Origin of the sequence: Bacillus sp. FDAARGOS_527 (assembly GCF_003812125.1) — a bacterium.
Classification (GTDB): domain Bacteria; phylum Bacillota; class Bacilli; order Bacillales; family Bacillaceae_G; genus Bacillus_A; species Bacillus_A paranthracis.
In genome coordinates, this window is record NZ_CP033795.1 from 2981034 (window position 1) to 3038704 (window position 57671).

Sequence of the window (57671 nt, forward strand, 5' to 3'; positions counted from 1 at the left end):
ATGGACATTAGGCGCTTTAGAAATTTCCTTTGCAACCGCTACGTAATCCTCAGCTTGTGAACCTGCAACGTTTGCAATGATTGGAAGATCAAATTGTTCTAACCATGGTAATTCAGAATTCATTACTTTTTCTAATCCTGGGTTTTGAAGTCCGATTGCATTTAACATGCCGCCCGGTGTTTCAGCAACACGAGGCGTAGGATTTCCATAGCGTGGTTGTTCTGTCGTCGCTTTAATCATGATTGATCCTAGTACACTTAAATCGTAAAACTGTGCATATTCACGACCAAACCCAAAGCATCCAGATGCTGGTATAATTGGATTTTTTAATGATAATCCCGGTAATTCAACTTGCAATCTGTTCATAGTACAACCTCCCCGATTGGAAATACTGGTCCGTCGCTACACACCTTCTTGTAAGAATGTCCACTTGGATCTTCTTGTAAGTGGCATACACATGCGAAACAAGCTCCAATACCACAGCCCATACGTTCTTCTAATGAAATATAGGCTTTTTTCTCTTTGTAACGTCCTTCTAATGCACGAAGCATCGCTAACGGACCACACGAATAAAGAATATCAAAGTCAATTCCGTAATGATCAATTACATCTGTGACAAATCCTTTTGTACCGTGTGTACCGTCTACTGTCGCAACGTACGTATCACCAAGTTCTGCAAATTTTTCTTCATAGAAAACAACATCTTTCGTTTGAAAACCTAAGATGTGAATTACGCGTACACCTTTTGCAACGAGGCGCTGTGATAATTCATAAAGTGGTGGTACACCAATTCCCCCGCCTACTAGTAATGCTGTTTGACCAGCTTCTGCTTCTTCTACAGGAAAACCGTGTCCTAACGGTCCTAGTACGTCTACCATTTCACCTTGTTTTCTAGTTGCTAATGTTTTTGTCCCTTGTCCTTCTGCACGATATAGCATTGTAAATTCGTTCTTCTCTTGATCTACATTACAAATACTAATCGGGCGGCGCAGAAGGGGCGCAATGCCCTCTGCCACCTTAATGTGTACAAACTGCCCTGGTTCGTTCATTTGCTGTACTAAAGTTCCTTGAAGCACTAATTCGTAAATGTTTTTTGCGATTTCTTTTTGATTAACGACGATCATATTTTGCTTTTGCATCATGCATGTACCACCTCGTGACGCTTTGTTTGCGTAATTTCTTTCATTGAATGAGCTGAGAATGTCATAGATTCTAATACTCGTAAGATTGCTCTCGTTGTATCAAGTGATGTTAAGCAAGCCACACCATTTTCTACTGATTCACGGCGAATGCGGAAACCATCACGCGCTGGTTGTTTGCCTTTTGTTAATGTATTGATTACAAACTGTGCTTTTCCTTGACGGATAATATCAAGTAAGTTGTATTCTTCAGAATCAATTTTATTAACAACTTGCACTGGAATGTTTTGCTCTGCTAACGATTGTGCTGTTCCAGCTGTTGCTAATAAGTTATAGCCGATTTCGTGGAAACGTTTTGCAATTTCCATTGCTTCTTCTTTATCTTTATCCGCTACAGTAATGATTACTGATCCGTGCGTTGGGATGTTAATTCCTGAAGCAACTAACCCTTTGTATAATGCTTTTTCAAGCGTTAAATCTTTACCCATTACTTCCCCTGTTGATTTCATTTCAGGTCCTAATGTTGTATCAACTGAGCGTAGTTTCGCGAATGAGAATACCGGAGCTTTTACATATACTTCTTTCTCTTCTGGGTGATAACCCGTTCCGTATCCTTGCTCTACTAGGTTTTGCCCTAAAATAACTTTCGTTGCAACGTTTGCCATTGGTACACCTGTAATTTTACTTAAGAATGGTACTGTACGGCTCGCACGTGGATTTACTTCAATTACGTACACTTGATCTTTGAATACTACAAACTGGATATTTAGTAATCCAACAATGTTTAATCCTTTTCCAAGTGCAATAGTATGTTCAATGATTTGTTCTTTTAATTTTTCAGATAAGCTTTGTGGCGGATATACTCCAATTGAGTCACCAGAGTGAACTCCAGCGCGTTCAATATGTTCCATAATACCTGGAATGAATACATTCTCACCGTCTGAAATTGCATCTACTTCAATTTCTTTACCGACCATGTAACGGTCGATTAATACTGGGTGATCTGCGTGAACTTTAACTGCATTTTTCATGTAGTGCAGTAGTTCTTCTTGACGATATACGATTTCCATCGCACGTCCACCTAGTACGTAAGATGGTCTTACTAATACTGGGTAACCAATTTCTTCTGCGATTGCTACCGCTTGTTCTACAGTCGTTGCTGTTTTACCAACTGGTTGTGGGATACCAAGTTTTGTTAAAGCAGCTTCGAATTTATCACGATCTTCTGCACGGTCTAAGTCTTCAAGTGATGTTCCTAAAATCTTCACACCATGTTCTTCTAATTTTGCCGCTAAGTTAATTGCCGTTTGTCCACCGAACTGAACGATAACACCTTCTGGTTTTTCTAAATCGATGATGTGCATTACATCTTCAATCGTTAATGGTTCAAAGTATAATTTGTCAGAAATACTGAAGTCTGTTGAAACAGTTTCTGGGTTATTGTTAATAATAATTGCTTCATATCCAGCTTCTTTAATTGCCCATACTGAGTGAACTGTTGCATAGTCAAACTCAACACCTTGACCAATGCGGATTGGACCAGATCCTAGAACTACTACACTCTTACGATCTGTTACAATTGATTCGTTCTCATCAGCGTATGTGCTGTAGTAATACGGTGTTGCAGATTCAAACTCTGCCGCACAAGTATCTACCATTTTGAATACTGGCGTCATATTATTTTCTTTACGCATATCGTAAATTTCGCGCTCCGTTTTGTTCCAAGCTGCTGCGATGTAGTGATCGCTGAAGCCCATTTCTTTTGCAGTTTGTAGTACTTCCATATTTCCTACATTCGCTTTTACTTCGCGTTCCATATTTACGATGTTTTCAACTTTTTGTAAGAAGAAGAAGTCCATTTCACACCATTCGTTAATCTCTTCTTTCGTTACACCTTGACGAATTGCTTCTGCTACGATAAACAGTCGCTCATCATCTGCTTTAATAATGCGTTTTTTCATTGTTTCTTTATCAAGTTCTTTTAAGTGGTCTAATTCTAAGTGATAAATGCCAAGCTCTAAAGAACGAACCGCTTTTAATAATGATTCTTCTAAGTTACGTCCGATTGACATAACCTCACCAGTTGCTTTCATTTGCGTTCCAAGTGTTCTGTTCGCTGATTCAAACTTATCAAATGGCCAGCGTGGAATTTTTGAAACAACATAGTCTAATGCTGGCTCGAAGCAAGCGTAAGTTTTTTGTGTTACTGGGTTTACGATTTCATCTAATGTTAAGCCGACTGCAATTTTCGCTGCTAATTTCGCAATTGGATATCCAGTTGCTTTAGATGCCAATGCAGATGAACGACTTACACGTGGGTTTACTTCGATTACATAGTATTGGAAGCTATATGGATCTAGTGCAAGCTGAACGTTACATCCACCTTCAATTCCTAGTGCACGAATAATTCGTAATGAAGTATTACGTAACATTTGGTATTCACGGTCGCTTAGCGTTTGGCTCGGTGCTACAACGATAGAATCACCTGTATGAACACCAACTGGATCGATGTTTTCCATGTTACATACTACAATCGCGTTATCATTTGAATCACGCATTACTTCATATTCAATTTCTTTACAACCAGCAATACTTTTCTCTAATAAACATTGTGTTACTGGGCTATGTTTTAAACCACTTGTTACGATTTCAATTAACTCTTCTTCGTTATGGCAAATTCCGCCGCCCGTTCCGCCTAATGTGAATGCTGGACGAACGATTACTGGATAACCAATTTCGTTTACAAAGCCATATGCTTCATCAAGGTTATGAATAATTTCACTTGGTGGTGTTGGTTCATTTAAATCTTGCATTAATGTACGGAATAAATCACGATCTTCCGCTTGCTCGATTGCTGATAATTTTGTTCCTAAAATTTCAACTCCGCATTCTTCAAGTACGCCTGATTTTGCAAGTTCAACAGCCATGTTTAAACCTGTTTGACCGCCTAATGTTGGTAAGATTGCATCTGGACGTTCTTTACGAATGATTCGGCTTACGAATTCTAATGTTAAAGGCTCAATGTATACTTTATCTGCTGTTGCAGTATCTGTCATAATTGTCGCTGGGTTAGAGTTAACAAGGATTACTTTGTAACCTTCCTCTTTAAGAGATTGACAAGCTTGTGTTCCAGAGTAGTCAAACTCCGCTGCTTGCCCAATTACAATTGGTCCTGATCCGATTACTAAAATTGTGTTAATGTCTAGGCGTTTTGGCATAACTCTTCCCCTTCTTTCTTGAAGTTTTCAATCATTGTTAAGAAATCTTCGAATAAATCATTTGCATCTTCTGGTCCTGCTGAAGCTTCTGGATGGTATTGAACTGTAAATGCTGGGAACTTCTTATGACGAAGACCTTCTACTGTTCCATCATTTAAAGCAACATGTGTAATTTCAAGTTCTGTATTTTCAACTGATTCTTCTTCTACTGCGTAACCATGGTTTTGAGATGTAATTGCTACTTTTCCAGTTGCAAGATTTTTTACTGGATGGTTTAAACCACGGTGACCGAATTTTAACTTACTTGTATTCGCACCAGACGCTAAAGCGAATAGTTGGTGTCCTAGGCAAATTCCGAATAAAGGAACTTTACCGATAATGTCTTTTAACATTTCGATTGCTTCTGGTACATCTTTTGGATCCCCAGGTCCGTTACTTAACATAATTCCATCTGGGCTAAGGCGTAAAATTTCTTCAGCTGTCGTGTTGTAAGGAACTACAATTACATCACAATCACGTTTATTTAATTCTCTTAAAATACCATGTTTCATGCCGAAGTCTACTAATACAACACGATGTCCGCGGCCTGGGCTTGGGTATGGATCTTTCGTTGATACTCGTTTTACATGGTCTGTAAATACTGTCGCTTTTAATTGGCTTACGATGTATTCTACATCTGCATCCATGTTACAAAGGCGTCCGCGTAATGTACCGTATTGACGAATTTTTCTCGTTAATTTTCTCGTATCAATTCCTGCTAATCCTGGAATGTTTCTTTCTTTTAAGTAGTCATTTAACGAAATTTCATTACGGAAGTTTGATGGGTGATCACAAATTTCGTTTACGATTAAACCATTTACAGATGGGTGAATCGATTCAAAATCGTCACGGTTGATGCCGTAGTTTCCGATTAATGGGTACGTGAATGTTACAATTTGACCGCAATATGATGGATCAGATAATGTTTCTTGATATCCAGTCATTCCTGTTGTAAATACAACCTCACCTGACTTTTCGATTTCTCCTCCGAAACCTGTTCCAATTAATACTGTTCCATCTTCTAAGATAAGTTGTCTTTTCATACTAATGCACTCTCCTTTTGCCATGCGATCTTACCACCAACGATTGTCATTACCGGCCATCCTTGGCATTTCCAACCTGCGAATGGTGTGTTTTTTCCTTTTGATAAGAATGTTGTTGGATCAATCTCTTCTTCTTGTTCTAAATCAATGATTGTAATATCAGCTGTTCTACCTTCTTTCAGGCGACCTGCTTCTAAGCCGAATGTATCAGCTGGCTTTTCTGTTAAGAATTGAATTAACTGTTCTAGTGTAATAATTCCTTTTTTCACAAGGTTTGTGTATAGAAGTGGGAATGCTGTTTCAAAACCAGTAATTCCGAACGGTGCTCTTTCAATTCCTTGCGCTTTCTCTTCCGCTGTATGCGGTGCATGATCAGTTGCAATCATATCGATTGTTCCATCTAATAAACCTTCAATTAATGCTGCATGATCTTCTTTTCCACGAAGCGGTGGGTTCATTTTAAAGTTAGGATCAGCTGATGGGATATCATCTTCACATAACACTAAGTGATGGGGTGTTACTTCTGCTGTTACTTTAATTCCAGCGCGTTTCGCATCACGTATTACACGTACAGATCCTTTCGTACTTACATGACATACGTGATAGTGACAATCTGCCGCTTCAGCAAGCAGTATATCCCTTGCAATATGTACAGATTCACATACTGATGGGATACCGTTTAATCCGTGTTTCTCAGAAAACTTCCCTTCATGTACACAACCTTTATTAATAAGAGTATTCTCTTCACAGTGCGCAACTACTGCCATATTTAATTTCGCTGCACGTTTCATAGCAGCTAACATCATGCTAGCATCTTGTACACCTACACCGTCATCAGTGAAAGCAAATGCTCCAAGTTCTTTTAACGTTTCGAAATCTGTCATTTCAGAACCCGCTTGACGTACTGTAATTGCTCCATATGGTAGTACGTTAACATGCGCTTTTTCTTTAATACGATTTTGTAAGTCTTCCATATGTTCTCTGCAATCTGGTACTGGGCGTGTATTTGGCATTGCGCAAATTGTTGTGAATCCACCTTTTGCCGCTGCTAGCGTACCTGTTTCAATTGTTTCTTTATGTTCACCACCTGGTTCACGAAGGTGTACGTGTACATCTACTAATCCAGGTGCGATTAACTTTCCGTTCACATCGATTACTTCAGCATTATCTGCCGTAATATTTTCTGCTACCTTAGCGATTTTACCGTCTTGTACGAGAAGATCCGTTGCTACGATTTTTCCTTCTTCATTCATATAACGACCATCTTTAAACAAATAATTCATGTTTCATTCCTCCTAATACATTTGGTAAGGCGCGTTTTAGTACAGCCATTCTTACGTAAACTCCATTTTCCATTTGTTTAAATATGCGTGAACGCTCACACTCAACAAGTTCACTTGCAATTTCAACATCTCGGTTTACAGGAGCTGGATGCATAATAATGCTTCCTTCTTTCATACGCTTTTCTCTTTCCACTGTTAATCCGTGTTTCTCATGATACTCTTTCATAATGTCTGTTTCATAATGATCATGACGCTCATGTTGTACACGAAGTAACATCATTACATCCACTTCCGGAACAAGTTCATCTAATGGTTTGTATGTTCCAAATGTGTTGTCTTCATCTTTCCACTCTTCTGGACTTGCAAAGTAAATTGTTGCACCTAGCTTCGTTAATGCTTCTGCATTAGAACGTGCTACTCGGCTATGACGAACATCTCCTACTATTGCAATCTTCAAACCTTCAAATCTTCCAAACTCTTGTTTAATTGTAAGAAGGTCGAGTAGGCACTGCGTTGGGTGGTTTCCACATCCATCTCCAGCGTTTAAGATCGGGATATTTACCTGATCTTTTAGTTCATCGAAGTAGCGATCTTGCTCATGGCGGATGACCACTGCTTTTGTTCCGATTGATTCTAGTGTTCTTATCGTATCGTATAAAGTTTCTCCTTTTTGTACGCTAGATGCATCAGCTGAAAAGTTTAAAACATCAAGTCCTAATCTCTTCTCAGCAACTTCAAAGCTAAATCTTGTTCTCGTACTATTCTCAAAGAACAAGTTCGCAACAAAAGTTTGCTCTGTCGTTTTGCTCTCTTTCCCATTCGCAAAATCTTCTGCGTCTTTTAGGATTTCTGAAATTTCTACTTCCGATAATTCACTCATCGTTAACAAATGGCTCATCGTCATCCCTCATCTTTCTGATTTTTATGTTACCACTTTTGTATTTTTATAACAACCTTTGCATAAAAATACCCTAGTCATGTGAGACTAGGGTGCAAGAAAGAAGCCACCCTTTCCGGTCTCACAGGACTGAATTAAAAGGTTATTATTATGAAGCAATCTGCTTAGATTGTTTTATTTGTTTCGTTTCTGGTAGTAGTAGATTTAACAGTACACCTACAATTGCTGCTAGTGCCATTCCTTCTACTTGGAATGATTCTCCTACGTGAAGTACCGCTCCACCAATACCGATTACTAGTATTACTGATGCAATCATTAAGTTTCGTTTGTCACTTAAATCTGTTTTATCGTCTACCATCATGCGTAATCCGCTTGATGCGATTACACCGAATAGTAAGATTGATACACCACCCATAACTGGTGTTGGGATCGAATGAATCAGTGCAGAAATCTTACCGATAAATCCGAACATGATTGCGAATACCGCTGAACCGATGAATAAGTATACACTGTACGCTCTTGTAATTGCTAGCACGCCGATGTTTTCACCATACGTTGTATTCGGTGGTCCACCGATTAGCGATGCGATTAATGTGGCTACTCCATCACCGAAGATTGAACGGTGTAAACCTGGTTTTTTAATTAAATCTCTTTTAATAACATTTCCTAATACAATTTGATGTCCGATATGTTCTGAAATTGTTACTAGTGCAACTGGTACCATCAAGAGTACAATCTTCCATGAAAACTCTGGTGTGTATGTTACAAATGGTACCGTGAAATCTGGTACAACAAACCATTTTGCCTCAGCTACCGGCTTTAAGTCTACTAACCCTTGGAAGTAAGCGAAAATATATCCGCCGATAATGCCAAGTAACACTGGTATGATACTGAAAAATCCTCTTCCGAATATTGAGCATATGATTGTAATTGCTAATGTTACTAATGCTACTGAAAAGTGTGTAAAGCTATATTTGCCATCCGCACCATTCATCGCCATGTTAACTGCTGTATGTGCTAAAGCTAGCCCGATTACCATTACTACTGGACCAACTACGATTGGTGGTAGTAATTTCATAATCCACTCTGATCCTGATTTCTTAATTCCGAGTGAGATTAAGATGTATACAAGTCCTGCTAGCAAACCACCAAGCATTGCTGCTCCAGGTCCCCCTGCCGTTTTCGCTGTTATAATCGGTGCGATAAAGGCGAATGATGATCCAAGATAGGCAGGTACTTGACCTTTCGTTATAAGAAGAAACGCTAACGTTCCTAATCCACTTGATATTAATGCTACTGACGGATTCAATCCTGTTAAAAACGGAACAAGCACTGTTGATCCAAACATCGCGAACAAATGTTGTATACTTAAAAATAACCATTTTCCCGGTTTCGGTACTTCATTAACGTCTAACACTGGCTTTTGTTCCATTGTTACATCCTCCTTCAGTTTAAATCTTTGCAATAAAAAAACTCTTTGTGCCTGTGCACAAAGAGTCCTACACTTTCGTATGCCAAATTTGACATATGAAAGCCAAGACCCTTTGGCAGCCTCACAGGACTACATTTAAAAGGGCTTTACTTATCGTATATGCTTACTCGATCTTGTTGATCTGTCTCTTGCAAATCAACTTCGATACGCTCTTCACTTGATGTTGGAATATTCTTTCCTACATAATCAGCGCGAATTGGTAGTTCACGATGACCTCTATCAACAAGAACCGCTAGTTGGATTTGTGATGGTCTACCTAAATCCATAAGAGCATCCATTGCTGCTCGAACAGTTCTGCCTGTATATAATACATCATCCACAAGGATAACTTTTTTCTTCGTAATATCTACAGGGATATCAGAACCTTTTACAAGTGGTTCTTTATTTTTCGATTGTAGTGTTAAATCATCTCGATATAACGTAATGTCTAACTCTCCAACTTCCATTTCTTTTCCTTCAATTTGACCAATTCGTTCTGCCAAACGTTGTGCAATAAAAATTCCACGAGTTTTAATTCCGACAAGAACACAATTATCGACACCTTTATTTCGTTCCACGATTTCATGACTAATTCGTGTTAAAGCGCGGCGAATCATTTGGTCATCTAAAACGACAGCTTTCTCTTGCATGCTCTACACCTCCAAGCTTTTTTCTTGCGTGAGAGTAATGGTATAAAAAAAGTCCTCTCAGCGTGTGCGAGAGGACTTTTGAAAAAGGGTACAGCATACCCTATGTATTTCAAACCGTTACCTTCTCAACCTCACGGGGCTGTGTTAAAGGATCATTATTTAACTGTTGTCAGTATCTCAGTTTTCTTATGATTTGTCAATACTATTTTCGTAAAATATTTAATGCATCTTCAAACACTTCTGGAATCGGTGCCTCAAACTGAATATATTCACCAGTACGAGGATGGTCAAATCCTAAAATACCTGCGTGAAGTGCTTGTCCATTCATGTCTAATGTTTTCTTTGGTCCATACTTTGGATCTCCTGCAAGTGGATAGCCAATATATTTCATATGAACACGAATTTGGTGTGTACGCCCTGTTTCTAAGCGACATTCTACAAGTGTGAAATCTTTGAATCGCTCTAACACTTGGAAATGCGTAACAGCATGCTTACCATTTTCATCAACCGTCATACTTTGACGCTCTTTCTTATCACGAGCAATCGGAGCATCAATCGTTCCTTTATCATGCGGAATAACACCGTGTACAATCGCTTTGTAACGTCTCGTTACTGTTTTTGCTACAAGTTGATTTACAAGTGATTCGTGTGCCATATCATTTTTAGCAACCATTAATAAGCCTGATGTATCTTTATCAATACGATGCACGATACCTGGGCGCATTACACCGTTAATGCCCGATAAGTCTGTACAATGGTGCATAAGACCGTTCACAAGTGTACCACTTGTATGACCTGGTGCTGGATGCACAACCATACCACGCGGCTTATTAACAACAAGTACATCTGCATCTTCATAATAAATTTCTAAATTCATATCTTCTGGCTGAATATCTAACTCTTCTGGCTCAGGAATCGTCACTGTAATTTCATCATTTTCTCTAACTTTATAATTCCCTTTTACAGCTTTTCCATTAACTGTAACAACGTTATCTTTAATCCATTGTTGTACTTGTGTACGTGACCATTCATTATTTATTCCTGCAACGAATTTATCAATTCGCTCATTTTTTTGTTCTTCTGCAACTGTTACTTGTACTACTTCACTCATTCAATTACTCCTTCGTTTTCTTGCCTTCTAATAATGTTTGAATAATAATTAATACAACACCAATACATAATGCTGAATCAGCGATATTGAATACTGGATAGTTGTACGAGAAAATATACACGTGAATGAAATCCACTACTTCTTGTCTAAATACACGATCAATAAAATTACCAATTGCTCCGCCTAAAATTAGACCTAATGAAATTCCTAGAAGCTTGTCTGTTTTTGCATATTTTTTCATATAAAATACGATAAATGCTACAAAAACGACTGTAATAATGTAGAAAAACCACATTTTATTTTCTAAAATGCCCCAAGCAGCTCCTCTATTTCGATGTGATGTTATGTATAATACATTATCGATAATCGGAATACTCGTACCCAATTCCATGTTCTTTACAATTAGCCATTTCGATATTTGATCGATGGCAATGACGAATAACGCTATTACATAATATATCATTTTCATTTCCCCCACAAAGACAGTGTACCTCAAAATTTTAGCATAGCTGCAACCTTTTCACAATGAACCTTTATAGAAGAATAAAATAAATTAAAAAAAGGTAATATAATATCGTTGTGCACATTCATACATTTACTTTTTCATAGAAAAATTCATGAATGGTACGTGCAGTCGGCATCGTTTTCATTTGTTTTACCGACATTACTCTCCCTGTGTCTTCACAAATACCATACATATCTATTTCCATTTTAAATAATGCACGTTCTACATCTTTTAAATCCTCTTTTATATCATGTAATAAAAGTTTTTTCTTTATCTCTTCCTTAATTTCATACCCAAGCTCTTCGCTAAACTCTGTATTATATTTGTACATAACCTCTTTAGCTAGCCTCTCTTGTAACTCTTTTCGCATCAATTGCAATTCTTCTTTGATTTCCATATACATTTCATTCACGTGTACATTCCTCCCAGTTGCAATGTACGATTAGTGTGTCCGAAATTTATATGCTTACCTCTCACACATTTTTCCTTCATAGGAAAGAGAGTGAAAGTTATTTCAATATACTGTTAACCAAAAAAATGACTGCACTTTACGTGCAGTCACCCCTTATTATTTTACATAATTTTCTTTAACAACCGTTGCACAACGCTCACATAATGTTTCATGTTCAGCATCTTTACCAATTGTTTCTGAAACTACCCAACAACGTTCACATGTTTCACCAGTTGCTTGAACAACAACAACCGCTGTATGTTCATACTTCGGTGCATCTGCTGGCGCTTCTTCCATCATGCCACCAAGTTTGTACTCAGAAACGATGAATAATTGCTTTAAGTCTTCGTTAATAGACTCTAACATAGCTTTCATTTCTGCAGTTGGATATAGCGTAATGCTTGCATTTAATGACTTACCGATTACCTTTTCATTACGAGCTACTTCTAACGCTTTTAATACGTCATCACGCAATGTCATAAATGCATCCCATTTTGTTTTTAATGCTTCTGCACCATCTAATTGTACAGCTTCTGGCATATCAGTTAATTGTACACTTTCTTCTGTTACACCTGGAATGTATGGCCATACTTCATCAGCTGTATGCGGTAAGATTGGTGTTACAAGTTTCGTCAATGCAACAAGAACATCATATAATACAGTTTGAATTGCACGACGATCTTCATGGTTCGCACCTTCAATGTATAAAATGTCTTTTGCAAAGTCTAAGTAGAATGAACTTAAATCAATTGTACAGAAGTTATGAATTGCATGATATACAGCAGCGAAGTCGTATGTCTCATATGCTTCTTTTACTTTTGTAATTAAGTCATTTAATTTCACTAACATGTAACGATCTACTTCACGAAGTTCAGCTACAGCTACTGTATTTTCACTTGGCTTAAAGTCGTCTAAGTTTCCTAATAAGAAACGGAATGTGTTACGGATTTTACGATACACTTCTGCTACTTGTTTTAAAATATCATCCGAAATACGTACGTCAGATTGATAGTCAACAGAAGATACCCATAAGCGTAAAATATCTCCGCCTAATTGATCCATAATTTTCTTCGGTACGACGATGTTTCCAATCGACTTACTCATTTTACGGCCTTCACCATCTAATACGAAACCATGGCTTAGTACGCCTTTATATGGCGCCTTACCTGTTACAGCAACTGCTGTCGATAATGAAGAGTTAAACCAACCACGATATTGGTCAGATCCTTCTAAATATAAATCAGCTGGACGTTGTAAGTCATCGCGCTCTTCTAATACCGCTTGGTGAGAAGAACCTGAGTCGAACCATACATCCATAATGTCTGTTTCTTTACGGAATTCACCATTTGGGCTACCTGAATGTGTAAATCCTTCTGGTAATAGATCTTTCGCTTCACGCTCAAACCATACGTTAGAACCGTGTTCACGGAATAAATCTGCTACGTGGTTAATTGTTTCATCCGTAATAATTGGATCACCATTCTCAGCATAGAATACTGGAATTGGCACACCCCATGCACGCTGACGAGAAATACACCAGTCACCACGGTCACGAACCATGTTATGAAGACGAGTTTCGCCCCATGCTGGTACCCATTTTGTTTCCGCAACAGCTTCTAATAACTCTTTACGGAATGCTTCAATAGATGCAAACCACTGTGCTGTCGCACGGAAAATAATAGGTTTTTTCGTTCTCCAATCATGTGGATATGAATGCGTGATGAATGTTAGTTTCAGTAACGCGCCTACTTCTTCTAATTTTTCTGTAATTGGCTTGTTAGCTTTATCATAGAATAAGCCTTCAAATCCAGGTGCTTCCTCTGTTAATACACCTTTATCATCAACTGGGCAAAGTACTTCTAAGCCATACTTTTTACCAACAATAAAGTCATCTTCCCCGTGTCCTGGTGCTGTATGAACACAACCTGTACCTGCATCTGTTGTTACGTGATCTCCTAGCATAACTAATGAATCACGATCGTAGAATGGATGCTTTGCAACTGTATACTCAAGCTCGCTACCTTTTACTGTTTTCACAACTTCAGCGTTTTCCCACTCTAACGTTTTTGCAACTGTCTCAAATAGTTCAGAAGCAATAATATATTTTTCACCATTTACTTTTACAATAGCGTATTCAAGTTCTGGGTGAACAGAAATACCTAAGTTTGCAGGCAACGTCCAAGGCGTTGTTGTCCAGATAATGTATTTCTCATCACCTTCTAATACGTTCTTTCCATCTTTTACAGGAAATGCTACGTAAATAGATGCAGATTTTTTATCTTGGTATTCAATTTCAGCTTCTGCTAAAGCTGATTCACTCGTTGGTGACCAATAAACTGGTTTTTGTCCTTTATAGATATAACCTTTTTTCGCCATATCACCAAACACTTTAATTTGTTGTGCTTCATATGCTGGCTCTAAAGTAATGTATGGGTTATCCCAATCAGCACGTACACCTAAACGCTTAAATTGCTCACGCTGACGTTCTACTTGTTCATATGCATACTCTGCACATAACTTACGGAACTCAGCAACTGTCATTTCTTTACGCTTCACACCTTTATTTGTTAAAGCTTGTTCAATTGGTAAACCGTGTGTATCCCAACCTGGGACATATGGTGCACAGAAACCAGTCATTGATTTATAACGAACGATAAAGTCTTTTAATACTTTATTTAATGCATGTCCCATATGAATGTCACCATTCGCATATGGAGGTCCATCATGCAGTACAAATAAAGGACGACCTTTCGTATGTTCTTGTACCTTTTCATAAATATTCATTTCCGCCCACTTTTCTTGCATTGCAGGCTCACGTTTTGGTAAATTCCCACGCATCGGGAACTCTGTTTTTGGCATTAGTAATGTATTTTTGTACTCCATGCTCAATTCCTCCTTACATGTATAAAAGAAAGACCTAAAAAACGGAATAAAAAAGAGACTTTCTCATCCCAAAAAGGGACGAGAAAGTCTCCCGCGGTACCACCCTAGTAGATTCTATACGTATGTATACAATCCTCTTTATATTCTTAACGCGAATATACGCCTACGCTTACTCTATTTGTTCAGCGCGGAACTCCAGGGTGATATTCCCATTATCTCCTTATCCTGAGCTTACACCATCCTCAGTTCGCTATATAAGGTATGAAAAAGGTACTTATCCCTATCTTCGTTTTTCTTAATAAATATGTTGTTTAAAATTATATGTAATAATGCGAAAAACGTCAAGCTTACACTGTTTCTTCTTTTTTCAACAGCTCGTCTACTTCGTCTTCTAACTCAATTAGTTTATCCCAATCATCGTTGTTTAACATTTCAAGCTGTGTTTCTAATAACATACGGAAACGAGTGCGGAATACTTTCGCTTGTTTCTTTAGCTCTTCAATATCAAAAGCAACTTTTCTTGATTTTACTAAAGCTTCGTTAATAATACGGTCTGCATTCTTTTCAGCTTCACGTACAATTAATTTTGCCTCTTTTTGCGCATTACGTTTTACTTCTTCCGCTGCTTCTTGTGCAACAACGATAGATTTGTTTAACGTATCTTCAATATTAGAGAAATGATCTAACTTCCCTTCTAATTGCGCAACTTGTTCTTCTAAAGCTTTTTTTTCACGAATGACTAATTCATAATCTTTGATAATTTGATCAAGAAACTCATTTACTTGATCCTCATCATAGCCACGGAATCCGCGACCAAATTCTTTGTTATGAATATCTAATGGTGTTAACGGCACAACGCCACCTCCAAGTAGTTATCTAAATTTCCTCTTTCAATTATATCTTTTCTTCGACAAAATAGGAGGATTTCCTTCTAAAAAACCAATCATTTTAGTATACCATACAAAATTCTCCATTTGTCGCGCTTTGTTCTACCTTCTACAGAAAACAATTTACTGCGTCCATATCCTCTCACTGAAAAAACATCTCCTGGATAACATTCATAAGAGGTTTGCTCCACTGTTTTCCAATTCACTTTTACTAAACCATTTTTTATGAAAGGTTGTACTTTTTGCCTAGATATATGTAACATTTCAGCTAACATAACATCTAAACGAAGTGAAGAAACCGTTCCGGATTTCTCCCCCCACGTTTCTTGTATCTGTAGAATTTTTTCCCCTTGCACTGGTGATAAGGAGACTTTCACTTTTCCTATAGATTGTAAGTTCATCTCAATATAAGATACAACTTCTTTCGCGACTACAATTTGGGCACGATCTTCTTGAAGCAAAATATCACCACATTTTTCTCTCGTTAAACCGAGAGACATAAATGTACCTAATATTTGCCTATGCTCTAGCGTATAAAACTTGGAAGGATAGTCAATTTCCAATACTTCTACTTGAAATTCCTCTTCATTTATTACTAGATAGTCCGGATAAATGAGTGCTCTTTTGCGCTCTGCTTGAGACGTTGCACCATCAAATTGTACAGCAACATCTCCTTGTCCTATTACCATCGTGACAATTTGTTGTTGTCTTGGATCAAGAAAGTCTGTTAACTTCACTTGATGGTACTCTGCTGCTCGCTTCCACTCTAACACTTTATCCACAAAGACCACTTCATCAGGTCTAAAATGCTCGTAGATGCTCATGTATTTAACCTCTTACTATAAGAAATAGCCGAATAAAGTTACTAAACCACTTGTAGCAAGTCTCAACGCAAAAATCGCAACAAGTGGTGAGATGTCAATCATACCAAGCGGCGGAATAAATCTGCGAAATGGTTCTAAATACGGTTCACAAATACGGGCAAGAAAATCTCCGAAAGTTGATTCCTTTGCACCTGGGAACCATGATAGGAGAATGTAAATAATAAGTGCCCACGAGTAAATCTCGATAGCAGTAACTAAAAGCCTTAAAACTGTTTCCATGGCGTATTACCACCTCTTTATATTTGTGTCTTCTTCTTCACCGAATAACTCTGAAATTGCACCAACTATATCTACATTTTCAGGCGTACACATAAATGTTTTCGGTCCTATTTTTTGAATGTCCCCGCCTATAGCGTATACAGTACCACTTAAAAAGTCAACGATACGTACAGCTTGATCCGTAGACATTCGTTGTAAATTAATTACAACAGCTCGTCTACCTTTTAAATGGTCCGCAATTCCTTGCGCTTCCGAATATGTGCGTGGTTCTAATAAAACAACTTTTGAGGATTGCTTCGCTGTTTCAATGCTCACAACATTTTGTTTCGTTTGCGCTTTTGGAAACGTAACATCTTGTTGTTCTGGCGGATCTTGCTGCTTCTTCATGTCCGTTTGCTCCTTTTCATAACTATATTGAGCTGCTTCTTTTTCTTCAGGTGTATCAAAAAAGAAGTATTTTACTTTTGACCAACTCATAATAAGATTCTCCTTCCTTTTACGCTTTTCCTACTAAAATCGTCCCCAAACGAATATATGTAGCACCTTCTTCAATTGCAATGGTGTAATCATTAGACATTCCCATTGATAATTCTTTACATGGCGCATGTAATAATTCTAACTCCTGCACCTCTGTTTGTAGCATACGTAATGTCTTAAAACAGCGTCTGATTTCTTCCTCTTCTTCTGTAAACGGAGCCATTGTCATTAGTCCAACCACTTCAATCTTATCCAATTCTTGCAAACTTTGAATAAAAGAAACGGTTTCTTCTATTGCCAATCCTTGCTTTGATTCTTCAGATGATGTTTTCACTTGAATAAAACATTTCACTTTCTTATCCGCACGTTTTTGAATTTCTTTTGCAAGTGAAAGACGATCTAACGAATGTAAATAATCGATTTCATTAATGATTTCTTTTACTTTTCTCGTTTGTAATGATCCAATAAAATGCCAATTCACTTTTGAACCGAAATGTTCATACTTCTGTAAGAAACCTTCATTTCTATTTTCACCTAAATCGATAATTCCTGCTTCAATTACTTCGTTTGTTTTTTCAATTCCTACCGTTTTTGTAACTGCAACGAGTTTAATATCTTGCAAAGAACGTCCCGCTCGCGCGCAAGATTGTTTAATTGCTTCGTTTACAGTTGTTAAATTTGTTTGTACTGTCACTTGCTTTCATCCTCCTTAAAACCTATGAAACTCAACATTCTCCCTGTCTTACCTTGATCACGACGATGAGAGAAAAACAGTTGCTCTTCACAGCTTGTACAAAGAGATGACATTACAATATTCTCTTCTTTTATGCCTGCTTGTACACATAATATACGATTAATTTCTTTTAAATTAATTGCGTACTGCCCGTCAGAAACTTTTTTATAAGGAACAGAACCGTTTACTACTTGCTCTGCTGCTGTTAACACTCGATCATCAACAATGTAACAACAAGATCCAATTGCTGGTCCAATCGCAACATGAATTTCATCACTCGAAATCCCTTCTGCATTCCATTTTTGAATCATTTCTTTTGCAATCTCTTTTACAGTCCCTTTCCATCCAGCATGCGCAAGTCCTATCATACCATGTGATGGTGCATAAAAATAGAGTGGAACACAATCCGCATAACAAGATGTTAAAAGAACATCATTATTAGTCGTATAAATGCCATCTGTTTTTGAAATGCCGTCTTCATATGAATAAACGCCACTTCCTTTTTCCTGTTGTCCTACTTTTTCAACATGATGATCATGAACTTGTTCAGAGCAAATCCAGTTTTCTAATGGTTTTTGTAACTTATTTGCTAAAATGCGTCTATTTTCATGAACGTTCTCGGCAATATCATTCACATGTAATCCTAAATTCATTGCATGAAAGGAGCCCGTACTTACCCCACCATCTTTTGTCGTAAATCCAGCAGTAATGTTTCCAAGTTCTTTCCACGCTTCTAAATACAGTATACCGTCCACATATTTAAATGGTTCTCTCATAACAGCGGCTCCTTTTAATTAAAATAACATAAAAAAGCATGGTACTTCCTGTCTATTTTACCATACTTTTATTTTTTCATAATCCTAACAGAAAAAAAAGAGGAATTTGTAATATTCTTTATGAAATTGTCGGTGTTTGTATTGATTCTGTTACAGAATTAACAGGATTTACTCTAACAAGTATGACATCTTCCCCAATTTTCACAATTTCTTTCCAAGGAATTACAATTTCTACGTCTTTCCCAAAAACCCCAAATATACGTGCCTGTTTAGAAATAATAATAGAATCGATCTTCCCTGTGTTCATATCAATTTCAATATCACCAATATTCCCCAGTCTTTTTCCGTCTGAAACATTTATTATATCTTTCATCTGCAATTCCGAAATTTGTATCACTTTCATCCTCTCCCTTATATATGACGAATCGAAAAAACATTGTTTCACAAATGAACAGGAAGCACCCTCTTACCAACCTCATATTATTTTCATTATATGAACACAACTATCCTACTATGAGCGCAAACAAACTATATGACATATAAAAAGGTCTCACCATAAATGGTGAAACCTTATCCTTGAATCGTCTTATTCATTTGTTTAATAGCTGATTTCTCTAAACGTGACACTTGTGCTTGAGAAATCCCAATTTCTTCTGCAACTTCCATTTGTGTTTTTCCTTGGAAGAAACGTTTTCGAATAATCATTTTCTCACGATCATTTAAACGCTTCATTCCTTCTTTTAGAGCTAACTCTTCAACCCACTGCTCGTCCTTTTGTTTTTCATCACTTAACTGATCCATAACAAAGATAGGATCCCCCCCATCGTTATAAATCGGCTCAAATAATGAAACTGGATCTTGAATTGCATCTAAAGCAAAAACGATTTCTTCATGAGTCACTTCAAGCACTTTTGCAATATCCATTGCTGTTGGTTCTTTTGAATTTTCTGCAATCAACTTTTCTCTTACTTGTAACGCTTTATACGCAATATCTCGTAATGAACGAGATACGCGAATCGGATTGTTATCACGCAAATATCTGCGTATTTCCCCAATAATCATCGGCACAGCATACGTTGAAAATTTTACATTTTGGCCTAAATCAAAATTATCAATGGATTTCATAAGTCCGATGCAACCAACTTGAAATAAATCGTCAACATATTCTCCTCTGTTATTAAATCTTTGGATGACGCTCAGTACAAGACGTAAGTTTCCATTCACTAATTTCTCTCTTGCGCTTATCTCTCCACTTTGCATTTCACGAAATAATTTACGCATTTCATCATTTTTTAGTACGGGAAGTTTAGCTGTATCAACACCGCAAATTTCTACTTTGTTTCTCGTCAAAGTGTTCCCTCCTATCGGGAGTTGCTGTACAGTGTAAAGTATTTCCTTTGAAGGGGATTTTATGCATGCGGTTTTCTCTTCATTTTTCATTTTCGTTGTCCTTCCTCATACAACGAAAGAGAATAAGACCAGCCTACATAACGGCTGGTCTTATTCTTTACACCATTTTATTAAATTCTTTTCTTAATCTTTTTATGATTCTTTTTTCTAAACGCGAAATGTATGACTGTGAAATCCCAAGCATATCCGCTACATCTTTTTGCGTCTTTTCCTCTCCTCCAGCAAGCCCAAACCGAAGTTCCATAATTTGTTTTTCACGATCATTTAATTGATGTAATGCTTTCATTAGAAGATGACGATCAACCGTAGCCTCTAAATCTTTTGTAATAATATCATCGTCTGTCCCTAATACATCTGATAATAAAAGTTCATTCCCGTCCCAATCGATGTTAAGCGGTTCATCAAAAGAAACTTCTGAACGATTTTTATTATTCCGGCGCAAATGCATTAAAATTTCATTTTCTATACAACGTGATGCATATGTTGCTAATTTTATTTTCTTTTCTGGATTAAATGTATTTACCGCTTTAATAAGCCCAATTGTTCCAATGCTAATTAAATCTTCAATATTTATCCCTGTATTTTCAAACTTTCTTGCTATATATACAACTAGCCGTAAATTGCGTTCAATCAGTAACGACCTTGCTGCCTGATCTCCTTTTGGCAATTTATTCAAAAGAACTTCCTCTTCTTCTTTCGTTAACGGCGGTGGTAACGCTTCACTTCCACCAATGTAATAAATTTCATCGGTCTTAATTCCTAATTTCAACAATACTTTATACCAAAAGTATACTAAATAAAATTTTAATTTCATCATATTATCCCGCCTCCCATTATTAAGCAATTACCATTTTTTGCGAAATTAACATTTTCGGATGCACAATACATTGATACTCTCCATTGGTTGACAACTGTTGTGTATTTAATCCAATCAATACTTTATTGACGACAATAGAACTACCTTCATGATAAATTTGTACACTTTCTGGCTTAATTGCCCATAAAAATTGATTCTCTACTCCTACTGCTCGGAAAGGAATTAAGCGTAATTTTGTCGCCCACCCAGAATCATTTTCTGGTATTTGAGGAATCTGTGTTTTGGAATAAATTTGTTCTGTTAACCAAGCTGGTAAACAATGTTCTAACGATGAAATATGCATAATCATAACAGGTGTTTTCGTTAACGGGTCGTAAAGTTGATTCCCACTATCAATTAAACCTGCGAGTTCTAGTTCCTCTTCAGCTAATTGAATTTTCAATTTCACAATTTGATCATAGTGTATTTTTGTAACCTCTACGCTTTCAATACGCTTTTTAGAAAAATAATAAATGATTGGAAAACCAAAAATAACGAACAACCAACTAATTGGGTCACCATAAGAAATTGATTGAGATTGAACCAACCCATTTACCATTTCATTCGTTTGCAAAAAGAAATGAGTGCCCATTAATCCTCCGCCAACCATAAAGGTTACAAAGTAAAAAGTAAAAACAGTTTGTGCATAATTTCTAAATGTTGTAAACCCAAATGCTGTATACACAATAAGTAACGAGTACAGTAGTTTCATAATTGGATGTGTCATCATAGAAGCAAAAGGAGTAAAGGCAAAAATAACAATGGTTGAACCTATAAATGCCCCTAACACAAGCCTCCATCTTTTGATCTTCTTTTTTAACACGGTAGCCGTTAATAAAAGTAAAAGAAAATCAATGCAGGCGTTTAACAACCAAACAACGTCGGCGTAAACAACCAAACAATTCACCTCTTTTTTTAAGTTGAGACTAGTATAATGCATATCCAATAGGAAAGTGTGTCAATTTGCGGAGGTGTTTTTTTGTTATTTTGTGCTTTCTAGACATAATCTGTCGGTAAAAAATAAAAGTAAATGTTTCATAGAATGCTATATACTTTTTACTTACATATAAAGTGAAACTTTAATCACCACGCACCAATCATGTTATCCGGCAAATAGCGGAATAGATTAAAATATATAAAATAAAAAAAGACCTGCTTAGGCAGATCTTTTCCCTGTATAAAACAAAAAAGGAGCATAAATGCTCCTTTTCTTTTATCGTCTACGACGATTACGTAAGAATGCTGGAATATCGATATCATCTGAATCTGAATGACGCTCATGTACAACTGGCTCTTCACGCTTCATTTCACGTTTTACTTCACGTTGTTTTGGAGGTTGAGCTACTGGCTGTTGCTGTTGTTGCGTGTGATTCACATTCGGACGGATAATTGGTTTTGGTGGTTGAGTTGCAATCGTATCATCAAAACCAGTTGCAATTACAGTTACAACGATATCATCTTTTAATCCTTCATTAATAACCGAACCGAAGATCATATTTACTTCTGGATCTGAAGCTGAAGCTACAATATCTGCCGCTTCTTGTACTTCATATAAGCTTAAGTTAGCTCCACCAGTAATATTCATGATAACACCTTGAGCTCCATCAATAGATGTTTCTAATAATGGACTAGAAATCGCTTTTTTCGCAGCTTCAGCAGCACGATTTTCTCCATTACCAGAACCAATACCCATTAAAGCAGAACCTCTATTAGACATAATTGTTTTTACGTCTGCGAAGTCTAAGTTAATTAAACCTGGTGTTGCAATTAAATCAGAAATACCTTGAACACCTTGACGTAATACGTTATCCGCTTCACGGAATGCCTCTAACATTGGCGTGTTTTTATCAACAATCTCTAATAAGCGATCGTTTGGAATTACAATAAGTGTATCTACATTTTCTTTAAATGCCGCAATACCAGATGCCGCTTGTGTTGCACGCTTACGTCCTTCAAATGTAAATGGACGTGTTACAACACCAACTGTTAATGCACCTAATTCTTTTGCCACTTGAGCAACAACTGGCGCTGCACCAGTTCCAGTTCCACCGCCCATACCAGCAGTTACGAATACCATATCAGCACCACGAAGTGCTTCTTGGATCTGTTCTTTACTTTCTTCTGCAGCTTTTTTCCCTACTTCAGGGTTTGCACCTGCACCAAGTCCACGTGTTAATTTTCCACCAATTTGCATTTTCGTTTCAGCTTTTGATAGATTTAATGCTTGTGCATCAGTATTCACAGCGATAAAGTCTACACCTTGTACACCGTGTTCAATCATACGGTTTACAGCATTATTTCCGCCACCGCCGACACCGATAACTTTTATATTCGCTAATTGATCTTGAGTAGTATCAAACTCTAACATGTCGAAATCCCCCTAGAACCTCATTTTTCGTGTCCAATTTTAATCCCATAAATAACGGAATACACGTTTTACTTTTGACATCATACGGTCATCATTTTGATTATTATTGTTTTGATTACGAGTTTTTTGTTTCGCAGGTTGCTGTTGTACCGGCGCCGGAGCTTGTGCTGGTACTGGTTCAAAATGCTCTTGCTTTTCCTGTACATTTTTCCCACGTAATTTAGCTTTTTGATAAGAATGTTTAATTAATCCTACTCCACTTGTATATTGTGGCTCACGCACACCAATATAATCAGGAGTTGCTATACGAACATTTTCATGTAAAATATCATATGCAAGATCAAGGACACCTGGCATAGAAGCAATTCCACCAGTTAGTACATAACCAGAAGCTACTTGCTTTACTCCTAACTTACGCACTTCATCTTGAACAAACATTAAAATTTCCTCTACACGAGCCTCTATTATATCCGATAATTCCAACTGAGAATATTGTTCTGTTTGGTCGCTTCCCATAATAGGAACCGTAAACATCTCTTCTTCAGATGCTGTATCATAAAAAGCATGTCCATATTTCAACTTAATTTGATCTGCATTTTCTGTTGAAGTTTTCAACCCAATTGCAATATCCTTCGTTATATGGTCTCCACCTAATGGTAATACGCTCGTCGCTTGTAACTCTCCATCTTTAAAAATAGATAAAGTTGTAGATCCTCCGCCCATATCAACAAGGGCTACTCCTCTATTTTTTTCATCCGAAGATATAGCAACTGTTGCAGCCGCTAAAGGTTGAAGACAAATATCAACAATTTCAAGACCTGCTTTTTCTACACAACGAAGTAGGTTATGTAGTAAAGTTCTCGAGCCTGTAATAAGTGTACCTTCCATTTCTAATCTTACACCGATCATCCCGCGTGGATCGTTAATCTCGTCAAGACCGTCTACAATGAACTGTCGAGGTACCACATCAATAAACTCACGTTCTGGAGCAATTGACACAACTTGTGCTGCATCTAGAACGCGTAAGACATCTTCATTCCCGATTTCACGATCTTCATTTGAAACAGCGACTACTCCGTGACAAGGAAGTAGCTGTACCTGGTTTGCATTGACACCCACTACAACTTGCTCAATGTGGATTCCCACCATGCGCTCAGCTTGTTCAATTGCTTTTTTAATTGATCGAACAGTCTCGTCTATATCAACTATCGATCCCTTCTTTAAACCATTTGATTTTACATTTCCAACACCAATAATGTTTAAGCTGTCATTAACCATTTCACCAATGATGACTTTAACATTGGATGTACCGATGTCAAGACTAACATATATTTCATTGCTGTTCATTCTTTGGCACCTCCTTCTTTATTTATACCATACAACTCAATATATGGAACAACAATCGCAACTTTACTATTTATAAGAAAAATATTCAACGTCTTTATACGTTTCCCTTTTTTAACCCTATATTTTTCTTATTTTTATTTAACATTCATTTAAGAATATCGCAGTAAACTGTGAATAACTGCTTATCTTGAAATAATTCCATTTCAAGTGTAAAGATTACCGCCAAGTATAAGTCTACACTAAGATGTACTCATAGAAAAGTGAAACTTGTACCAATCCTAGTATGAATCTAAGAATTTTTACATCTTTTTCATCAAATGAACCATTCTTGTAAATTCAGGCACATCCAACAGAACATTTGTTTCGTTTTTTCTACAATAACGTAGCGAACACTATCTTTCTATTCTTTTTTTTCTTCCGCCCCTAATTCTTTCGTATATGCCCCTACTTCTAAGTCAATTAATACCTTTTTACCCGGCTCAATTGTTTTTAAGATAAGTGGATAAGCTTCCATACGTTTTGCGAAATTTTGAATCGTAGTGCTCACTTCATACCCTTCATTCATATATAAAGTAAGGTGGTCTTCATTCGCATTCGTCGGTGAATAACGAATTTCAGAAATAGACCTTAAAATAGTTGGGGTTAATTTTTCAAGCTCAGCAATTAACTCCTTCATTTTTTCCTCTTTAAAAGGTTCAAAAATTGGCGCTGCAACAGGAAGTTTTCCGTTCGGGAGTACATCAAGTGTTTTCCCATTCTCTAATAACGGTTGTAATTTCCCTTCTTTGTTTATATAACCAATTGTTAAATATTCTTCAATATGAACGTCAATTTTATTTGGAAAACGTTTCTTTACATTTACTGCTTTAATTTCTTTTCGTTTCGTTAAATTTTCTTCAGCTTTATGTGCTGTCACCCGGAAATAACTTGTATCATACGTCACACCTGATTCCTTCATCACTTGTTCATCTGTCATATAATGATTTCCAAACACACTTATCTTTTTTATATTGCTAAGCGGAGACCGAAAATAAATTAAAAAGAGAACTAATAGAAATAAAATTGATATGTATAAAATCAACCGATGATTAACATTTTTCTTCTTTTTTTTCTGTTGATTTTTTAACTTTGGTACACGATCCTGTAGTTTAATCACTTTACTATTTTTCATGTACGATCCCCCTACGTAACATAAAGAACGGCATGTTCCTCATGCCGTTCTTATCTTCTTATTATAACATAAATGATAATGAGCGGAACGAATAACCGTTATCTTCCAATGATTTCTACTTCTGTATGCATTTCTACGCTAAATTTATCCTTGATTGTTTGTTTTACTAATGCAATTAAAGATAAGACATCTTGCGCGCTGGCTCCCCCAGTATTAATAATAAAATTCCCATGCATTTCAGAAATTTGAGCTCCACCTATTTGATAACCCCGAAGCCCCGCCTTCTCTATTAAATCTCCTGCAAAGTATGGAATTGGATTCCGAAACACACTTCCTGCACAAGGGTGATTCCATGGCTGTGTTTCACGACGGTAATCTTTATTCTTTTGCATAACACTTACAATTCTCTCACGCTCACCTATTTGTAATTGAAACTCAGCCTCCAAAACAATACCAGGACGTTTCGTTTGCAATACAGATGTACGATAGGAAAACTCCATTTCTCCATGCGTTAACCAGTCAATTGTTCCGTCTTCAAACAAAATAAGAGCTTTTGATAATATGTTTGATATATCCGAATTATGTGCTCCTGCATTCATATACACTGCACCGCCAACACTTCCTGGAATACCACTTGCGAACTCCAGACCGGCTAACCCTTGCCGACTAAGTAAAGTTGATAATTTAATTAGGGGATACCCACCACCAACTCTTACTCTATGTTTTTCGACTTCTAATTGGTCTAATCCTTCTCCTAAACGAATAACGACACCTTCTATACCTAGATCAGATACAAGAAGGTTCGAACCGCGACCAATTACAGTCCACTTTGTTTTATATTTCTTTACTAACTGCAACGTTTTTTCAATACCGGCAACATGCTTTGGCACAATTAAAATATCAGCTGGTCCACCTATTTTCATAGTTGTATAACGTGCTAACGGTTCATCCACTAACACGCGACCAACATTTGCTTCTATAAGCTCATTTACTAATTGCTCCATAAACAATCTCCCCCATACTAAGCATCCTTATTACAGTAGTATGCAGGGCGTTCACCTAACGTTATTTTTTTACAAGCTTATTCATTACTTCATACAACTTATTTGCTGCATCTGGAATACCTAATTGCCCAGCAGCAAGCTTCATATTTTGTAATGTTTGTGCATCTAATAAAATCTCGTCAATATCACGAATAAGTGTTTCAGCTGTTAAATCTTTTTCAAGCAACATTTTTGCTGCTCCTTTATCGACAACAGAACGTGCATTTTTTTCCTGATGGTTATTTGTTACATAAGGACTCGGAATTAACACACTTGGCTTACCTAACGCTGTTAATTCTGCAAGTGTTGTTGCTCCAGCTCTTGAGACAACAAGGTCTACACCTGTAAGTACTTCTGGCATATTATGAATGAAAGGTTTAATAATAACATTATTCGGGTTCCCTTTTTGCTTCACTGCATCCATCACTTTGTCGTAATGAACTTCACCTGTTACATACAATATTTCGTAACTTTTATTTCCAAACTGTTCAATTGCCTCTACGAAAGCATCGTTAATTGGTCTAGCACCACGGCTGCCACCAAAAATAAGCACGGATTTTTTAGGAAGAGATAAACCTACTGAACGTTTTCCTTTCATTCCATTTTGATCCATTACTTCTGACGCTCGTGGGTTTCCTGTCATGACCACTTTTGACTGCGGAAAATGTTCTGCAGCCGCTTCAAAACAAACTGCAACTTTATCAACATAGCGGCTTAAAAATTTATTCGTTACACCGGGTACACTATTTTGTTCATGTACAATAGTTGGAATACCTAATTTTGCCGCAGCATATACAACAGGTCCACATACATATCCACCTGTTCCAATTACAATATCTGGATTAAAACGACGAATATATCGTTTACTATCTTGTACACCTTTTAGAAAACGCATCACCGTTTTCACGTTATCTAACGATATTTTACGTTTAAATCCACTTATAACAATAGATTGAAACGGTATACCTGCTTTTGGCACGATTGTGCTCTCTAATCCATTCTCCGTACCAATATATAAAAACCTTGCTTCCGGATTTAATTTTTTTATTTCTCTTATTAAAGCAAGAGCCGGATAAATATGACCTCCAGTGCCCCCACCACTTACTAATACACGCACTACTAACTCCTCCGCTTCTCTTTTTCTTATTACAGTCGTATTTATTTCTATATACATATTGTTTCTTCGTACACATACGAAAAACCCTGTCTTATAAACAGGGTTTAGTAGCGAGAATGGCGACTTATATTTAATAATACACCTACTGCCATTAACATTAATGTCAAACTTGATCCACCATAACTTAAAAACGGCAAAGTAATACCCGTAACAGGCATCAATCCTGTTACAACACCAACATTAATCATTACTTGAATCGCAATCATCGCCACAATACCTACTGCTAAAAACGTACCATATAAATCTGGCGCTCCTAAAGCTATACGAATCCCACGCCATAATAATAGACTAAATAATAATAACACAAATGAACCACCAATAAAACCTAATTCCTCGGATAAGATTGCAAATATAAAGTCTGTTTGCGGTTCAGGTAAATAAAGAAACTTTTGTCTACTTTGTCCAAGTCCAAGCCCGAATAATCCACCTGGTCCAATTGCGAGTAACGATTGAATAATTTGAAATCCACTTCCAAGCGGATCTGACCACGGGTCTAAATATGATGTAATACGTTTCATCCGATACGGTGCTGATGCAATTAGCCCTACAAATCCTGCTACACCAAGCAAACCAAACATTGCAAAGTGAAAGACTCTTGCTCCTGAGATAAATATCATAATGATACATGTCCCAACCATTACCGTCCCTGTACCAAGGTCGGGCTGTAACATAATCATTCCGAAAGCAAGAAATACAAAACCTAAAGCTGGTAGTAAACCACGTTTAAAAGAGGTAATTAATTTTTGTCGTTCCGCTAAAAATTTCGCTAAGAAAATAATCATCGCAAACTTCATAAATTCGGACGGTTGAATGGAAAATGCCCCGATTCCAATCCAACTTCGCGCTCCTCCTCGAACAAGACCTACTCCAGGAATAAGAACGAGAATAAGAAGAATGAAGCAAACTAGCAAAATTACTTTTGAATACGTACGCCACACCCAATAATCAATTTTCATAATAAAAAACATAGCCACTACACCAAGACCTGCGAATAGCAATTGCCTTTTTGCAAAAAAGAATGAGTCCCCCATTTTATAAGAGGCCCAAACCGCACTCGCACTATAAACCATAATCATTCCGATTGTTAACAACGCAAGTGTAACGATGATGAGAATAAAATCAGGCGTTTTCTTCATTACCCATAAACACCACCTCTTTAGGCAGAAACTTTTGCCCTATGTAACAAAACATCAGTAGGTGTTAGCCTACTGATGTTTTGATTTACTTTATATAAGTTTATGCACAGCTTGTATAAAAATGTCTCCTCTTTCTTCAAATGTTTTAAATTGATCCCAGCTTGCACATGCTGGAGAAAGAAGAATTACATCGCCATCTGTAGAATGAGCATAAGCTTTCACTACAGCTTCATCTAAAGTATCGACACTTTCAATTGTATCTAATCCCGCTTTTTCTGCAGCTCTTACTAATTTTGGAGCTGTTTGTCCAAATGTTACAATCGCTTTAACATTTTTGAAATACGGAATTAAATCATCGAATTCATTTCCACGATCCAGCCCACCTGCTAATAACACAGTCGGTTGTGTAAACGCAGATAAAGCTTTCTCTGTCGCTAACATATTCGTTGCTTTTGAGTCATTATAAAACTTACGGTTGTTTATAGTTGTTACATATTCTAAACGATGTTTTACACCTGTAAAACGTTTTAAAACTGCCGTAATTGCTTTATTAGAAACACCCAATAATTTTGCGATACTCATCGCTGCTAAAATATTTTCTAAATTATGTTGACCAGGTAAAACGATATCGCCTACTTCAACAACTTTTTCACCTTTAAAATAAAGAGCATTATCTTTTATACACGCACCATCTTCAATTTCTTTCGTTGTTGAGAACAGTACTTTTTGACCTTTACTATAAGCAGATAAAGCCATCACATCTGCATCATCTGCATTTATTACACTATAATCATTTTCTGTTTGGTTTTTAAAAATATTCGCTTTTGCTAAACCATATTCTTTCTTCGTCCCATGATAATCTAAGTGGGCCTCAAATAAATTTAAAAACGCAGCAATTTTAGGTTGGAACAATTCTACTCCCATCAATTGGAACGATGAAAGTTCTGTAACTACAACTTCATTTTCTTTCGCATCCTGTGCAACTTCACACGCTACAGTTCCAATGTTCCCTGCAATTACGGGATGCTTTTGTCCTTCTTTTAGCATTTCAAATGTAAGCATTGTCGTCGTCGTTTTACCGTTAGACCCCGTAATCCCAACAAATGGTGCTTCTGAAATACGATATGCTAATTCAACTTCCGTAACAATTGGAATTTGCTTTTCTTTCGCAGCAACTAATATTGGATTAGAATACGGGATTCCTGGATTTTTTACTACAAGAGAAATATTTCTCTCTAATAATTCTAAAGGATGACCACCGCATACAACATCCATTCCTTTTGCTTGTAATTCTGCAGCAAGTACATTCTCTGCTAAAGGCTTTCCGTCATTTACAATAACATTTGCCCCTAACTTTTGTAACAATGTAGCTGCTGCATAACCACTTTTTGCAATGCCTAATACAAGAATATTTTTATTTTGAAATTCAGTTACAGTTTTCAATTACATCCACACCCCGATATAAATTCCTAACACAGCTAATAAAAATCCTACAGACCAAAACGTCACAACGACACGCCACTCTGACCAACCACATAATTCATAATGATGGTGTAGTGGACTCATTTTAAAGACACGTTTTCCTGTTGTTTTAAATGAAATGACCTGAATAATAACCGATAAAGTTTCCATTACGAATACTCCGCCAATGATTACAAGTAGCAATTCTTGTTTTAATAAAATTGCTACAGCTGCAATGGCTCCACCTAAAGCTAATGAACCTGTATCTCCCATAAACACTTTTGCTGGATTCGCATTGAATACTAAAAATCCAAGTACAGCTCCTACAACTGCCATACAGAATATCGCTACTCCAAATTGCTCTTGTGCCACAGCAATAATACTAAATGCTCCAAATGCAATAGCAGCAGTTCCTGATAATAAACCATCTAAACCGTCAGTTAAGTTAACTGCATTTGATCCACCAATAAGCATAAATAGTACAAGTACAAAATACGCCCAACCTAATTCAAACTTAACATCCGTTCCCGGAATCATGATGTATGTGTGGAACGCTTGCCCTTTTCCAATTAAAAAGAACGCAATAGCAATAACAAGCTGACCTACTAATTTTTGTTTTGATGTTAAACCAAGATTTCTCTTCTTAACTACCTTTATGTAGTCATCTAAAAATCCAATCAATCCGTAACCAAATGTCACTAATAGTAATAACGATACCTCTGCACCTAAATGATTAAACTTAATCGCCATAATAAGTGAAGTTACCATCATAGATACGTATATGACGATACCACCCATTGTCGGTGTCCCTGATTTTTTTTGATGTGATTTTGGTCCCTCATCACGAATACTCTGTCCGAACTTTAATTTTCTTAAAAATGGAATAAACAATGGCGAAAGGGCAACAGAAATTAAGAATGCTACCCCAGCCGTTACTAATAAACCTTGCTCAAGCACATGTAGTCCTCCTCTCACGTTGTTACTCTTCGTTGTTTAAACGCTCTGTAATTGCTTCTTTAGCGATTTCACGATCATCAAAATGATGAACATCTTTACCAATAATTTGATATGTTTCATGACCCTTACCAGCAATAATGATAATATCTTCAGCTTTTGCGTTAGCAATTGCATGGTATATCGCTTCTTTTCTATCAATAATTACTTCATAATTATTTCCAATTGCACCATGTACCATATCATCTAAAATAGCTCCTGGCTCTTCACTTCTTGGATTATCTGAAGTGTAAATGGCGTGAGTTGCATATCGTGTTGCAACACTTGCCATGATTGGTCTCTTCGTTCTATCTCTATCACCGCCACAACCGACGATGCAATATACGTCACCTTTTGCAAACTGTTTTGCTGTTTTTAATACATTTTCTAAGCTATCTGGTGTATGTGCATAATCAACAATAACTGTATAATTTTGTCCACCATCAACTACTTCAAAACGTCCTGGAACTCCAGCTAGTTTCTTTATTACATCAATAATTGTTTCTAAACTTACACCAGAAACAAGTCCTGCCGCTGTCGCAGCTAGTACGTTATATACATTAAATTTCCCAATTAATTTCATCGTAACATTTACACTCTCATACGGTGTTACAAGCGTAAATGTAGTTCCACCACTTGTCATAACGATATCTTTTGCCATAACATCACTTGTTGTATCAATTCCATACGTTACAACAGTTGCTGCAGTACTTCTCATATATTCCGCTGTTACAGCATCATCGTTATTCAATACCGCGTATTTTTCACGATTATGATTATAACTATTGCCAAGTTGCGCAAATAGCAACCCTTTTGCATGTTTATATTCTTCCATCGTTTTATGATAGTCTAAATGATCTTGTGTTAAATTTGTAAACACTGCGACATCGTAATCACATCCGTGTACACGACCAAGATCTAAAGCATGTGACGAAACTTCCATTACTGTGCTATCCACACCGTGTTCAACCATTTTTGCAAACGTCTGTTGAAGTGTTAGTGCATCTGGTGTTGTATTTTTCACCTCAAATGTTTCATCACCGATTTTCATATTAATCGTTCCAATTAGCCCCGTTTTATGACCATGTGCGCGCATAATCTCATCCATAATATGCGATGTTGTTGTCTTTCCATTTGTACCTGTAATACCGATTAAATGTAACTTGTGTGTTGGTTGACCATAAAAATAATCAGCTAAAACCGCTAACGAACGAAAAGTATTTTTCACAAGTACAACTGGAACGTCAACATCAATTGGTCTTTCCGCAACAATAGCAGCCGCTCCTTGTGCCGCTGCTTGCTTAGCAAAATCATGGCTATCAACCGTATATCCTTTCATACATACAAATAAGCTTCCTTCTTTCACTTTACGTGAATCAGCTTCTATAGATGTGATTTCTGGATTTTCTTTTGGAACAACTGGAAAATCATGCAAACATGATACAAGTGTATGCAACTTCATTTCACTAAACCCTCTCTACATTGTGTATTTATCTCTTTTATTAATAAGCAACACGTTACCTCCTAATTATGTAAAATAGGAGGTAAGTGCTACTGTGTCTAATAAATAGACCTATTTATAACCGAGACTCTTGCGGTCTCAAATTAAGTAACTCTTCTATAAAGAACTCACTTCCACCAATTGTACCATAAAACGTACTAGGTTACCTTTAATTCCCGAAGTAAATTCTAATTTTTGAGCCTTCTTTCACTTTAGCTCCTGCTTCTGGGGACTGTTTAATGACTTTCTCTCCATCTCCGCTTATATCAAGCTTCAAATCAACGAGTTGCGTCTGTAAGTCTTTCTTTTTCATACCAATTAAATTTGGAACTTCCACAGTTGGTGTATCGCCCCATTTATATTCTCTCTCAACTTGTTCTTTTCTCGGTTTCACTCCCATAACAGGAAGTGCATCCCGCAGAATATTCCCAACAATTGGAGCTGCTACTACTCCACCAAATTGCGTTACACCTTTCGGATTATCAACAGCAACATATACAACAATTTCCGGATCATCTGCTGGAGCAAAACCGATAAAAGATACGATATAATTATTCTCTAAATATTTACCATCTTTCACTTTTTGAGCTGTACCTGTTTTTCCGCCCACACGATATCCATCAATGAAAGCACCTTTACCAGATCCCTTTGCTACAACATTCTCTAATGCATACCGAACTTTTTCTGAAGTTTCCTTGGAAATAACTTTTCTTTTTTCCACAGGTGTCTTTTTACTTACTACTTGATTGTTTTTCGGATCAATAAATTCTTTAGCTATATACGGTTGATACAATGTTCCACCATTTACAGCTGCTGCTACCGCCGCCACTTGTTGAATTGGCGTAACAGAAACACCTTGACCGAATGAAGTTGTTGCTTGCTCGACTGGACCGACTTTGTCTAAATTAAATAAAATCCCACTACCTTCACCTTGCAGGTCAATTCCGGTTTTTTGTCCAAAACCAAAATTACGAATGTATTTAAACAATCGGTCTTTACCAAGGCGATCACCAAGTTCAATAAATCCTGGGTTACAAGAGTTTTGAACTACTTCTAAAAACGTTTGGCTACCATGGCCTCCTGCTTTCCAGCATTTCAATCTTGCTCCACCAACTTCAGCTGCTCCATCATCATAAAACGTATCTTTCTCTAAGTCTACTAAATTTTCATTCAAAGCTGCGGCTAACGTAATGATTTTAAATGTTGAACCAGGTTCATACGTACTCCATACTGGCAAATTTCTATTGTACACTTCTGGAGAAACACTTTGAAAATCTGCCGGATCAAAACTCGGCCGACTCGACATACCTAAAATTTCACCATTTTTCGGGTTCATCGCAATCGCAATCATACCATCTGGATTATATGTCGACTCTGCGATATTCATTTCTCTTTCCATAATTCTATTAATACGTGCATCAATTGTTAAGCCTAAATTCAAACCAGCTTCTGGTTTTTTGAAATCATCGCCAACATTAGGCATCCTTTGTCCTTTTGCATCTGCAAAAAAGCGCACATGACCTTCATCACCATTCAGTTCTTTATCATAATATTTTTCTAGTCCCATAAGACCTTGGTTATCACTACCTGCAAACCCTAATACGTGTGATAAAAAGTTGCCAAATGGATAGTACCGGATAGAGTCTTCTGCGATATAAACACCTTTCAAACTTAATCCTCTTACCTCTTTCGCCTTATCATGTGATATTTTCCTTCCGCCTTTATCTAACCGTACAATTGATTCTTTTTTTGTAATTCTCTTATAAATCTCATCTTTTTCCACACCTAATACTGCAGCTAACTTCTCTGCAGTCTCTGCCGGTTTTTCAATTTGCCTCGGTACAACAAAGACAGTTGGAGCACTTTTATTCGTAGCAAGTTCCACACCATTTCGGTCCAAAATCTTCCCACGTTCAGGTTCAAAAGTAATATTACGACTCCATGAATCTTTCGCACGATCCGTTAACATATTTCCAAGAAAAAATTGCACATATCCAAGACGAATATCGATGATAGTGAAAATAAGTATACCTGATATGAGTATAAAAATAAGTCGTTTTCTAACTGTTACATTTGATACACGCATATTGGAACAAGCCTCCCTTACGCCTAGCTTGTTCCAATATATGCTTGTACCTATTTAATTAGAACATCTTCTCTTTTACCATTACGGTTTTTCTGCTTCTTGTTGCGGTTCAAGTGGCGGTACAAGTGTAACACCTAACTCTGTACCAGGTTGCAACAATGTTCCTTCTGGTACACTTTGTTCGGTTACGTATCCTGTACCAGTAGGTTTTAGATTAAGCTTTAATGTTTTTGCTAAATTCATAACATCACGAAGTGCCCAGCCTTGTATATTTGGCATTGTAGGTTTATCTCCCACTAAGAAGACCCGGTCACCCTTCAATGTTTGTTCGGTTGCTTTCGGTACTTGTTGCTGTACTTTCCCTTCACCTAATACGATCGGACGAAGTTTTGCTTTATCAATAGCCTTTTTCGCTTCTTCCATCGTTTTTCCGGTTACATCTGGAACAGCAGTTTGTTGCTCTTTCACATATTTCTTCGGATCTTTCACTTCATTAGGCTTAATCTTTAAATACTCTAAACTATTCTTCGTTACATATTTAAAAATATCAGCTAAAGGTTGTGCGCCGCTCTCATCATCTTTCAATTTGGGCTGTTTAACAGCTACATACACAACAAGTTGCGGATCGTCCATAGGTGCCATACCTAAGAATGAGAATATATAATTCTCTCTTCCCGTCATATAGCCTCCTTTTCCATCCGGAATTTGCGCTGTTCCTGTTTTACCACCAACTGAATAGCCATCGACTTTATAAGCAGTTCCTGTTCCTTTCGGAGATGTAACAACGCGTTCTAATAACTGTCTTACTTGCGCTGCTGTCTCTTTTGTAACCGGTTTGCCCACTTCTTCTGGCTTATGTTCTAATTTTACTTCCCCTGTTATCGGATCTACAATTTTATCAATTGTATAAGGTTTCATCATTTTCCCATCGTTCGCAATAGCCGTTGCAGCTTGTACAAGCTGAATTGGTGTTACAGTGGAGCCTTGTCCAAAAGCTGTTGTTACTTGCTGTATTTGCTGATCGAATAAAATGGTATTTGAACCTTCATCAGGTAAATCAATATTCGTTTTTTCATCTAATCCGAAAGCATGGATATATTTTCGGAAACGGTCTGGACCAAGTTTTTGATCACCTAAAATAGCAAACGCTACATTGGAAGAGCGCTCTACACCTTCATCAAATGTGATAGATCCCCATCCAGCACCGCCATTATGATCTTTTATTTTTCGGTTCCCGACTGGATATGTACCAGACTGATAATAATCTTGTCCCTTATACACACCTTCATTAATAGCTGCTGCTAGCGTGAAAATTTTCATTGTTGATCCAGGTTCAAATGCATTTGCAATTGCATCATTGAAAAAATATTTAATTTGACGATCATTTGGATCATAACTAGGTTTAGTAGACATCGCTAATATTTTCCCTGTTTTTGGATCCGCAACGATTCCTATTAAGCTTTTTGGTTCATAATGTTTACTCGCTTCTTTCATTGCGTCTTCTAAATAACTTTGAATACGTTGGTCAAGCGTTAAATATACATTTTCTCCATTTTTAGGTGCCTTTACATTCACTTTCCCGCCATCAAGAGATACGCCTCTACGATCGCCTGTATAAGCTACTTCTCCGTTAGAAGCACTTAAATATTTATCTAAGCTTTGTTCTAAACCAAAATAACCTACTGAGGTTCCTTTATCATTTGGTTTTGCATGTCCTATGACGTAAGATGCAAAATCACCGTTTGGATACACTCTTGCATTTTCAGTAATAAATGATATACCTGGCAATTTCAATGCTTCGATTTGTTCCTTCTGTTCTTTTGTCAAATCTTTACCTAGCGTTCCAAATTCAACTTGACTTTTATCTTTTTTATTTAATGTAGCTAAAATCTTCTCTTCATCTTTTCCGAGCACTCCCGCAATTTTCTTTGCAGTATCCTCTTTATTCTCAACCGGATTCGCACCTTTTAATTCTGCTACAAGTTTATAAGAGTTTGCATCTTGCGCTAATACATGACCGTTTTGATCATAAATCGTCCCGCGATTTGCTTCTAGAACTCCTGTTTTACTATGTTTTTGCTTAGCAAGTTCATTCAAATCTTGATTATGAACTGATCCTGTTGCTTGTATGTAAAAAAATCGGGCTAATAACAGCAAAAAGAGCAGGAGGAATAAAATCATAAAATACCCTGCTCCCTTATTGGTATGAAATTTAGTCATATTTCTCTTCATTTTCCCTTCACACCTATTGCCTTATTTGAGGCCTTTCACATTATTCGCATTAATTTCTAGCCCGTGTTTTTTTGCAACTTCAGCGATTCGTTCATAACGACTTAACTTCTCTACTTCAGCCTGTAACTCTTGATTTTCTTTTTGCTGCTGTACAATTTTTTGTTCTATTGTCGCAGCTTCTACATTAACTTGATAAAGGCCTGCTTTATTTCCAATAAACGCTACACAGGCATACAATAAAAAGCCAATAAACGCTACATACAACAGTTTTTCGATTCTTGTAATCTTCGCTTTAGCTTTCGGCTGAACCATCTGCTGTGGGGGCGTTTGAATCTGAACCTCTTCTTGCGCTTGTTGCTTGTACTTTACAGCTAAGTTACTCATACCTCTCTCCCCTTTTTATCGTTTTTCAGCGATTCTCAATTTCGCAGAACGCGCTCGATTATTTTCTTCTAACTCTATATCAGAAGGTAAAATCGGTTTTCTTGTAATAAGCTTTAATTTTGGCTTAAATTCATCAGGAATAATTGGTAATCCTGGTGGCAATTGTGGCGTTGTACTATTTCGCTTAAACGTCGTTTTACAAATACGGTCTTCTAAAGAATGGAATGTTATAACGCTAACTCTTCCGCCTGGCTTGACCATCTCAATTGCAGATTCCAACGCTTCTTCAAATACTTTCAATTCATCATTTACCGCAATACGGATCGCTTGGAACACTCGCTTCGCAGGATGTCCACCCGTTCTACGAGCAGGAGCTGGAATACCCTCTTTAATTAGTTCTACTAATTCCCCTGTCGTTTCAATAGCTTTATTCTCACGATACGCTTCAATTTTTCTTGCTATTTGTTTTGAAAATTTCTCTTCGCCATACTGGAAGAAAATTCTTACAAGTTGTTCATATGACCAACTATTTACAACATCATAGGCTGTTAATGGGGCATCTTGATCCATTCGCATATCTAACGGTGCATCATGATGGTAACTAAAGCCACGCTCTGGTGTATCTAATTGCGGGGATGAAACACCTAAATCAAATAAAATACCGTCTACTTCTGTTATACCTAATTCCTGTAGTTTTTCAGATAGGTAACGGAAATTACTCCTTACTGTTATGAACTGCTCACCGTATGAAGAGAATTTTTCTTTCGCATTTTGAATTGCTATCTCATCTTGATCAAACGCGATTAATCTTCCGCCTTCAGTTAATTGGGATAATAAATAAGAACTATGTCCTCCTCCCCCCAGTGTACAATCTACATATGTACCACCTGGCTTTATATCTAAGCCATCTACTGTTTCCTTCAAAAGCACTGTTACGTGATTAAACATTGTTGCACCTACTCTTTTTCCAATTAATTATGTTGAATGTATCTCCTCCTCTAAACGCATATTTCACGACTAGAGAACGAAATACTATGAAAGAACGACTCATTTAACTTGCCTACAAAGGCAGCATACTATACAAATCGCCATTTTCTTTTATTATATACTAAATTTTATCATCTTTTGCGGGAATTTAAATAAAAAACTGTCGAAAAAGATAATAATACGTTTACATTTTGTGCTATTTTGTCATATATTTAAGTATCCTGCATAATTACGATATTAGCTTTTTTAAAATTAATAATTCAGAAAAATTTCACTTCACAGTAAATTCAACGGAATAAAAATAAAATCCTGCTCCTAAGAGCAAGATTCTATAGTTTTATAACATGATGTTTTCCATCCCAAGAAAACGGTTTTTCCATTACACGATCAACGAAATCTAAACCGAACTGATTTAAATAGTAACATACATTCCACACACGCTCTTGTGGCGCTCCCAATGGACGGATTGCAAATTGTATACGACGGAATTTATTTAGTTCCACTTCATGTTTTTTCTCAACATTTCTTTTCAACATTCTTTCCAACAGTTCAATTTGTTCATTAATTTTGAACTCGTTTTTCCCTGCAAACGAACTTAATCCAGGATCTATTTTCTTTACAAACTGTTGTAATGACTTATGAATATCAATTATTTCTTTTTTCGCCTCTTCAAATCGTTCATCTATCGGTTCCTCTATTTGATTAGATAGCCAGTTTTCACGCAACTTATCTACGTTATTTAAAAACGGGTCACTCTCTTGCAATTGTAAATCGTGTAAATCTGTCGCTATATCCCTCTCAATATAAGTAATTGTAATACGAGGAACGACAGGCGGCATTCGGAAGCCGATAGCATGGAAGACTTGTTGTAATTCACTCCAGTAAGCTAATTCCCCTGGACCTCCAATAAACGCCAACGTAGGAAATACATACTCCTGCATAAGAGGGCGCGTTACAACATTATTACTAAAGCGCTCTGGGCTCCTTTCCATCTCTTCAATCAATTCCTCATATGAAAAGGAATACGTCCCATCTTTCCCAACAAACTTCCTTTGATTGTCTTCAAGCAACACTCGCTCATTATCAATTTCCATAAATATATGTACTGCATTAGACTTTGTTTCAATAATTGGCTTATATCCTAATTCTTTAATTACTTCCTGTTGGTTATGAAGCCCCTCTTGCACTTCTTTATACTTACTTACAATTTGTTTAAAAAACGGCACTTCTAATTTTCTTAATTCAGGATGATGCGAATCGACAAGAATTAAACCAGAATTCATGAACATTTTCATAATAAGGTGACCAAAGAAATCTACATACGTATTCGATTTCCGTAAAGAATCATCAATAAATCGCAGTACATCCTTTGTAAAATTCGTTTCAGGGTATGTTTTAAAAATTTCTTCAATCCACTTTCTACAGTCTTCCAAAGAAAGCTCAGACTCTGAAGCACTCGCCTTTTTCGGATTACGATCATGAAAAATGGTCTTTTTTATTTTTTTATTCTTCGTTACAAAAGTATGATTAATTTCATCCATATCATGGTCTTCACCAGCAATCCAGAAAACAGGAACAACTTTAACGCCTAAACTTTCTTCCTTTTCCTTCGCAAGCTGTAAAACTGAAATAATTTTATGAATCGTATAAAGTGGCCCAGTTAATAACCCAGCTTGTTGTCCAGCTATAACAACATATGTATCTTCATCTTCAAGCGCTTTTACATTTTGAATTGTAGCTTCTCCCGCTTGTAATTTTGTATTATATTCTAATAAATGCGCTACTAAATCTTGGCGGAAAAACTCCCTCTCACGCAAATCTTGTACACGCTGTTTAAAAGCATCTTCTGTTAACATATAATCAAAACACGACTGTATCTCTTTTTTACCGTTCATATAGTCCGCTACAACACCTTGTTGCGGAACAGAGATTTCTTTTATCTCCATATAATTCTTCCTTTCGTATCCTGTTCTCTCACCAATCCACATTGTAGTCAATGTTTCACGTAAAAGCAAAGAATTACACTTATACTTTTACTTCTAACCCTTTTATTGCATCGAACAAAAATTGAAGTGTCGGAACGGATCGTTGCTGTTTCTTAGCTTCTTCTAATACATATCCAACAATCGCACCAATCTCTGTTTGTCTATTCGCCCTTACATCTGCCAGCATAGATGATGTATTATGAGATGTTCTTTCACATACATGACGTACCATTTCCCATACCATTTCTTTTTCTTCTTTAACGAGAAAAACGACTTCCTGGAATACTTGCTCCATCATCTGATAAAAAAACGGGTTCGTGATCAATTCTCCGTTCTTGACCTGTAATAATGCCGTCAATGGATTGATACATACATTCACTACTAATTTTTTGTGCATAACATCCTTCCAATTATCTTCTATTCGAATTGGAAAATGCGGAAAAGGAAAGCAATTAAATATTTTTTCAAAATGTATAGACCGACCGCGCACGATTCCAAACTTTGTTACACCTATCCCTGTATGATAAACGGTATGTCTTTCTTCTTTTTTCGCACCATGCTCTACAATTCCAACTGCAATATTTTCATTCTCTATTTTCTGCATAGCATGAAGGTGTGACATTCCGTTTTGCAAAAAGACTACTGAGGATTTCCCTCGCACAAAAGGTAGTATGTCAGTTATATGATATTGCTTAACAGCAATAAATATATAATCTAGCTGCTGGTCTAGCATGCTTTCTATTGGTAATACTGGCGGGAATACCGTTTCACGTTTCCCCTCCCTAATACAAGTTACACCCGTTATATTTAATTCGTCAGCCTGCTTAGCTGTCCTTGTAAACAACGTAACATCTTGATTACTTTTTTGTAAATAAAATGTATACAATAGACCAATAGCTCCCGGTCCCACAACTCCAATTTTCATTTTCACACAAGGAACTCATTTGAACACGATACATAAGTCCCTTTTTCCCCTCCTCTTTTATTCCGCGAACCCCCGATTCATACGGAATCATAATTAACTAAAGATGATCAAATGCCACCTCTTCTTTCAATATGTATATACTACTTATTACTATACTTCTACTCTTAGTTTAGCAAATCCTCAAAAAAATAATAAAAGAAATACACTATCATCTTCATAAAAATAAAAAAATGAGTTATAATATTATTATAAATATTTTCACTTTTCTGCATTCAACGAGACAAAAAGGATGTGATGTTATGGGATTCCCAAAAGTTGAGCGCTTGCTCATCAATTACAAAACATTAGACGAGTTTAAAAAATTTAAAGGCTGCGGAGCTCAAGAACTATCCATGTTAGAAGAATTACAAGCAAACATTATTGAAAACAATAGTGAATCTCCATTTTACGGTATTTATTACGGTGGATCACTCATTGCACGTATGAGTCTATACATGAAAAGGAACGGCGGGGAACCATTCGAAATTACAGGTACTTACCTAGAACTTTATAAACTTGAAGTATTACCAACTTTCCAAAAACAAGGATTCGGAGAAATGCTTGTAAATTACGCGAAGGGACTGCAGTTCCCAATTAAAACGATCGCACGTATCCATTCAGCTGGTTTTTGGGATAAATTAAATTTCCAACCTGTGTCAGTACCTGATGGTGATTTTTACGTTTGGCACCCAGAAACAAATTTGAATGCGGTTACAAATGAAGAGTCTGCATAAGAAATAAAAAAACAGCTACATAGCAGCTGTTTTTTTATTTCTTTAACTTCTCTAATTTCCCATTCGAACGAGCGCTATTTCTTTCCGCTACCATTACACTTCTTTTTTGATCGATATAATCAAGCAATGTTCTATATTCTTCCTCATATACTGATAATCGCTCCAACAGGCTCTCTTTCTCTGTTTGTAACGATTCAATTTGCTGTTGCAACACCACTAAAGAGTTTTCATCTTTATAATTTTGCAAGAAATCAATAACATCATTCAATGTAATTGACGTAGGTTCTAATACCTTCGTCTCTTTCACTTCATAATTTTCCACTTTACGCAGTTGCTTCGCTTCTTCAATACGTTCTTTGTATTGCTTTCTAACATAAGAATTCCATCTAAAGCCACATGCTGCTGGTGTACGAGATAAATGTCTTCCCACTTCTTTAAAGGCAGATAATTGCGTTCCACCTTCTCGAATATGCCGGAGTACTACTTCTGCCAGAAGCAAATCTTCATCATCAGTCCAAGCATCTTGTCTTGTTGTCGCCATCTCTCTAGTCCTCCCTATGCATTTTTTATTAAACATATGCAGTTACTAGAAAAGATAGAATACAACAAATGAAGAATAAGACAAAAAAAATAAACGTAGAAGATATCTTCTACGTTTATTTTCCCGCAATTACTTGCTGATTACTTCTTTACCTTTGTAAGTACCGCATGCTTTACATACACGGTGAGCTAATTTCGCTTCACCACAGCTTGGGCACTCTACCATACCAGGTACTGATAATTTGAAATGCGTACGACGCTTTCTTTTTACTGTTTTAGAAGTTCTTCTAAAAGGTACAGCCATTCTTCCCACCTCCTTAAAAGAAATAGTTATTTTCATATGAAGGCCTGAACCAGTCTTCCGATTATTTGTCAAAAAACTTTGCAAGTCCTGCCAATCTTGGATCAACAGGCTTTTCTTTGTCTTCTTCCGAAATCACTTGCCAGTCTTGACCTTGCGTCGGTGCTCCACCAGAAACATCATCACTGAAAATTTGCATTGGAATCTCCAAAAGTATATTTTCCTTGATTACGGGCAGTAAGTCAAGTACTTCTCCTTCTAAACAATGAATTTCAGCTTCAGTTTCAAATTCTTCTTGTGAAGTTTGGAACACCTCAGTTGTTTTAATGTCAAATGGTAATGTCACATCTACTAAAGAGCGAGAACATGGTAAAACCATGCTTCCAGTTATATGTAGATGGAACGTAAACTTACCGGAGCCAAAATCAACTCTTCCTGTTACGTGAACAGGATTAATTTCACGAATATCTTTCTCGACCTCTTTTAGCTCACTTACATCTACCATCTCATCCAATGTCAATCCTTTATTTCTCAATTTATTCAATTGATGGATGGACCATTTCATATCATATCACCTCAAGGCAACAAACAAAATTATAGCTAGCCATTTTATATTTGTCAATGTTTTTTCTTTACACCTCTAAAGATGCATTGTGTCCATTATGTGATAAAACGTGTATTCTTGTCCAGCTATATTTTCTATTTTAGACAAAATGGACATAAAGTAAATAATAAATGTGGTACAAGTTGTGGTCAATGTGGTCAACGTGGTCAAAAGAGAGTGGTCGTTTTATTCGCCACTCTCTTCTTATATATATGCCCATAATTTATTTTGTGATTAAAATTCTTCTATTACATAAACCTTCACAAAAACATCATATTTAGCTGCCAACTCTTCCAGTTTCGTTTCTCTGTATTTTGTCACTGTAAAGAAATGAATAACTGGTACTTTCCCGTTATGCTTTTGTTTATAAATTTGTGTGAGTTCTTCATATTTTTTCAACTTTTCTTCATTCACTTTCATTTTCTGTGAGCGATCTATTTCAACTGCATGAAGTATACTTTCCTCATCACGAAACTTCACATCAGGAATAATTCTTTTTTTCTCACCATTTTTTCTATATTTTATTTCTGTTTCTATTTGCCAATCATCAGGACAAAATAAATGCAGCCACGCTTCATTTCTCAATATCGCATGCTCCATTCTATTTCTAGAAACAACCTTTCCTTCCCCTAGTAATGCATGCCCTTCTTTATTTAAGTAGTAAACATATTCTTTATAGTAAGTAACACGACTAATAAAAGGCGTTAAGTCTTTCATAATACGATTTGCATTCCGTATACCACCCATATTATGCACACACATTAAATGCCGTCTGGTGGCAAACTGCAGCTTTCTAATCGTCGCAAGTATCATCATCTGACGTTCTTTCTTCAATTGTTTCAATGTACTCATCCTTCTCCACCTCATATTCTCTAAGATGTTTCCACATAATCTCATCTTCAATAAAAGGTACTTGTAACTCAGTGAAGGTGTCTTTCATGTAAATGGCCCTTCCTGGAATGGATGGCAATACTTCTAATCCCGGCTGATCAATTACAACTTCAGATGCGGTACGTGTAGGTAATCTAAATCCTAGTTTGGCATTAGACATCTGCTTCACGACTCTTGGCAACGAATCACTAGTTGGATATTGCGTACAAAAAACAATTCGAAAACCTAGCGCTCCACCTACTCGCGCAATATGACTGATCATATATTGACACTCTTCTAACATTTGATTATGCGGTTTTGGTAATCCTTTTGCTGGAGCTAATACCGCACCTTCATCGATAACGATAAAATACCGATTTCTTTCTTTTGTATGAACAATATTCTTAATGCCGCGCTCTTTCATGAACTTTCCGCGCTCACTCATCTTCTCCATGACTTTTATTAACATCGCATGCGCTTGTTGCGGTGTTTCTGCTATCATTTCAACTTGCTGCAGTTTTTTATATTCACTAAACTCCAATCCTTCTTCTTTCAGATCAATTAAATAAAAATGTGCATGATCAGGATTAGCTAATGATAAGGTAGTAAACATATTCTTTAAAAACACTGTTTTCCCCATACGGATTAACCCGCCAATTGCCATATGTGGCGTTTCATCGAAATCATGATACATAATCCTTTCTAAACTCTGGCCAATCGGTACACGCCATTTTCCTTTTGTCACTAATCGTGTAGACCAATCCCATTTCTTCGGTATTTCTTTATGGAATACACGAATATTCAATCTGTAATTATCATATTGAATTCGAACAGGCTTATTTAATCCTTCACTTACAACATCCTCGACCTTTTGAATAATTTTACTTGGCATTCCAACGGGCAAGGTATAAATAAAAGTTGTGCTTCGATCATCATCGACTTGCTTTTGAAACTTCGGATAATGCAATTTGTCTTCTCTCTTTATAGCAATTCCAGATACCTCAAAGAACACTTGTATCTTTCGCTTATCATCATCTTTACGTTTGAACTTATCACCGAACAATGCGACTGTTAAACCTGCAGCTGGCACCAATAATAATTCGATCATTTTTCTCCCCCTTTTTATACCCTTAATTGGGTATAAAACTCCCTCGCAAGTAAACATCGTTCGTACAAGGGAGTTTCGTTGTTAGCCCTAGCGACTCAAATTCCATAACTCTCTTCCTTTATAGAAACGCAAAGAGAACATATCGTAGAAGATACAAGAACGAGCCTGTGAGCGTTGTGTACATGGTCATACGTGGAAGCCAATATGGAACACTCTGACCCATTTTCTTTGCAACCTTCATCGTAATAACTGACAAGCCTGTTGCCGTCCATACTACTACTGCTTCTCCTACGATTGTCATTTGAATCCCTCTTTTCGAATGAGTTGTAATCCCTTCGGTGTCATAACCGGTTGATACTCATTAATGACATCTCCCCACTCAAGCACTTCATCCTCATCTTCATATAAATCATCCATTATATCTTTTGACAAACGGTAATAACCTCTGTACTCACGATTATCAAAAACCTCATGTCTTTCCATGTGGTCCATAATTGCATTTGTTTCTTTCTTGCCATCGGAATTTCTATACATACTTCTTAATTCTTTTGATGGATACAGGTAAGGCGTTTCATTTAAGTGTGAATATTGCCAACGCATGCGCGCCCTCTCCCCTCTTGTTGTCCTCGATCCCACTTGGTGTTCCTCGTGGTCTTGATATAGGTATATGACTTAGAAGGGGCTATATTGCCTGTCCATTTAAATTTTTCTAAATATTCGTTGATTAAATTAAAGGAGGACACATTTCCATATGCGAATTGTATATAATTAAAGAGGTGATATTGTGCGATTAAAATGTAAACTTCGTATTATTTTTGCTGAAAGGGAAATACGTCAAAAGGAATTTTCAAAACTTATTGGAATTAGTCAAACTACAATGAGCTCACTTGTTAATAATACGACGCTCCCTAGTTTTCTTACGGCTTACAAAATTGCAAAAGAATTAAAATTACACATGGAAGAAATTTGGATAGAGGATATAGAGGGGGATAATGAAAATGTATAAAAAACTTATAGGTATTTGCATTGGAAGTACCTTATTGTTAGGTCTCACAGCTTGTGATTCTTCTAAACAAAGTGAATCAAGCGAAAAAGCAAACGTCAAATCCCAACCAGAAACTAAAAAAGATTTAACATCTCAGGATGAATTAAATAAGAAGATAAAGCAAGATGCTGAAGAAGTTAGTTTTGTTAAAGCAAATGGAGGTCAATACGAAAAAGGAAAAAGGCTTAAAGCTACGGGAACGGTAGATTTATTATTAAAATCTTCAGCGTTACCTTCTTTTGTCTTAAGTACAAATGAAAATGATGGAAAAGGTATGTACACTATTCAAATTGCACAAAGTGGTGTGCAATCAAATGAAAATGAAATAACACTCAAAAGCGGGCTAAAAATATCTAAAGGTGCAACAGTAACGATTTATGGCGCCTATGATGAAAAAGATAAAACAGGAATGCCTAAAATTAGTGCAACAGTAATTGAACAATAAAAAAAGCCGTCACATGACGGCTTTTTTGTTAATCAAACTATTCTTTTGTATAGAAGTATTTAAGTCCTTTCGCATCTAACCATGCTGTTGCTCGATCTAATTCATTCCCTTGGCGGTAATTTGTCTCAAATCTAACTAGACCTTGCTTGTCCCCACCAGAAATAATACGAGATTCATATCCTAAAGAATCCATCATTCCTAACATTTCTGGTACTAACGCTGTTCCAAATTCATACGTAACAACTTTATTAAATTTATTCACTGTGATCTCCACCTCTCCATTATTTGTACTTGATTGAATTGTTTTGCCAACAATAACCTCAGCTACCGCTTTAGCTGCCTTATCAAAGTTAGCACGGTATTTTTGCATATCTGTTTCATTATCGATAAAGCAAATTTCAGGGAGTAATCCAGTCTTAGTTTTATTAATCCATCCTAAATCTGTTGTTAATTTAATACCTCGGTCTCTCAATCCAAATGCATCAGCCATTGCTTTTGAAATCTTTGCCGCCAATTCTCTATTTCCGTATGAAGGATGTAACCACACTTCACAACCTGTACCGCCTGGAGTGGCATTTAAATGAAACTGTAAATCTACATCACTATCTGCTACACGTAAATGGTTATTTGCTGCATTACTCCAAACTGCTGCTTTTGTCGTTCCAACCTCATCAGAACAATTCACATACTTCCATCCAGCTGCTTGTACATATTTAGCAACTGCGTCAAGAAACCTTCTATCCTCCACATGTTCTTTCCCATAAACGCTATTTGCACCTTGTACGATACTATTATGACCACCTGATCCTGCGAAACAACCCATTGTTCAACATCTCCTTTTAGTGTAAGTTATTTTTTTCTAATACATCTTTTTGTTGTAATCCTTTATTGCTTAAATAGTTATTCTTCCATGCCATATATAGAGTGAAAGCTCCTGTAATTACTGCCACTAAATCGTTTGTAATTTTGTCATCAATCGTTTGGTATCCCACAAGATTTAAGACACTATTTATCACAGCAATTACTAGTACGACATAACGACTAATTGAAGCTGCATCAAAGTTTTTCATTTTCTCACCTCCCTCCAATAAAAAAAGTGACCGTATATACGATCACTTCCCTGCAAATTTAAAAAGAGCCATTATCCCACCCGTGATAATAGCTCCGACTACTGTAGTACCAATCCAAAATACTAATTTATCTAATCGGTCAATCCTCAAATGAGCACTTTTCGCTGACTGTTGCGCTTCAATTGCAACATCCTTAACATTGCCGAGTGTATCTAGCTTAGTTTCCACCCTTGTTAATCCAACTAGTAATTCCTTAAAGTCATCATGTTTTTGTTCTGGCATTTATTAAGCCTCCCTTTAAGCTGCAAAGCAACTTGGATCCATTCCGAAAATATCTGCAATATCCTCTTCGCTCCTGTCTTTTAAATAGGATTGTGTTGTTGAAATATCCGAATGATTTGCAAGTGATTTTAATTTTTCTAGTGGTACACCTTGCACTTTTAAATTATCTAATCTGCTATGACGAAAACAATGAGGATTAATTTTATATTCCTTACCTTCTTTTTCGCATAGCATCTTAGCGAATATCTTGCACCAGTAATTAAATGCACTCTTATTTAAAAGTTTTCGCTCACCATTCTTATAAACTCGTACGAACAAATCTGGAATAGTATCTTTACCACGCTGTTCTATATATAAACGAATACATTTCTGTACTCGGGGATTGTAATACAATCTAAATTTCTTACCTCGCTTACCACGTACTACGTTTGTAAAGTAACGTTCTGTCAGTTCTTCTTTTTGAACTTGGTAGACCTCATTCTTCCTTGCTGCACTGTAATAAGAAAGCGCTAAATAGGTTGCTAACATATATTTCTCTTGTTCAAGTAATTCATCGATTAACCACTCAATTTGTTCTTCAGTTATAAAAGTGATTTCTCTGACTGGATTCTTAGGTAATCCTCTAACCCGTGAACCTACATTAAATTCATAATTATAGTCGTCATCATCCGCACAAAACTCTAACGCGGACCTTAATGCACTCATCAGTCCATTTACACGCGCATTAGACATTCCCAGCTCTTGAAAAATAATAGATAAGTTTCGAATATCCTTACGTGTTAATTCAATTAGATTTTTATTTTCGAAGTGTTGATGTAATAGAAACAAAATAATTCGTAAATCCCAATGATATTGCTGTAAAGTGCTTGCCGCTTTCCCTTGTGATTTCTTTTCAATTAGAAAATCTTTGACTAGGTTTTTGTTTTCTTGGCTAACATGCTTTTCATAAATTGCTTGGTCTACTATTCGTTTCACACTGATCATCTCCTCAAAATAAAAAGAGAAGCGAAGTCACTTCTCCTGATCTATGAATTGAATTTTTACTCAAAGCCGTATTTTGTGCAAAATAAAACCTACTAATTATTTTCAAGATAAAAATTAATAAAAAATATATTTTTTTCACATGGATATCACCCCAACGCAAATAACCGTACGCAAGTACGGCTTTTTTACATTTTTATTTTTCAAGACACCAAGGTGCACGATTTATCTATAGTTGATAAACCTCCATTACCCGCGCGTAATATATACGCAGAAACTTATTCATTCCTGCAACCTTAGCTTTTTTTGAAGCTTTTCCTTCTAGTTCCTTTCGCAAAACATATTGATATACAGCGCTATCTCTAGTAGGTTTTACCGTCTTTAAACTTTGGACAATTTCATAGAGAACCTTCCTCAAATATTTTGATCCTCTTTTCGTTATCTTTCGTTCCCTTGCTTCAAATTGGCCAGATTGATAGGGAGATACATCAATTCCTGCATATGCTACTAATGCTTTTGATGAACGAAAACGTCTAATATCTCCTATTTCTGCTAGGAGTCTCGGACCTGTGCGATCTCCCACACCAGACATTTCTCTTACTACACCATATTCAGGAATAGACTCTGCTATTGTTTTCATCTGTGTTAAAATAGATGTGGTTATTTCGATTTGCTCTCGAAGTGACTTAATTAGCAGTCTCATCATCATTTCTGCACATTCTGATGAAGGGACTGTTTGTACACCTTTTAGGGTTAATTCATATATTTGTACGGCTTTTTTCTCTGCTATCCTATGTCCCTTTTTAGTAGCCCATTTTACAAATAGATTACTAAACCTCTTTTGCCCCAACCTTGAGACATGATCTATGGTTGGATACTTCTCTAATACATCTAATAAAGTTCCTTCCATGTTGTTATGATAAATCTTTTTTATACCTGGAAAGCATTTATCTATCAACTGAGTTAACTGATTTTTTATTTTCACTTTGATCGCCATACTTTTATGGTATTCCCTCGCATAAAATCGAAGTTCTTGGTATTTTAACCCTTCCTCTTTATGCTCTCTAAGTTGATAATGATTGCCTAATAAGTATTCTGCCAGTTTGATCGCGTCTTGTTTATCTGTCTTTACTTGACGAAGCTTCGCATCGTTATATTTTTTTATAACTAATGCATTTACGACATATACTTTAAATCCACTTTCGCATAAAAGCTGTAATACAGGCTCATGGTAATAACCAGTAGCTTCCATGATCACCCTTACTTCTTCATCTTCTTGATAAAAAGTTAAAAGTTCAATGAATGCACTTATCTCACTCATTGTATGATTCAACGTAACAACTTTTCTTAGTAATTTTCTTTCTTCATTCATTATGGCTACTACACTTTTTTCTTTTGCTACATCTATTCCTACTGAAATCACCTTTCCCCGCTCCCCTATCTTTTTTTGACTGATAGCCCTTCACTACACCATCTATTCATTTTCGCCTGTTACTCGAGTGTTTGAACTCCACCTACTTAATCGAATTCTTGATAGTGAGTGATAGTTGACAGTTTTTTATTCCGAATGTTTCAATTCTAAGACCAGCCCGTCAACCAGTCGCTCTCATCATATATGAAAAAAGTATGACAAGCTATTCTTCGAATAACTCCTCATACTTATATAGTACGAAAGACCAGCTTATGGCTGCTCTGGTTTCTTATCAATTTATTGTTGTAGTAATAATTCTTCTAATCGCGCTATCCGATTTTCTTGACTAGCTACTTGTAATTTTAGATTTCCTATTTCTACCTTCTGTTCCTGTACTGTTGTATCGACTTCCTGTAAATTTGATTTTAGATTTGCTATTTCTACCGCCTGTTCTTGTACTGTTGCATCAACTTCTTGTAACCCTTTCATTCCAATGGATGCGTATGAATACAAGTGAATCCCTTTACCACTTTCATCGATAAACGCTTCATCACATTCATCTACAATTGCTCCGTAGTATGTTTTAATATCTTCTGTTGTCAATGGTGGATCATTGGGACTTTTCTCTTCTCTCATCCGGTATAGCTCGTTTACAGCATTCTTATAATTAAATTGTCTAATTTTAAGACTTCTAATTTTTTCTAAGGCTGAAAAAGAAACATCACGAATATTAGATTTGTATTCCCGTAATGAAGGGGGTACAAAATTACCTTGAACAGATCCCCAGCCATTTTGAGTAACAGATGACTTTACTTGAATAATACCTGTATATCCAGCCACACGGCTATTACGTAATGTAATGTTTGGCAATCTTAAATCTGCGTCTGAACCGTTATCTTCAAGGACTAACGAAGTTTGATATAATCCAGGTTTTCCTCGTCTGAAATACCAATTTCCATTCCCTGTATAAAATGCTTGGTAATCATTAGCATTTAGAACGCTTATTCCGTTTCTTTGCAACTCCCAATACACAGACTTTTGAACTGCACCATCAACTATACCATCACTAATACCAATGCTCGCATAAGCCCCGGGCCATCCTGCACCTGCTTGAGACATAAACAAAGTGCCTTCTGGAGCATTAGTCCTTTCATCTGAACCTAAAATGAAAGTTGGTTGTACTGCACCATCTGATCTTCTGTAATGCCCCAAAAACGCTCTAGCAACTCCACTTTCATATAGGCGTATAAATTGGTCGTCTAAACTAACATAGTTATTGGTATTTGATGTTCGAATTTGGCAACCGCTTAGCAATCCCGCTTTAATCCACTCAGCATTAACTTTACCAACTAAATCTATTCGTGCAGCATTTAACTTAATGTTTTCTTTACTCATATTGAATGCTGCAATGACATCATTTTCTTTTACAGATATACTAACGCCCTTTTCAGTTAACTGAAGACGGGTTTCCATATCTCTTACATAAGATGATGTGGCAAATTGTCCATTTGCTTGCTCTTTTGTATATACCTCTGTCTTTTTAGCAGAAGCATTGATACCCTGTTCATTGATAAAAAAGCGATTATCAATCAAAGTCATCTTTTGATTAAATTGTTCAGTTGCTAGCTTGTTGGCTAATTCATCTAATAAATCTTGTTTATTCTGATTAACTGTTTGTTTCAACTCTGGAATCTTAAATCCAGCAACATAATCCTCTACTTGTTTAAGCTCAACTTTTGCTCCGATTGCTGTTGCCTGTTGTTCAAGTTTTGTATTTGCTTCAGTGAGCTTCTTCCCTTGATTTGATACTACATTGTTTAAATCACTTACTGTGGAAGATAATCCACTTGCTGTTTGTTCCACTGTAGACATACGCTTTTCAAATCCAACTTGGCTATTTTGAACATTTGTTACAGTGGTTTTTACGCCATCCACACTTTTTTCAATCTCGGTTGTTTTCTTGGTAAATTCATCTGTTGTTACTTGATTTTCAGGAGCTGGTGTCCAATCCTGAGGCTTATTCCCTTTATATAAAGCAACCCATTCTACAGTTGCCTTTGTAGTATTACTTGGGTAGTTATATAAACTTAACTTTCGTTCATTCCCGCTTGTAGTTGCAACAGCTTTAAAGGTTACATACGTTATTCCATTAGCATAAACACTTGTTGCATATCCAACGTTATTCGAACCACCATTCTGCCAAATCCCAAATTTCTGACCTTGTGGGACACTCCCCTTAATTACAAAGGTATATTCCTCACCTGCAAAGAAATTTTCAGTTAGAGAATATTGATTGATTAGATAATCTGTTTTTTCATACTTAATATTTGAATCTAATAAAAGATTACGTCCTCCAGCTTTATCGTTATTAACCTTTGTTTCTACACTTGTCAACTTTTCGGTGATTTTCCCTGCCTGTTCTTTAAGTTCAGTTGTTGTTTGCTTTAGTTCACCTGTTGTTTGTTGCACGTCAGAAATAGTCTTTTTTGTGCCTTCCACAGTTTGCTCTACTGTATTTAATTTACTGCTTATTTCAGTATCTTTTTTCGTTAACGTTTCGATAGAAGTTTTAAATCCACTAGAATCTTGTTCAAACTTAGTTACCTTCTTATCGATTTCACCTTGTTTATTTTCGATACTAGAAATTGTACGACTGACACCTTGTAAACCTTCCTGTACTTCGTTGAATTGTCCTGTTGCTTGATTCTGTGCTTCTTGAACCTTTTGATTTAATTCTGATTTTGTGGACTCAATATCTTTATTAACCTGCTCTAACGTTTCTTGTTTAATGGAATCTACATCGGGTACAACCGATTCCCAATCTTTACCTGTCCATATTTTTAAAATACCAGGCTTTCCGTTACTAATATCACGCCAAAGCGTTTTAAAAGGTTTAAGTCCTGTTGTTGGTGGATTCTTAGATTCTATAATTTCAACCGTATTGTTTTTAATATCCTCTTGTACTTTTTCAGCTAGTGTTTTTGCTGCTTCTGACTCCTTCTTTGCATTACTAGCTGTTTCATTAGCATCTTGAACCAATTTATCTAGCTGATCAATCATTTCTTGTTTATTGCCTAATGAACTGAGGATACGGTTATAAATCTTTCTTAATTCCTCATTTTGATTAACTATCTCACGATAATCCCCGAATTCATATTTATCCTGTGTTGGGTCTGTGAAAGATTCATCTCCAGCTATCACTCGTGCTTCAAGATATAATGCTGGTGTAAACCCTGTATCTTTAATTTTGATTGTGTCGCCTTCATTGATTAGTTCATGTTCTAGGCCGAAAATACGACCAATTGATTGTGCTTCCACTTCATAAGAGATTGAGGAATTGACACGCTTTTTCAATTCTATTTCCATAAGCGTCAGTAAACGTTTTGGAGTCATATCTAATTCTTCTGTTTCTGGTGTATAAAATCCAAATTTATGTTGTCCGTGTTCATTCCATCTTTGAAACGCATCTGCATCTACGATATAAGGTAGACCATTATTAATGCTTTCAATAGTGATTACCTTGTCGCCTTCACCTTTTACAAATCCAACTAAAGCAGTGCAAATATCACGTGTATGCTCAATACGCGTTACACCAATTAAATCTTTTCCTAATTCTATTTCTTTACCTGTGTCACGCCCACGCTTTTGAATCATGTCCACATACCAACCGATGATTTGTGATCCCTTAACTTCTACGCGATATTGAATTTCTAATTTAAACAGTGAAGCAATTTTCTTTAAAAAAGTAAGGGGATCCATAAACTCATCTATTGTCATTGTGTGGAATCCTGCATAATCTGTTTTACCGCGTTTCCACTTCATACCTATAAGAGCCATATCGATAAATTCATTTACTGTTTTACTCTCTATCCGTTGCGGTTTTATAACCCCTGATTTAGCAATTTGAATCCAAGCTCCTGAAGCGTATGTGGTAATAGATCGTTTATCGGAATTTTTTTCAGTCTCTGTAATAACATACGGTACGATTCTTCCATCGCGAACTTCTTTTAAAACAAGATTCTGTTGTTGTAATGTAACTGCATGATCTGTTCCATCAAAAGCAGTGAAATCCAACATGTCAACGTTATTTTTTAGTTCCCAATGCCGTTTGTCATCCCAATAGTCCTGTGGTTGGATAGCTGCGACGATTTGATCCGTTTTAAAATCCACAACATGCAAAATCCCGCTTGGTGTTCTCATCTATATCTCTCCCTATAACTGATTGTTGCATTTACATCAGGTGGCATTATATCGATACGATTTTCACCACGTATTATGATAGGAAAATTACTAAAGATTTCTTTTAAATTGATTGCATTTTTCCCGTTAATAGTGACAAGACTTTTCTCCGTATCGATAACAATTTTATCTCCAGTGTCAAAGATATATGGTTGTGCATTAGATGGGACTTTGTTTACTTTCCAAATCTTTAAATCATCGATTTGTATTACATCAACAGGTTGGTTATTATCCCACTTACATATCGCAATCATAACTTGTGCAATTTTTCGTTCTGTCATTGGATTTCCTACTTCATCAACCCACTGCACTGGAAGTGATGCATCATCGATTTCAGTACCATCTCTGAAACGCGCTACATAAACAGACCACTCTTTACCTCGTCTTGCTATACGTAACCTACCGTAAAATTGATTGAATGTATTAGGATGTGCTCCATTTGTATCTACTAATTTTCTTATACTGTTAGGTGTTCCGGAATTCCCAATACGCATGTATGCTTTTGTGATTTCAGCATCCCAATATAAATCGTTCATGTTGATTCGCGCGACAATATTACTTGTATCATCCAAAAGCAATACCTCGACACGCCCCATTTCTCCAATCCCTTTAGATTTCAAACGCACCCATGCTTCCATTTCAAAATCTTGAATAGGGCCGCCTGGAATGTTTTTCTTAGCAATCGCTCCGTGGAATCCTTTCTCTTGTCCATAATCTTCACAATATAATGCGTAACCATCTCTTGATTTAAAACTACCTGTACCCTTCATTTCTTCAACCTGTCCCGTAACAGGAGTCCAACCTACAGGAGTAGCCATTTCATCCCACATGACTCTTTCTCGTTCTTGTACCGTGGTTTGCTCCACAGTCAGAGGGTAGCCTATTCTGAAATAATCACGATTACGCGGATACTCTCCAAACCATACATCTAAAAAGGTACTTGGTTTTTTTACCGTCATTTCAATTAATGCTGGAGCTTCTACATTTCCTTTATTAGTAAAATAAGAAGTTGTTTCTGTAGACCACTCTTGCGTAAATTTGTGAGTATTTGTTTTCCCTAATTTATACGGCATTGGACAAACAAAAGTAATAACACCTCTGCCTCTATTGACTATTTCTTCCAAATCGACAGAACCATCAATTAATGCTAAATAAGTCCTGTCTAACTCATCATCAAAAATAAGTTCAGCGGGTTGCTCTGTATATAACCAATCCGCTAAATCTTCTTTTAACTTTTGTAAATCCGCCATATCTTTTTTCGCTTTAATAACAAGAGGAACATCAATACGACGTTCCTCGGTTTCTGTATTAAGTAAAAGAGCCCCTGCGCGATGAGGGACTCTTACTAATCTTCTTTTTACTGGAGCCCATGAAGGACGTTTTCTTCCAACTAGCATTTGAATATAATCTTTTCTAATATTATTAAAAGTAAAACTAAGTTTCCCCAACGTGCTCACCACCTTTAAAATTCCGCTCTTCTTTTTTGTTCACGATCTTGAAGCTTTGTAGTATAGGTGTAACTTCCGTTTGCAAGCTCTTTTCCATCTAAAACATTGGTCATGTTTACAGTTAAATTCAGTTCCTGTTCTCCACCCGTTCTATTTGGGAATATTGTTTTTGCTACAGGTGAATTATTATAAGCTAATTGCGGTTGCGCATATCCGTTGAAATCGCTAAATGTATTACGTGGGATACTGTATTGATTCGTTTGGAATCCGAAATCAAAAACAGATGGCATATTCCCCATTTGTTTCTTAACGGTTCCGACTACATTTTTTGCTGCATCAACTACAAAACGTTTACCTTTATCCATCCCAACGCCAACGCCCTCAGGAACTGCACTACCCAAAGGAATCATAACCTTACTTGGGCTATTTATTTCAAGCGCTCCGGAAATAGTCTTTTTAATATCGTTTGCAATTCCAGCAGCCTTACTAAATAGACCTCCTGAAGCATCGTCTATTCCTTTTCCAAGACCTTCTATAATTGACTTACCGATGGAACGTAGATTTATAGTGCTGAAAAATTTTTCAACTGTGTTCCACTTGTCTTCAATATCGTTCTTGATCTCCCGCATTTTATCAGTAACAGCTTTTTTCTGCTCTTCAAATTTTCTTGAAACTGTATTTTTTATCTCCTCTACTTTGTTGCTTGCAGAGGTTTTCATATCTTCATATTTGTTGGTAACATCTGACCACATTTCTTTCATTTTTCGAATAACATCGTCTTTCATAGCTTGATATTTCGATTTTACTTGGCCAGTTTCCCAATCT

At 36.6% G+C, this 57671-nt stretch carries 54 protein-coding genes, 1 pseudogene and 1 other annotated feature (2 of these 56 cut by a window edge); of the genes and pseudogenes, 3 read left to right on the plus strand and 52 right to left on the minus strand.

Features of this window, described 5'->3' with window-relative positions:
* From pyrD to panE, 37 genes are all read right to left on the minus strand, one after another.
* Positions 1–366, minus strand: the start of a protein-coding gene (gene pyrD, locus EGX95_RS17835) for a dihydroorotate oxidase B catalytic subunit (RefSeq protein WP_001081057.1). Its footprint begins 564 nt before the window's first position; only the first 366 of its 930 coding nucleotides appear in the window; it begins with the start codon at positions 364–366; its stop codon lies off the left edge, out of view.
* On the minus strand, positions 363–1142 hold the full coding sequence (gene pyrK, locus EGX95_RS17840; protein WP_000983358.1) for a dihydroorotate oxidase B electron transfer subunit: 780 nt from the start codon (positions 1140–1142) through the stop codon (positions 363–365). Before pyrK ends, pyrD begins: the two co-directional genes overlap by 4 nt.
* Positions 1139–4357, minus strand: a complete 3219-nt coding sequence (gene carB / locus EGX95_RS17845; RefSeq protein ID WP_001126110.1) for a carbamoyl-phosphate synthase large subunit — start codon at positions 4355–4357, stop codon at positions 1139–1141. The genes pyrK and carB overlap by 4 nt, the downstream gene beginning before the upstream one ends.
* Positions 4342–5439, minus strand: coding sequence for a carbamoyl phosphate synthase small subunit (locus EGX95_RS17850; RefSeq protein WP_000828682.1), 1098 nt, complete (start codon positions 5437–5439; stop codon positions 4342–4344). Before EGX95_RS17850 ends, carB begins: the two co-directional genes overlap by 16 nt.
* A complete protein-coding gene (gene pyrC, locus EGX95_RS17855) occupies positions 5436–6722 on the minus strand; it encodes a dihydroorotase (RefSeq protein WP_001108357.1) in 1287 nt (428 codons plus the stop codon). Before pyrC ends, EGX95_RS17850 begins: the two co-directional genes overlap by 4 nt.
* Positions 6706–7620, minus strand: a complete 915-nt coding sequence (pyrB, locus tag EGX95_RS17860) for an aspartate carbamoyltransferase (RefSeq protein WP_000018849.1) — start codon at positions 7618–7620, stop codon at positions 6706–6708. The genes pyrC and pyrB overlap by 17 nt, the downstream gene beginning before the upstream one ends.
* 148 nt (positions 7621–7768) lie before the next feature.
* Positions 7769–9052 carry a uracil permease gene (gene uraA, locus EGX95_RS17865; protein WP_000435929.1) on the minus strand — a complete coding sequence of 428 codons (1284 nt, stop codon included), beginning with the start codon at positions 9050–9052 and terminating at the stop codon, positions 7769–7771.
* Between the two features lie 146 nt (positions 9053–9198).
* Positions 9199–9741, minus strand: a complete 543-nt coding sequence (gene pyrR / locus EGX95_RS17870) for a bifunctional pyrimidine operon transcriptional regulator/uracil phosphoribosyltransferase (protein WP_001156491.1) — start codon at positions 9739–9741, stop codon at positions 9199–9201.
* A gap of 202 nt (positions 9742–9943) precedes the next feature.
* Complete coding sequence (locus tag EGX95_RS17875) at positions 9944–10852, minus strand: RluA family pseudouridine synthase (protein ID WP_000005842.1); 909 nt, start codon at positions 10850–10852, stop codon at positions 9944–9946.
* A gap of 4 nt (positions 10853–10856) precedes the next feature.
* Positions 10857–11315 carry a lipoprotein signal peptidase LspA gene (lspA, locus tag EGX95_RS17880; RefSeq protein WP_000642177.1) on the minus strand — a complete coding sequence of 153 codons (459 nt, stop codon included), beginning with the start codon at positions 11313–11315 and terminating at the stop codon, positions 10857–10859.
* A 124-nt stretch (positions 11316–11439) separates the two neighbouring features.
* On the minus strand, positions 11440–11769 hold the full coding sequence (locus EGX95_RS17885) for a TraR/DksA C4-type zinc finger protein (protein WP_001004664.1): 330 nt from the start codon (positions 11767–11769) through the stop codon (positions 11440–11442).
* Between the two features lie 156 nt (positions 11770–11925).
* Positions 11926–14691, minus strand: a complete 2766-nt coding sequence (ileS2, locus tag EGX95_RS17890; RefSeq protein ID WP_000455936.1) for an isoleucine--tRNA ligase — start codon at positions 14689–14691, stop codon at positions 11926–11928.
* A gap of 71 nt (positions 14692–14762) precedes the next feature.
* Positions 14763–14987: a binding site (T-box leader), on the minus strand.
* Positions 14988–15038: 51 nt separating this feature from the next.
* Positions 15039–15545, minus strand: coding sequence for a septum site-determining protein DivIVA (divIVA, locus tag EGX95_RS17895; protein ID WP_001131612.1), 507 nt, complete (start codon positions 15543–15545; stop codon positions 15039–15041).
* A gap of 89 nt (positions 15546–15634) precedes the next feature.
* The gene (locus tag EGX95_RS17900) at positions 15635–16402 is read right to left on the minus strand and encodes a YlmH family RNA-binding protein (RefSeq protein ID WP_000029725.1); all 768 of its coding nucleotides are present in this window, start codon (positions 16400–16402) and stop codon (positions 15635–15637) included.
* Between the two features lie 15 nt (positions 16403–16417).
* Positions 16418–16681 (minus strand): YggT family protein, encoded by a 264-nt coding sequence (locus EGX95_RS17905; RefSeq protein WP_000450919.1) that lies wholly within the window; start codon positions 16679–16681, stop codon positions 16418–16420.
* Between the two features lie 6 nt (positions 16682–16687).
* Positions 16688–17158: a cell division protein SepF gene (locus EGX95_RS17910; protein ID WP_000119138.1), complete on the minus strand. Its 471-nt coding sequence runs from the start codon at positions 17156–17158 to the stop codon at positions 16688–16690.
* Positions 17159–17177: 19 nt separating this feature from the next.
* Entirely contained in the window at positions 17178–17852 is a 675-nt protein-coding gene (locus tag EGX95_RS17915) for a YggS family pyridoxal phosphate-dependent enzyme (protein WP_000218169.1), read from the minus strand.
* A complete protein-coding gene (gene pgeF / locus EGX95_RS17920; protein WP_001209000.1) occupies positions 17849–18667 on the minus strand; it encodes a peptidoglycan editing factor PgeF in 819 nt (272 codons plus the stop codon). Before pgeF ends, EGX95_RS17915 begins: the two co-directional genes overlap by 4 nt.
* 118 nt (positions 18668–18785) lie before the next feature.
* Entirely contained in the window at positions 18786–19070 is a 285-nt protein-coding gene (locus EGX95_RS17925) for a YlmC/YmxH family sporulation protein (protein WP_001993471.1), read from the minus strand.
* A 167-nt stretch (positions 19071–19237) separates the two neighbouring features.
* Complete coding sequence (gene sigG / locus EGX95_RS17930; protein ID WP_000197753.1) at positions 19238–20017, minus strand: RNA polymerase sporulation sigma factor SigG; 780 nt, start codon at positions 20015–20017, stop codon at positions 19238–19240.
* Between the two features lie 157 nt (positions 20018–20174).
* On the minus strand, positions 20175–20894 hold the full coding sequence (gene sigE / locus EGX95_RS17935) for an RNA polymerase sporulation sigma factor SigE (RefSeq protein WP_123805691.1): 720 nt from the start codon (positions 20892–20894) through the stop codon (positions 20175–20177).
* A 19-nt stretch (positions 20895–20913) separates the two neighbouring features.
* Positions 20914–21831, minus strand: a complete 918-nt coding sequence (gene spoIIGA / locus EGX95_RS17940) for a sigma-E processing peptidase SpoIIGA (RefSeq protein WP_000261978.1) — start codon at positions 21829–21831, stop codon at positions 20914–20916.
* 315 nt (positions 21832–22146) lie between these two features.
* Positions 22147–23301, minus strand: a complete 1155-nt coding sequence (gene ftsZ / locus EGX95_RS17945) for a cell division protein FtsZ (RefSeq protein WP_000888991.1) — start codon at positions 23299–23301, stop codon at positions 22147–22149.
* A 39-nt stretch (positions 23302–23340) separates the two neighbouring features.
* On the minus strand, positions 23341–24648 hold the full coding sequence (gene ftsA / locus EGX95_RS17950) for a cell division protein FtsA (protein ID WP_001087555.1): 1308 nt from the start codon (positions 24646–24648) through the stop codon (positions 23341–23343).
* 400 nt (positions 24649–25048) lie between these two features.
* The gene (gene divIB, locus EGX95_RS17955) at positions 25049–25819 is read right to left on the minus strand and encodes a cell division protein DivIB (protein WP_000798230.1); all 771 of its coding nucleotides are present in this window, start codon (positions 25817–25819) and stop codon (positions 25049–25051) included.
* A gap of 98 nt (positions 25820–25917) precedes the next feature.
* Positions 25918–26823, minus strand: coding sequence for a UDP-N-acetylmuramate dehydrogenase (murB, locus tag EGX95_RS17960; protein ID WP_000437043.1), 906 nt, complete (start codon positions 26821–26823; stop codon positions 25918–25920).
* A gap of 61 nt (positions 26824–26884) precedes the next feature.
* Positions 26885–27979: an undecaprenyldiphospho-muramoylpentapeptide beta-N-acetylglucosaminyltransferase gene (gene murG, locus EGX95_RS17965; protein WP_001265415.1), complete on the minus strand. Its 1095-nt coding sequence runs from the start codon at positions 27977–27979 to the stop codon at positions 26885–26887.
* A 104-nt stretch (positions 27980–28083) separates the two neighbouring features.
* Positions 28084–29175, minus strand: coding sequence for a stage V sporulation protein E (gene spoVE / locus EGX95_RS17970; protein ID WP_000753510.1), 1092 nt, complete (start codon positions 29173–29175; stop codon positions 28084–28086).
* A 90-nt stretch (positions 29176–29265) separates the two neighbouring features.
* Positions 29266–30618 (minus strand): UDP-N-acetylmuramoyl-L-alanine--D-glutamate ligase, encoded by a 1353-nt coding sequence (murD, locus tag EGX95_RS17975; protein ID WP_000860123.1) that lies wholly within the window; start codon positions 30616–30618, stop codon positions 29266–29268.
* Positions 30619–31593 carry a phospho-N-acetylmuramoyl-pentapeptide-transferase gene (gene mraY, locus EGX95_RS17980; protein ID WP_000893058.1) on the minus strand — a complete coding sequence of 325 codons (975 nt, stop codon included), beginning with the start codon at positions 31591–31593 and terminating at the stop codon, positions 30619–30621.
* 22 nt (positions 31594–31615) lie between these two features.
* A complete protein-coding gene (gene murE / locus EGX95_RS17985) occupies positions 31616–33091 on the minus strand; it encodes a UDP-N-acetylmuramoyl-L-alanyl-D-glutamate--2,6-diaminopimelate ligase (protein ID WP_063246744.1) in 1476 nt (491 codons plus the stop codon).
* A gap of 208 nt (positions 33092–33299) precedes the next feature.
* Positions 33300–35216 carry a stage V sporulation protein D gene (locus tag EGX95_RS17990; protein WP_001266227.1) on the minus strand — a complete coding sequence of 639 codons (1917 nt, stop codon included), beginning with the start codon at positions 35214–35216 and terminating at the stop codon, positions 33300–33302.
* Positions 35217–35297: 81 nt separating this feature from the next.
* Positions 35298–37397, minus strand: a complete 2100-nt coding sequence (locus EGX95_RS17995) for a penicillin-binding protein (RefSeq protein WP_000600097.1) — start codon at positions 37395–37397, stop codon at positions 35298–35300.
* Positions 37398–37469: 72 nt separating this feature from the next.
* The gene (ftsL, locus tag EGX95_RS18000) at positions 37470–37832 is read right to left on the minus strand and encodes a cell division protein FtsL (RefSeq protein WP_000067081.1); all 363 of its coding nucleotides are present in this window, start codon (positions 37830–37832) and stop codon (positions 37470–37472) included.
* A gap of 15 nt (positions 37833–37847) precedes the next feature.
* A complete protein-coding gene (gene rsmH, locus EGX95_RS18005; protein ID WP_000481790.1) occupies positions 37848–38780 on the minus strand; it encodes a 16S rRNA (cytosine(1402)-N(4))-methyltransferase RsmH in 933 nt (310 codons plus the stop codon).
* 368 nt (positions 38781–39148) lie between these two features.
* On the minus strand, positions 39149–40765 hold the full coding sequence (gene bshC / locus EGX95_RS18010; protein ID WP_000403053.1) for a bacillithiol biosynthesis cysteine-adding enzyme BshC: 1617 nt from the start codon (positions 40763–40765) through the stop codon (positions 39149–39151).
* A 79-nt stretch (positions 40766–40844) separates the two neighbouring features.
* The gene (gene panE / locus EGX95_RS18015) at positions 40845–41735 is read right to left on the minus strand and encodes a 2-dehydropantoate 2-reductase (protein WP_000782393.1); all 891 of its coding nucleotides are present in this window, start codon (positions 41733–41735) and stop codon (positions 40845–40847) included.
* A 293-nt stretch (positions 41736–42028) separates the two neighbouring features.
* On the opposite strand from panE, the gene EGX95_RS18020 reads away from it, so the two are divergent.
* Positions 42029–42502: an N-acetyltransferase gene (locus EGX95_RS18020; RefSeq protein ID WP_000506707.1), complete on the plus strand. Its 474-nt coding sequence runs from the start codon at positions 42029–42031 to the stop codon at positions 42500–42502.
* A gap of 34 nt (positions 42503–42536) precedes the next feature.
* On the opposite strand, the gene EGX95_RS18025 is transcribed toward EGX95_RS18020, so the two are convergent.
* The 7 genes from EGX95_RS18025 to EGX95_RS18055 all read right to left on the minus strand — a co-directional run bounded on the left by EGX95_RS18025 (position 42537) and on the right by EGX95_RS18055 (position 46525).
* A complete protein-coding gene (locus tag EGX95_RS18025) occupies positions 42537–43043 on the minus strand; it encodes an RsfA family transcriptional regulator (RefSeq protein ID WP_000246478.1) in 507 nt (168 codons plus the stop codon).
* A gap of 129 nt (positions 43044–43172) precedes the next feature.
* The gene (gene rpmF, locus EGX95_RS18030) at positions 43173–43346 is read right to left on the minus strand and encodes a 50S ribosomal protein L32 (protein ID WP_001984764.1); all 174 of its coding nucleotides are present in this window, start codon (positions 43344–43346) and stop codon (positions 43173–43175) included.
* A gap of 61 nt (positions 43347–43407) precedes the next feature.
* On the minus strand, positions 43408–43908 hold the full coding sequence (locus EGX95_RS18035; RefSeq protein ID WP_000872145.1) for a YceD family protein: 501 nt from the start codon (positions 43906–43908) through the stop codon (positions 43408–43410).
* A 273-nt stretch (positions 43909–44181) separates the two neighbouring features.
* Entirely contained in the window at positions 44182–44799 is a 618-nt protein-coding gene (locus EGX95_RS18040) for a replication-relaxation family protein (protein ID WP_000105686.1), read from the minus strand.
* Complete coding sequence (locus EGX95_RS18045) at positions 44741–45925, minus strand: FtsK/SpoIIIE domain-containing protein (RefSeq protein WP_048548452.1); 1185 nt, start codon at positions 45923–45925, stop codon at positions 44741–44743. The genes EGX95_RS18040 and EGX95_RS18045 overlap by 59 nt, the downstream gene beginning before the upstream one ends.
* Positions 45926–46043: 118 nt before the next feature.
* A complete protein-coding gene (locus EGX95_RS18050) occupies positions 46044–46226 on the minus strand; it encodes a hypothetical protein (protein WP_000156986.1) in 183 nt (60 codons plus the stop codon).
* Positions 46223–46525, minus strand: a complete 303-nt coding sequence (locus tag EGX95_RS18055) for a hypothetical protein (protein WP_001267642.1) — start codon at positions 46523–46525, stop codon at positions 46223–46225. Before EGX95_RS18055 ends, EGX95_RS18050 begins: the two co-directional genes overlap by 4 nt.
* 184 nt (positions 46526–46709) lie before the next feature.
* Between EGX95_RS18055 and EGX95_RS18060 the strand changes: the two genes are divergently transcribed.
* Together EGX95_RS18060 and EGX95_RS18065 are read left to right on the plus strand one after the other, a co-directional pair.
* Positions 46710–46931 carry a helix-turn-helix transcriptional regulator gene (locus EGX95_RS18060; protein ID WP_048548454.1) on the plus strand — a complete coding sequence of 74 codons (222 nt, stop codon included), beginning with the start codon at positions 46710–46712 and terminating at the stop codon, positions 46929–46931.
* A complete protein-coding gene (locus EGX95_RS18065) occupies positions 46924–47415 on the plus strand; it encodes a hypothetical protein (protein ID WP_048548456.1) in 492 nt (163 codons plus the stop codon). Before EGX95_RS18060 ends, EGX95_RS18065 begins: the two co-directional genes overlap by 8 nt.
* A gap of 37 nt (positions 47416–47452) precedes the next feature.
* On the opposite strand, the gene EGX95_RS18070 is transcribed toward EGX95_RS18065, so the two are convergent.
* From EGX95_RS18070 to EGX95_RS18105, 8 genes and pseudogenes are all read right to left on the minus strand, one after another.
* Positions 47453–48238: an N-acetylmuramoyl-L-alanine amidase gene (locus EGX95_RS18070; RefSeq protein ID WP_048548458.1), complete on the minus strand. Its 786-nt coding sequence runs from the start codon at positions 48236–48238 to the stop codon at positions 47453–47455.
* Positions 48239–48254: 16 nt separating this feature from the next.
* The gene (locus EGX95_RS18075; protein WP_000787573.1) at positions 48255–48485 is read right to left on the minus strand and encodes a phage holin; all 231 of its coding nucleotides are present in this window, start codon (positions 48483–48485) and stop codon (positions 48255–48257) included.
* Positions 48486–48527: 42 nt separating this feature from the next.
* Entirely contained in the window at positions 48528–48767 is a 240-nt protein-coding gene (locus EGX95_RS18080; RefSeq protein ID WP_001115042.1) for a hemolysin XhlA family protein, read from the minus strand.
* Positions 48768–48782: 15 nt separating this feature from the next.
* Positions 48783–49742, minus strand: coding sequence for a tyrosine-type recombinase/integrase (locus EGX95_RS18085; RefSeq protein ID WP_048557643.1), 960 nt, complete (start codon positions 49740–49742; stop codon positions 48783–48785).
* Positions 49743–49977: 235 nt separating this feature from the next.
* Positions 49978–51171 carry an IS110 family RNA-guided transposase gene (locus tag EGX95_RS18090; protein WP_000626436.1) on the minus strand — a complete coding sequence of 398 codons (1194 nt, stop codon included), beginning with the start codon at positions 51169–51171 and terminating at the stop codon, positions 49978–49980.
* 285 nt (positions 51172–51456) lie between these two features.
* Positions 51457–55359, minus strand: a complete 3903-nt coding sequence (locus EGX95_RS18095) for a phage tail spike protein (protein ID WP_123805693.1) — start codon at positions 55357–55359, stop codon at positions 51457–51459.
* Complete coding sequence (locus EGX95_RS18100) at positions 55356–56846, minus strand: distal tail protein Dit (protein ID WP_123805695.1); 1491 nt, start codon at positions 56844–56846, stop codon at positions 55356–55358. The genes EGX95_RS18095 and EGX95_RS18100 overlap by 4 nt, the downstream gene beginning before the upstream one ends.
* Positions 56847–56860: 14 nt before the next feature.
* Positions 56861–57671: pseudogene (locus EGX95_RS18105) on the minus strand (phage tail tape measure protein); its annotated part runs 1760 nt beyond the window's last position; the annotation flags it as partial.

What these genes read in the sequence shown, in the direction of transcription:
- pgeF (WP_001209000.1), bottom strand. Translation starts at nt 18,667, where the DNA reads ATGAGAGAACCATTTAAATATGTGGACGGTATACTGTATTTAGAAGCG.
- EGX95_RS17990 (WP_001266227.1), bottom strand. Translation starts at nt 35,216, where the DNA reads ATGCGTGTATCAAATGTAACAGTTAGAAAACGACTTATTTTTATACTC.
- ftsZ (WP_000888991.1), bottom strand. Translation starts at nt 23,301, where the DNA reads ATGTTAGAGTTTGATACTACTCAAGATCAATTAGCGAATATAAAAGTT.
- EGX95_RS18095 (WP_123805693.1), bottom strand. Translation starts at nt 55,359, where the DNA reads ATGAGAACACCAAGCGGGATTTTGCATGTTGTGGATTTTAAAACGGAT.
- EGX95_RS18025 (WP_000246478.1), bottom strand. Translation starts at nt 43,043, where the DNA reads ATGGCGACAACAAGACAAGATGCTTGGACTGATGATGAAGATTTGCTT.
- EGX95_RS18040 (WP_000105686.1), bottom strand. Translation starts at nt 44,799, where the DNA reads ATGAGTACATTGAAACAATTGAAGAAAGAACGTCAGATGATGATACTT.
- EGX95_RS18065 (WP_048548456.1), top strand. Translation starts at nt 46,924, where the DNA reads ATGTATAAAAAACTTATAGGTATTTGCATTGGAAGTACCTTATTGTTA.
- murE (WP_063246744.1), bottom strand. Translation starts at nt 33,091, where the DNA reads ATGAAGTTGCATACACTTGTATCATGTTTGCATGATTTTCCAGTTGTT.
- EGX95_RS18070 (WP_048548458.1), bottom strand. Translation starts at nt 48,238, where the DNA reads ATGGGTTGTTTCGCAGGATCAGGTGGTCATAATAGTATCGTACAAGGT.
- carB (WP_001126110.1), bottom strand. Translation starts at nt 4,357, where the DNA reads ATGCCAAAACGCCTAGACATTAACACAATTTTAGTAATCGGATCAGGA.
- EGX95_RS17850 (WP_000828682.1), bottom strand. Translation starts at nt 5,439, where the DNA reads ATGAAAAGACAACTTATCTTAGAAGATGGAACAGTATTAATTGGAACA.
- EGX95_RS18075 (WP_000787573.1), bottom strand. Translation starts at nt 48,485, where the DNA reads ATGAAAAACTTTGATGCAGCTTCAATTAGTCGTTATGTCGTACTAGTA.
- ftsL (WP_000067081.1), bottom strand. Translation starts at nt 37,832, where the DNA reads ATGAGTAACTTAGCTGTAAAGTACAAGCAACAAGCGCAAGAAGAGGTT.
- lspA (WP_000642177.1), bottom strand. Translation starts at nt 11,315, where the DNA reads ATGATATATTATGTAATAGCGTTATTCGTCATTGCCATCGATCAAATA.
- EGX95_RS17905 (WP_000450919.1), bottom strand. Translation starts at nt 16,681, where the DNA reads ATGGAAACAGTTTTAAGGCTTTTAGTTACTGCTATCGAGATTTACTCG.
- rpmF (WP_001984764.1), bottom strand. Translation starts at nt 43,346, where the DNA reads ATGGCTGTACCTTTTAGAAGAACTTCTAAAACAGTAAAAAGAAAGCGT.
- ftsA (WP_001087555.1), bottom strand. Translation starts at nt 24,648, where the DNA reads ATGAACAGCAATGAAATATATGTTAGTCTTGACATCGGTACATCCAAT.
- EGX95_RS18080 (WP_001115042.1), bottom strand. Translation starts at nt 48,767, where the DNA reads ATGCCAGAACAAAAACATGATGACTTTAAGGAATTACTAGTTGGATTA.
- bshC (WP_000403053.1), bottom strand. Translation starts at nt 40,765, where the DNA reads ATGGAGATAAAAGAAATCTCTGTTCCGCAACAAGGTGTTGTAGCGGAC.
- divIB (WP_000798230.1), bottom strand. Translation starts at nt 25,819, where the DNA reads ATGAAAAATAGTAAAGTGATTAAACTACAGGATCGTGTACCAAAGTTA.
- sigE (WP_123805691.1), bottom strand. Translation starts at nt 20,894, where the DNA reads ATGATGAAATTAAAATTTTATTTAGTATACTTTTGGTATAAAGTATTG.
- EGX95_RS18050 (WP_000156986.1), bottom strand. Translation starts at nt 46,226, where the DNA reads ATGACAATCGTAGGAGAAGCAGTAGTAGTATGGACGGCAACAGGCTTG.
- EGX95_RS17925 (WP_001993471.1), bottom strand. Translation starts at nt 19,070, where the DNA reads ATGAAAGTGATACAAATTTCGGAATTGCAGATGAAAGATATAATAAAT.
- EGX95_RS17875 (WP_000005842.1), bottom strand. Translation starts at nt 10,852, where the DNA reads ATGAGTGAAGTAGTACAAGTAACAGTTGCAGAAGAACAAAAAAATGAG.
- EGX95_RS17900 (WP_000029725.1), bottom strand. Translation starts at nt 16,402, where the DNA reads ATGAGCATCTACGAGCATTTTAGACCTGATGAAGTGGTCTTTGTGGAT.
- spoVE (WP_000753510.1), bottom strand. Translation starts at nt 29,175, where the DNA reads ATGAAGAAAACGCCTGATTTTATTCTCATCATCGTTACACTTGCGTTG.
- EGX95_RS17995 (WP_000600097.1), bottom strand. Translation starts at nt 37,397, where the DNA reads ATGATTTTATTCCTCCTGCTCTTTTTGCTGTTATTAGCCCGATTTTTT.
- EGX95_RS18045 (WP_048548452.1), bottom strand. Translation starts at nt 45,925, where the DNA reads ATGATCGAATTATTATTGGTGCCAGCTGCAGGTTTAACAGTCGCATTG.
- pyrB (WP_000018849.1), bottom strand. Translation starts at nt 7,620, where the DNA reads ATGAGCCATTTGTTAACGATGAGTGAATTATCGGAAGTAGAAATTTCA.
- pyrK (WP_000983358.1), bottom strand. Translation starts at nt 1,142, where the DNA reads ATGATGCAAAAGCAAAATATGATCGTCGTTAATCAAAAAGAAATCGCA.
- pyrR (WP_001156491.1), bottom strand. Translation starts at nt 9,741, where the DNA reads ATGCAAGAGAAAGCTGTCGTTTTAGATGACCAAATGATTCGCCGCGCT.
- EGX95_RS18055 (WP_001267642.1), bottom strand. Translation starts at nt 46,525, where the DNA reads ATGCGTTGGCAATATTCACACTTAAATGAAACGCCTTACCTGTATCCA.
- murB (WP_000437043.1), bottom strand. Translation starts at nt 26,823, where the DNA reads ATGGAGCAATTAGTAAATGAGCTTATAGAAGCAAATGTTGGTCGCGTG.
- ileS2 (WP_000455936.1), bottom strand. Translation starts at nt 14,691, where the DNA reads ATGGAGTACAAAAATACATTACTAATGCCAAAAACAGAGTTCCCGATG.
- EGX95_RS18035 (WP_000872145.1), bottom strand. Translation starts at nt 43,908, where the DNA reads ATGAAATGGTCCATCCATCAATTGAATAAATTGAGAAATAAAGGATTG.
- EGX95_RS18020 (WP_000506707.1), top strand. Translation starts at nt 42,029, where the DNA reads ATGGGATTCCCAAAAGTTGAGCGCTTGCTCATCAATTACAAAACATTA.
- pyrC (WP_001108357.1), bottom strand. Translation starts at nt 6,722, where the DNA reads ATGAATTATTTGTTTAAAGATGGTCGTTATATGAATGAAGAAGGAAAA.
- uraA (WP_000435929.1), bottom strand. Translation starts at nt 9,052, where the DNA reads ATGGAACAAAAGCCAGTGTTAGACGTTAATGAAGTACCGAAACCGGGA.
- EGX95_RS17910 (WP_000119138.1), bottom strand. Translation starts at nt 17,158, where the DNA reads ATGAGTTGGTCAAAAGTAAAATACTTCTTTTTTGATACACCTGAAGAA.
- rsmH (WP_000481790.1), bottom strand. Translation starts at nt 38,780, where the DNA reads ATGTTTAATCACGTAACAGTGCTTTTGAAGGAAACAGTAGATGGCTTA.